This window comes from Paucibacter sp. PLA-PC-4, from assembly GCF_026241155.1.
GTDB lineage: Bacteria > Pseudomonadota > Gammaproteobacteria > Burkholderiales > Burkholderiaceae_C > Roseateles_E.
Map to the genome: position 1 here is coordinate 228,190 of NZ_JAPFGP010000009.1, position 46,194 is coordinate 274,383.

General features: G+C 65.0%; 46 protein-coding genes and 2 pseudogenes (1 of these 48 only partly in view). 27 read left to right on the plus strand and 21 right to left on the minus strand.

Annotated elements, in window-relative coordinates; all coding sequences use genetic code 11:
* The 4 genes in view from OOZ63_RS15910 to OOZ63_RS15920 are tightly spaced (at most 46 nt apart) and all read right to left on the minus strand, a layout consistent with a single transcriptional unit that may run on beyond the window.
* Window positions 1-74, minus strand: partial view of a type IV toxin-antitoxin system AbiEi family antitoxin domain-containing protein gene (locus OOZ63_RS15910; RefSeq protein ID WP_266006575.1) — the start only. The gene continues 76 nt to the left of window position 1, outside the view; 74 of the gene's 150 nt are visible here — the first part of the coding sequence; the start codon lies at window positions 72-74; the stop codon falls past the left edge of the window.
* Window positions 26-352, minus strand: coding sequence for a FecR domain-containing protein (locus OOZ63_RS29215; protein WP_416234738.1), 327 nt, complete (start codon window positions 350-352; stop codon window positions 26-28). Before OOZ63_RS29215 ends, OOZ63_RS15910 begins: the two co-directional genes overlap by 49 nt.
* 3 nt (window positions 353-355) lie before the next feature.
* Window positions 356-808 (minus strand): FecR/PupR family sigma factor regulator, encoded by a 453-nt coding sequence (locus OOZ63_RS15915; protein WP_266006528.1) that lies wholly within the window; start codon window positions 806-808, stop codon window positions 356-358.
* A gap of 46 nt (window positions 809-854) precedes the next feature.
* Window positions 855-1,316, minus strand: coding sequence for an RNA polymerase sigma factor (locus OOZ63_RS15920; RefSeq protein WP_266006529.1), 462 nt, complete (start codon window positions 1,314-1,316; stop codon window positions 855-857).
* A 111-nt stretch (window positions 1,317-1,427) separates the two neighbouring features.
* Here OOZ63_RS15920 and OOZ63_RS15925 point away from each other — a divergent pair, with 111 nt between their 5' ends.
* A complete protein-coding gene (locus OOZ63_RS15925; protein ID WP_266006530.1) occupies window positions 1,428-1,658 on the plus strand; it encodes a hypothetical protein in 231 nt (76 codons plus the stop codon).
* Here OOZ63_RS15925 and OOZ63_RS29220 read toward each other — a convergent pair.
* A complete protein-coding gene (locus OOZ63_RS29220) occupies window positions 1,554-1,772 on the minus strand; it encodes a DUF86 domain-containing protein (protein ID WP_416234740.1) in 219 nt (72 codons plus the stop codon). The two genes, OOZ63_RS15925 and OOZ63_RS29220, sit on opposite strands and share 105 nt — an antisense overlap.
* Before the next feature lie 349 nt (window positions 1,773-2,121).
* Between OOZ63_RS29220 and OOZ63_RS15930 the strand changes: the two genes are divergently transcribed.
* The gene (locus OOZ63_RS15930; RefSeq protein WP_266006576.1) at window positions 2,122-3,051 is read left to right on the plus strand and encodes a GGDEF domain-containing protein; all 930 of its coding nucleotides are present in this window, start codon (window positions 2,122-2,124) and stop codon (window positions 3,049-3,051) included.
* A 132-nt stretch (window positions 3,052-3,183) separates the two neighbouring features.
* On the opposite strand, the gene OOZ63_RS15935 is transcribed toward OOZ63_RS15930, so the two are convergent.
* Complete coding sequence (locus OOZ63_RS15935) at window positions 3,184-4,341, minus strand: PepSY-associated TM helix domain-containing protein (RefSeq protein WP_416234739.1); 1,158 nt, start codon at window positions 4,339-4,341, stop codon at window positions 3,184-3,186.
* A gap of 13 nt (window positions 4,342-4,354) precedes the next feature.
* A complete protein-coding gene (locus OOZ63_RS15940; RefSeq protein WP_266006531.1) occupies window positions 4,355-4,573 on the minus strand; it encodes a hypothetical protein in 219 nt (72 codons plus the stop codon).
* 766 nt (window positions 4,574-5,339) lie between these two features.
* On the opposite strand from OOZ63_RS15940, the gene OOZ63_RS15945 reads away from it, so the two are divergent.
* Complete coding sequence (locus OOZ63_RS15945) at window positions 5,340-7,418, plus strand: TonB-dependent siderophore receptor (protein WP_266006532.1); 2,079 nt, start codon at window positions 5,340-5,342, stop codon at window positions 7,416-7,418.
* 55 nt (window positions 7,419-7,473) lie between these two features.
* On the opposite strand, the gene OOZ63_RS15950 is transcribed toward OOZ63_RS15945, so the two are convergent.
* Window positions 7,474-8,580 (minus strand): PQQ-dependent sugar dehydrogenase, encoded by a 1,107-nt coding sequence (locus OOZ63_RS15950; protein ID WP_266006533.1) that lies wholly within the window; start codon window positions 8,578-8,580, stop codon window positions 7,474-7,476.
* A gap of 25 nt (window positions 8,581-8,605) precedes the next feature.
* Here OOZ63_RS15950 and OOZ63_RS15955 point away from each other — a divergent pair, with 25 nt between their 5' ends.
* The gene (locus OOZ63_RS15955) at window positions 8,606-9,079 is read left to right on the plus strand and encodes a hypothetical protein (protein WP_266006534.1); all 474 of its coding nucleotides are present in this window, start codon (window positions 8,606-8,608) and stop codon (window positions 9,077-9,079) included.
* Between the two features lie 61 nt (window positions 9,080-9,140).
* Window positions 9,141-9,389 (plus strand): annotated as a pseudogene (locus OOZ63_RS15960) (DUF3526 domain-containing protein); the annotation flags it as partial.
* Between the two features lie 72 nt (window positions 9,390-9,461).
* Here OOZ63_RS15960 and OOZ63_RS15965 read toward each other — a convergent pair.
* Genes OOZ63_RS15965 through OOZ63_RS15980 form a run of 4 tightly spaced genes read right to left on the minus strand, consistent with a single transcriptional unit; the run spans window position 9,462 to window position 12,418 of the window.
* Window positions 9,462-11,198, minus strand: coding sequence for a SulP family inorganic anion transporter (locus OOZ63_RS15965; protein WP_266006535.1), 1,737 nt, complete (start codon window positions 11,196-11,198; stop codon window positions 9,462-9,464).
* 15 nt (window positions 11,199-11,213) lie between these two features.
* The gene (locus OOZ63_RS15970; RefSeq protein ID WP_266006536.1) at window positions 11,214-11,648 is read right to left on the minus strand and encodes a YeeE/YedE family protein; all 435 of its coding nucleotides are present in this window, start codon (window positions 11,646-11,648) and stop codon (window positions 11,214-11,216) included.
* An 11-nt stretch (window positions 11,649-11,659) separates the two neighbouring features.
* Window positions 11,660-12,097 (minus strand): YeeE/YedE family protein, encoded by a 438-nt coding sequence (locus OOZ63_RS15975; RefSeq protein WP_266006537.1) that lies wholly within the window; start codon window positions 12,095-12,097, stop codon window positions 11,660-11,662.
* Between the two features lie 3 nt (window positions 12,098-12,100).
* Entirely contained in the window at window positions 12,101-12,418 is a 318-nt protein-coding gene (locus OOZ63_RS15980) for an ArsR/SmtB family transcription factor (protein WP_266006538.1), read from the minus strand.
* 118 nt (window positions 12,419-12,536) lie between these two features.
* Between OOZ63_RS15980 and OOZ63_RS15985 the strand changes: the two genes are divergently transcribed.
* The 9 genes from OOZ63_RS15985 to petA all read left to right on the plus strand — a co-directional run bounded on the left by OOZ63_RS15985 (window position 12,537) and on the right by petA (window position 19,481).
* Window positions 12,537-13,421, plus strand: coding sequence for an MBL fold metallo-hydrolase (locus OOZ63_RS15985; RefSeq protein WP_266006539.1), 885 nt, complete (start codon window positions 12,537-12,539; stop codon window positions 13,419-13,421).
* A gap of 52 nt (window positions 13,422-13,473) precedes the next feature.
* Window positions 13,474-13,665: a DUF2892 domain-containing protein gene (locus OOZ63_RS15990; protein ID WP_266006540.1), complete on the plus strand. Its 192-nt coding sequence runs from the start codon at window positions 13,474-13,476 to the stop codon at window positions 13,663-13,665.
* A 38-nt stretch (window positions 13,666-13,703) separates the two neighbouring features.
* The gene (locus OOZ63_RS15995; protein ID WP_266006541.1) at window positions 13,704-14,531 is read left to right on the plus strand and encodes a TlpA family protein disulfide reductase; all 828 of its coding nucleotides are present in this window, start codon (window positions 13,704-13,706) and stop codon (window positions 14,529-14,531) included.
* A 66-nt stretch (window positions 14,532-14,597) separates the two neighbouring features.
* A complete protein-coding gene (locus tag OOZ63_RS16000; protein ID WP_266006542.1) occupies window positions 14,598-15,311 on the plus strand; it encodes a Crp/Fnr family transcriptional regulator in 714 nt (237 codons plus the stop codon).
* Window positions 15,312-15,567: 256 nt separating this feature from the next.
* Window positions 15,568-16,209 (plus strand): peroxiredoxin, encoded by a 642-nt coding sequence (locus OOZ63_RS16005; protein WP_266006543.1) that lies wholly within the window; start codon window positions 15,568-15,570, stop codon window positions 16,207-16,209.
* A 33-nt stretch (window positions 16,210-16,242) separates the two neighbouring features.
* The gene (locus OOZ63_RS16010) at window positions 16,243-17,655 is read left to right on the plus strand and encodes a cytochrome ubiquinol oxidase subunit I (RefSeq protein WP_266006544.1); all 1,413 of its coding nucleotides are present in this window, start codon (window positions 16,243-16,245) and stop codon (window positions 17,653-17,655) included.
* 10 nt (window positions 17,656-17,665) lie between these two features.
* Window positions 17,666-18,670, plus strand: a complete 1,005-nt coding sequence (gene cydB / locus OOZ63_RS16015) for a cytochrome d ubiquinol oxidase subunit II (protein ID WP_266006545.1) — start codon at window positions 17,666-17,668, stop codon at window positions 18,668-18,670.
* On the plus strand, window positions 18,667-18,825 hold the full coding sequence (locus tag OOZ63_RS16020; protein ID WP_266006547.1) for a DUF2474 family protein: 159 nt from the start codon (window positions 18,667-18,669) through the stop codon (window positions 18,823-18,825). The genes cydB and OOZ63_RS16020 overlap by 4 nt, the downstream gene beginning before the upstream one ends.
* 32 nt (window positions 18,826-18,857) lie before the next feature.
* Window positions 18,858-19,481, plus strand: coding sequence for a ubiquinol-cytochrome c reductase iron-sulfur subunit (gene petA, locus OOZ63_RS16025; RefSeq protein ID WP_266006548.1), 624 nt, complete (start codon window positions 18,858-18,860; stop codon window positions 19,479-19,481).
* 364 nt (window positions 19,482-19,845) lie between these two features.
* On the opposite strand, the gene OOZ63_RS16030 is transcribed toward petA, so the two are convergent.
* From OOZ63_RS16030 to OOZ63_RS16055, 6 genes are all read right to left on the minus strand, one after another.
* On the minus strand, window positions 19,846-20,301 hold the full coding sequence (locus tag OOZ63_RS16030) for a nuclear transport factor 2 family protein (RefSeq protein ID WP_266006549.1): 456 nt from the start codon (window positions 20,299-20,301) through the stop codon (window positions 19,846-19,848).
* Complete coding sequence (locus tag OOZ63_RS16035; protein WP_266006550.1) at window positions 20,291-21,025, minus strand: alpha/beta fold hydrolase; 735 nt, start codon at window positions 21,023-21,025, stop codon at window positions 20,291-20,293. Before OOZ63_RS16035 ends, OOZ63_RS16030 begins: the two co-directional genes overlap by 11 nt.
* A complete protein-coding gene (locus OOZ63_RS16040) occupies window positions 21,022-21,969 on the minus strand; it encodes an amidohydrolase family protein (RefSeq protein ID WP_266006551.1) in 948 nt (315 codons plus the stop codon). The genes OOZ63_RS16035 and OOZ63_RS16040 overlap by 4 nt, the downstream gene beginning before the upstream one ends.
* Window positions 21,966-24,098 (minus strand): acetate--CoA ligase family protein, encoded by a 2,133-nt coding sequence (locus OOZ63_RS16045; RefSeq protein WP_266006552.1) that lies wholly within the window; start codon window positions 24,096-24,098, stop codon window positions 21,966-21,968. Before OOZ63_RS16045 ends, OOZ63_RS16040 begins: the two co-directional genes overlap by 4 nt.
* Window positions 24,098-24,904: a crotonase/enoyl-CoA hydratase family protein gene (locus OOZ63_RS16050; protein WP_266006553.1), complete on the minus strand. Its 807-nt coding sequence runs from the start codon at window positions 24,902-24,904 to the stop codon at window positions 24,098-24,100. The genes OOZ63_RS16045 and OOZ63_RS16050 overlap by 1 nt, the downstream gene beginning before the upstream one ends.
* Window positions 24,905-26,245: 1,341 nt before the next feature.
* The gene (locus OOZ63_RS16055) at window positions 26,246-28,078 is read right to left on the minus strand and encodes a sigma-54-dependent Fis family transcriptional regulator (RefSeq protein WP_266006554.1); all 1,833 of its coding nucleotides are present in this window, start codon (window positions 28,076-28,078) and stop codon (window positions 26,246-26,248) included.
* Between the two features lie 384 nt (window positions 28,079-28,462).
* On the opposite strand from OOZ63_RS16055, the gene OOZ63_RS16060 reads away from it, so the two are divergent.
* Genes OOZ63_RS16060 through OOZ63_RS16095 form a run of 8 tightly spaced genes read left to right on the plus strand, consistent with a single transcriptional unit; the run spans window position 28,463 to window position 40,715 of the window.
* The gene (locus tag OOZ63_RS16060; protein ID WP_266006555.1) at window positions 28,463-29,929 is read left to right on the plus strand and encodes a benzaldehyde dehydrogenase; all 1,467 of its coding nucleotides are present in this window, start codon (window positions 28,463-28,465) and stop codon (window positions 29,927-29,929) included.
* 43 nt (window positions 29,930-29,972) lie between these two features.
* Window positions 29,973-30,740, plus strand: coding sequence for a coniferyl-alcohol dehydrogenase (locus OOZ63_RS16065; protein ID WP_266006556.1), 768 nt, complete (start codon window positions 29,973-29,975; stop codon window positions 30,738-30,740).
* 33 nt (window positions 30,741-30,773) lie between these two features.
* Complete coding sequence (locus OOZ63_RS16070) at window positions 30,774-32,513, plus strand: DUF1302 domain-containing protein (RefSeq protein ID WP_266006557.1); 1,740 nt, start codon at window positions 30,774-30,776, stop codon at window positions 32,511-32,513.
* Between the two features lie 20 nt (window positions 32,514-32,533).
* The gene (locus tag OOZ63_RS16075; protein ID WP_266006558.1) at window positions 32,534-33,880 is read left to right on the plus strand and encodes a DUF1329 domain-containing protein; all 1,347 of its coding nucleotides are present in this window, start codon (window positions 32,534-32,536) and stop codon (window positions 33,878-33,880) included.
* Window positions 33,877-34,917, plus strand: a complete 1,041-nt coding sequence (locus OOZ63_RS16080; RefSeq protein WP_266006559.1) for a WD40/YVTN/BNR-like repeat-containing protein — start codon at window positions 33,877-33,879, stop codon at window positions 34,915-34,917. Before OOZ63_RS16075 ends, OOZ63_RS16080 begins: the two co-directional genes overlap by 4 nt.
* Before the next feature lie 34 nt (window positions 34,918-34,951).
* Window positions 34,952-37,375, plus strand: coding sequence for an efflux RND transporter permease subunit (locus tag OOZ63_RS16085; RefSeq protein ID WP_266006560.1), 2,424 nt, complete (start codon window positions 34,952-34,954; stop codon window positions 37,373-37,375).
* Window positions 37,372-38,955, plus strand: coding sequence for a methyl-accepting chemotaxis protein (locus tag OOZ63_RS16090; RefSeq protein ID WP_266006561.1), 1,584 nt, complete (start codon window positions 37,372-37,374; stop codon window positions 38,953-38,955). Before OOZ63_RS16085 ends, OOZ63_RS16090 begins: the two co-directional genes overlap by 4 nt.
* Window positions 38,952-40,715, plus strand: a complete 1,764-nt coding sequence (locus tag OOZ63_RS16095) for a carboxylesterase/lipase family protein (protein ID WP_266006562.1) — start codon at window positions 38,952-38,954, stop codon at window positions 40,713-40,715. Before OOZ63_RS16090 ends, OOZ63_RS16095 begins: the two co-directional genes overlap by 4 nt.
* Before the next feature lie 27 nt (window positions 40,716-40,742).
* Here OOZ63_RS16095 and OOZ63_RS16100 read toward each other — a convergent pair whose 3' ends face one another.
* Window positions 40,743-41,627 carry an AraC family transcriptional regulator gene (locus tag OOZ63_RS16100; RefSeq protein ID WP_266006563.1) on the minus strand — a complete coding sequence of 295 codons (885 nt, stop codon included), beginning with the start codon at window positions 41,625-41,627 and terminating at the stop codon, window positions 40,743-40,745.
* 145 nt (window positions 41,628-41,772) lie between these two features.
* Here OOZ63_RS16100 and OOZ63_RS16105 point away from each other — a divergent pair, with 145 nt between their 5' ends.
* Complete coding sequence (locus tag OOZ63_RS16105; RefSeq protein WP_266006564.1) at window positions 41,773-42,162, plus strand: nuclear transport factor 2 family protein; 390 nt, start codon at window positions 41,773-41,775, stop codon at window positions 42,160-42,162.
* A 62-nt stretch (window positions 42,163-42,224) separates the two neighbouring features.
* Here the strand turns inward: OOZ63_RS16105 and OOZ63_RS16110 are convergent, their stop codons facing one another.
* Both OOZ63_RS16110 and OOZ63_RS16115 read right to left on the minus strand, forming a co-directional pair.
* Window positions 42,225-42,476 (minus strand): hypothetical protein, encoded by a 252-nt coding sequence (locus OOZ63_RS16110; RefSeq protein WP_266006565.1) that lies wholly within the window; start codon window positions 42,474-42,476, stop codon window positions 42,225-42,227.
* Window positions 42,477-42,621: 145 nt separating this feature from the next.
* Entirely contained in the window at window positions 42,622-42,909 is a 288-nt protein-coding gene (locus OOZ63_RS16115) for a hypothetical protein (protein WP_266006566.1), read from the minus strand.
* Between the two features lie 312 nt (window positions 42,910-43,221).
* Here OOZ63_RS16115 and OOZ63_RS16120 point away from each other — a divergent pair, with 312 nt between their 5' ends.
* From OOZ63_RS16120 to OOZ63_RS16135, 4 genes and pseudogenes are all read left to right on the plus strand, one after another.
* Window positions 43,222-44,358, plus strand: a complete 1,137-nt coding sequence (locus OOZ63_RS16120; RefSeq protein WP_266006567.1) for a porin — start codon at window positions 43,222-43,224, stop codon at window positions 44,356-44,358.
* Window positions 44,359-44,376: 18 nt separating this feature from the next.
* Entirely contained in the window at window positions 44,377-45,354 is a 978-nt protein-coding gene (locus OOZ63_RS16125; protein WP_266006568.1) for a Bug family tripartite tricarboxylate transporter substrate binding protein, read from the plus strand.
* A 15-nt stretch (window positions 45,355-45,369) separates the two neighbouring features.
* Window positions 45,370-46,056: a substrate-binding domain-containing protein gene (locus tag OOZ63_RS16130; RefSeq protein ID WP_266006569.1), complete on the plus strand. Its 687-nt coding sequence runs from the start codon at window positions 45,370-45,372 to the stop codon at window positions 46,054-46,056.
* Window positions 46,053-46,194, plus strand: a pseudogene (locus OOZ63_RS16135) (amidohydrolase); the annotation flags it as partial. The gene OOZ63_RS16130 and the pseudogene OOZ63_RS16135, both read left to right, overlap by 4 nt.

The following is a 46,194-nucleotide window of genomic DNA, read 5'->3' on the forward strand; positions in this document are numbered from 1 at the left end:
AGCTGCAGGCACAAACGCCAGGTCTTCACGCTCTTGAAGCGCTGAAGGAGATCACGCAATGCATCGACGGGCAGGCTGCAGGTGCTCTCGCCTGGGTCGACTTCGACAAGTCAGGCTGGACGCTAACCGCCCCTTCGACCGGGACGACGCAGAGCGCGGCATCGCGAGACTCGCCGCGCGCGGCCACCACATCGCTGCCACCCGCGTGGACGACAAAGGGCCTCAGCCGATCCTTGGCGACCTCGACTATCACCTCGCCAATGTCGAGCGTCGCTGACCTGCGAGCCTCGTCGAGCGCCAGGCGCGCCCTCGTCTCCGTATTTAGGGGCATGCGCGTGCCATCGGCGAGCAAGGCCTACTGCGCCCCTCCCACGCCGGCGCTGGACACGTCCACGGCCAGCCACCAATGCACGCCGTATGCCGAGGCCATGATCAACACAATCAGCAGCGCCAAAACCGGCCAGCGAAATCGTCGCCAGAAGCGCGCGCGCGCGATGGCCGCATTCATATCGCGTCTGGCCATTCCCGAAGAGATCTGCGCGGGCGTCAAGGACTGCACATCGGTCCAGACATCGGTACAGCGCTCAAACGCGTAGCCATGGGCCTCGGACTGCGACACCCATTCCCGAAACGCACGCTCCATCGCGGGCGACCGGTTTGGGCCATGCAAGCGGGCGATCCAGGTCGCTGCCTCGGCGGCCACTTTGCGAGTCACCACAGGCGGCGCGCGCCCGTCCGACTCGGGCCTGGCCGGCCTGTGCGCCTTATCCGCCTTGTCCGCCTTGTCCGGCTTGCTACTCCCCACCATGCTCAGCCCCCTTGCATCCGATGCGTTAGCACGACCATGCCCTTACTCAGTAACATGCCACCGCACCGCGCGAACCCTGAGCCCACGGGTCGATGCGATCTCGGGGTAGCTCAATCCCTCGAATAGATACTCCACAAAAAGGCTTGTGCATGAGCGCGGGCAGGCTCGCCAGGAGCGCGATCATGCGTGGGGTGCGCTCCCCATCGAGCACCGTGTCTTCCGAGAGCGACGCGCCCAGCCCGGGCTCGGGTATCTGCGCCTGCACATCCTCCAGCAGCAGGGTCTGGCCACAATCACGCATCACCCGGTGCGCATCGATCGCCGAGTTGCGGAGCGCCCGCAGCAAGAAAGCGTCAGCTTGCAGCTGCTCATGGGTACGCTCATAGCAGGCCAGCTTCACGCAGGCATCCTGGATCAGATCGTCTGCATCGTCCCCATTGCAACCACGCCATCGCAAGGTACCCCTGACACGCGACAAAACGGCTCTCCAGTCGGCGAGTGCAGCCATGAAGTCTCCCTGAACCCGAGTTTTTCGATGTTGCGCCGATGATCTTAGGCCTGCAATGCACGACAGCAAAGTGCTGTTTGCAGCGGTTCACCGCCCCGACCGCCACGAAGAATGGAACCGGAACAAGCATGTTCTAAAACACAACTCGCATACAAACGCGAACGAGCAGCCCGCCGCGAAACGGAGATGCGTCAAACACGAGGGCAGCAAGATCAGCAACGTTTTCCCTATGGGAAATCACTGCGCTACATTTTGGACGATCACGTTGCGAAAGCCGGCCAGTTCACGCCACGGAACCTGCGCCTGCGTCCCCTTGATCTCGCCGGACAGGCGCTGGCTTGACTCCGTGATCCTCTGCAGATTGCGTATCACCGCGTCTTGGACCAACCGCGATGTCTCGAACCGAGTCATATCGCCGCCTGTGTATTCGCGAATGCGTCCAGTGCATTCCCGCATCAGTGCCAGCAGCACGCGGTCGCTGTCTGGCCCTGGCGTGACAACGCGACCGCATCCGCGACCACTCGGTCGCGCAGCGCAGGATGGAGGCTTGTTTCAGTCACAACGTCCTCGGGGCCGGAATACCTCCGCCAGCCGCCGGTCACCCCATTTCGGCCCCATGGCGGACCATCGGGAGTGCGCGCAAGTGGCCGCGACTGCTCAGTCGCCACGAGTGCCCAGAGCAGCCACTGGCCAGCCAGGATCGAGTGCGGCGCTTCGAGGCACGATCAGTCGACTCTGCGGAAAACTCACGTCTGCCTGCAGCGTCCCGCCGCTATGCTTGCGCGTCGAACCCAGACTCTCACCCATGCATCCCAGCGAATCCAACGGCGCCGTCTACCGAACCCTGCTTGAATCCACCCGTGCCATCCCATGGAAGATCGACTGGGCAACCTTGTCCTTCAGCTATATCGGCCCGCAGATCCAAGCCCTGCTCGGCTGGGCGCCCTCGACTTGGGTCAGCGTTGATGATTGGGCCTCGCGCATGCATCCGGACGACCGTGAGCGCGTCGTCAACTTCTGCGTCTCGCAGTCGCAGGCAGGCGTGGACCATGAGGCAGACTACCGGGCGCTGACCGCCTGCGGAGAGTACGTGTGGATCCGCGACGTCGTACACGTGGTGCGCGACGAGCACGGGGCTGTGGAATCGCTAATTGGTTTCATGTTCGACATCACCGAGCGCAAGAAAACCGAGGAAAAGTTGCTGAGCCTGCAGAAGGAACTCGAGAATCTCTCGTTCCTCGACAGCCTGACCGGCGTGGCGAATCGGCGCAAGTTCGATGCCGTGTTCGCCAAAGAGTGGGAAGAGGCTCGGCGCAACACCCAGCCGCTCTCGCTGATCATGTTCGATGTCGACTTCTTCAAGCGATACAACGACCATCACGGCCACCTGGACGGTGATGACTGCCTGCGGCGCATCGCGCAGGCACTGGCCTGCGCTGCGAACCGCCCACGTGATCTGCTTGCCCGCTTCGGTGGCGAGGAGTTCGCCATGGTGCTACCTGCCAGCGACGAAGCGGCCGCCGCCGCCGTTGCCGAGCGCTGCCGACAGGCCATTTTCAAGGCCCAGATCCCGCACGCAAACTCGCCACTTGGCCAGTTGATTACGGTCAGCATGGGCGTGGGCACCATGATCCCGGCAGCCGGCCAAGACTCAGACCACTTCATCGAGTTGGTGGACCGCAGGCTGTATCGGGCCAAGCAGGCAGGGCGGAACCAAATCGTGTCAGCGGCATGACTAGGGCTGCGAACTGGCTGGCTTGGGTCTCACCCCGATTGAAACCCCCTTCTTACTTCCGACCCAGTTCAGTCTCCCCAGCATGGTCCTGAACCGCCAGCCCTTGCAAGGCAACCATGGGCCGAGGCAGCCTCAGGGCTTAGCAGGCAGGGCCAAGCCTGCCTCGTCGCTCAGCGAACGCGGCTGGCGCTTCTTGAACCACAGATACAGACCGCTGCCCAGCACAACGATGGTGGCGATGTCGAGCAGCGCCCAGATGATCTGCATGGGCAAGCCAGCGTAGTCACCGAAGTGCAAGGGCTGCGAGACCAGCAGCGCGGTCAAATACCAGGGCAGGCGGGGCGAGGCAGTGACCGCTGTCGTCTTCGCGTCAACCAACACGGGCTGCAGCAAGCGCGAGGTCAGGGGCTCGTTGCCGCGCAGGAAGAAGGTGTTGTGGTGCGGGCTCGAGAACGCCGTCCCCGGAAAGGCGACAAAGGACAGCTTGGTGTTGGGTGCCAGCGCCTTGGCCGCGTCCAGCGAGGCCTGAACCGAGCCTCGCTCGGCCTCGGCCACGGTGGGCTGGTCCTTGTAGGGCGCCAGCAAGACACTGAGCTGATCGTACTGCCAGTACTTGATCAGCAGATCAGCCCAGGTGTTGATCATGCCCGTTGCGCCAACGACGAAGAACCACACCAGGGTCACGATGCCCAGCAGATTGTGAAGGTCCAGCCACTTGATCCGTGCCGACTTCCCGCGCCGCACCTCACCAAAGGCCAGCTTGCGCATGAAGGGCGCATACAGCACCACCCCGGTGACGATGGCCACGAGCAACAGCAGTCCCATCAGGCCCAGGAACAACTTGCCCGGCAGACCGGCAAACAGATCGACATGCAAACGGAACATCCAGTGCATGAAGCCCTCGTCGAACTTCGGCTGACCCAGCACCTCGCCGTTGCGCGCATCGACCACCACCGACTTGAAGTCATCGGTAGGCGCCGGTGTCGGTGTCATCGTGACGAACCAGATGCGGTCGTCATGCTCGTCGGGCGACGCGAACTGCACGATACGGTCCGGGTGGACGGCACGTGCCGTGGCCAGCACCTGGTCGAGGCTGACGCGCGGTGGGTTGGGCAGCTTGTCGACAGCCATCTCGGGCGCCTCGATCTCGGTGCCCAGCAGGTGGCCAATCTCATGATGAAAGATCAGTGGCAGCCCGGTCAGGCACAGCAGCAGCATGAAGACGGTGCAGATCAGGCTGCTCCATTTGTGCAGCCAGGACCAGGTCTTGAGGGCGCGGGCGCTCAGCATCGTCGAAGTCTCCTCAGATGTCGGCGTTTGTGCTCAGGTGCAAGCCCGGCACGCTCAGCGTGTTGGCGCTGCCCACATGGAGTCTGCCGGTTTGGACGACACGTCCACCGAGGATCAGTCCTTCGCCGGCGGCAGCCTCCTCGGCAATAGCCGCGATGTACCCCTGCCCATGAGCGGCCGACAGCAGGCACAACAGACCGGTGGCAGCGGCCACCGACTTCAACATATTCATCACGACGTCCTTCGGAAATTGTCTTGTTGGGTTCAGCGGGCACAGACTTCAGGACCTGCGCAAACTCCACCAGCACATGACAGCCACAGGCAGCCCCAGTGCGAACCAGGACCAAGCATCGCCCCAATGCTCGGAGACCAGAGCACTCAGCAGACCACTGACGGTCAGCAGGCCCAGAGCCAGAGGCCAAGCCCAAAGGCGCAGCGTCGGAGATGTCATTTCCAGTCCTTAAAGCGTTCGTGACGCAGTCGTCGCTGTCATTCAGCCCCCAGAATTCTAAATGAGAATACGTCTTGTTAAATTCAATTGATCTTTGGCAATCGGGATCGGCAGAGGACCTGTAGTTCAGCGCCCCGGATGAGATACGTCGGGGCCGCCCGTCCACAGCGCTCAACCCCTGGGCATCCTGACTCGCACAATGGAGCCAGTCACTCAAGAGGCGCGGGCGGACCAAGCCACGGCTCAGCAATACAGGCGCCGAGCCGCAGGGAGGGTCGAGGCAAACGGCGGTCGACATGCATCCACCCGGCCCCGGCCCGTTCGTCGCGAAGCGCAAAACGTCGCCTTCGCCCCACGATCGCATCCAGGCCGCACGCACGTTAATGCGACTCACTATCAATTGAGATAAAGTCGCATTTGCGTACTCCCCTACCCCTGCGCATATGCGAGCCGCCCACCGGTGCCCGGCCCCAGAGCACAGGCCAGGCACTGTTCGGCCTCGCGAAGAACGCTCAGAACTCCAGACTGTCCAACACGGATTACAAGAATGAAGCATCAATTCCTGCTGACCGCTTGCGCTGTCGCAGCCTCCCTCGCCATGGGCGACATCGTCCACGCTCAGAACACGCTTGCGAAGATCGAGGTGACCGGCAAGCGCGAGAGCCGTGTCTCCAAAGGCGCAACCAATCTGCAACTGGCGCTCAAGGACACGCCCCAGTCGATCAGCACGATCGGCAAGGAAGAGCTGGCCGACCTCGGCATCACCGGCACGCTCGATGCCTTGCGCTACGGTACCGGCGTCAACGTCGAGCAGTACGAGACCAACCGTGCCGAAATCAACGCACGTGGCTTCCAGGTCATGCTGACCCAGGTCGATGGCCTGGGCATGACCAATGACTGGGGCTCAGTCGTTGGCCAGCAGGACACCTACTTGTTCGAGCGTATCGAGTTGATCCGCGGCGCGAACGGTCTGCTGACCGGCCTGGGCAACGCCTCGGGCACGATCAACTATGTGCGCAAGCGTCCGACCAACAAAGACACCGCAGAAGTGGTCGTGAGCGTCGGCTCGTACGACTTCAAGCGCGTTGCGCTCGACTACAACAAGGTCTTCAGCGACGACGGCTCCTGGGCTGGTAGGCTGGTCGTCGCGCAAGAGGACAAGGGTTCCCACCTGCGCGCGCTGCATGACAAGCGCAGCACCGTCTATGGCGTTGTCGACGGTCAGATCGGGGACCGCGGCGTGCTGACCTTCGGCTTCGGCTTCGCGGATGCCAAACAGCGCTCGCCGATGTGGGGTTCGCTGACCCTGGTCCGCACCGACGGCAGCCAGGCCGAATTCGACCAATCGGCCTCGCCCGCACAAGACTGGACGAGGTGGAATACCCGCTCCTACAACGCCTTCGTTGAGTACACCCACACGCTTTCAGCTGACTGGGAGGGCAAGCTCACCTACAACCACCGCCACGGTAAGGAAAACACCAAGCTGTTCTACGCCTACTCGCTGACCGGCTCGCTGAACCCCGACAACACCGGCCTGGTGGGTTGGCCCTACCGCAGCGACAGCGTGTCGACCAGCGATATCTTCGACGCCAACGTCGCCGGCCGCTTCCGTGCCTTCGGGCGCAAGCACGAGCTCACCGCAGGCCTGAGCTTCACCAAGCTGGACGCCAAGACCGACGCCTACAGCATCACCAGCGCACCCGGCCCGGCGTTACCGGCCTTCCCCTACCCGGGCAACGTCTATCCGGAGCCGACCTGGGGCGGCACGACGCCGGGGGCGGACGGCGAGCAGAAGTTGACGCGCATTTACGCTGCCACCCGTCTTTCGCTGACCGACAGCCTCAAGGGCATCCTGGGCGTCAACGCCATCAGCCTCAAACGCAACGGGACCTCAATCTACGGCGGTGGCGTCAATCTTGACAATGAGAAGACCGACAAGGCCAGCCCCTACCTCGGTCTGACCTACGACATCACGCCAGCGGCGCTGGTCTACGCCTCGTACTCGGACATCTTTCAAGTCCAGGACCAGCGACTCAAAACCGGTGGTTTCGTTGCACCGATGAAGGGCATCAATGCCGAAGTCGGCGTCAAGGCCGAGTGGTTGGACCGCAAACTGTTGACCACCATTGCCGTCTTCCAGGCGAAGCAAAACGGAATTGCCGTCGAGGCCGGCTTCGACCCGGTGGCCCAGCAGTCCTGGTATGAGCCGAGGGACGTCAAGTCACGCGGCTTTGAAACTGAGATCACAGGCCATATCTCCAAGGACACGCAGCTGACGGCGGGCTACACCCACCTCAAGCTGACCGGCCCGACCGGCGGTGACACCAGCGAATGGATCCCGCGCAAGACGTTCAACATCCGTGCCGACACGCGCCTGTCCGCACTGCCGTCGCTGCGTGTGGGCGTAGCGGCACGATGGCAATCGGACGTCTTCAAGATTGGCGGCTCGCGTCAGGATGCATACCTGCTCGCTGACGCCTTTGCGGCCTACGAGCTGAGCGACCGAGCGACGCTGCGATTGAACGTCAGGAATCTGACCGACAAGAAGTACCTGCGCACGATTGCCTACGGCGCGATCTACGGCGCGCCGCACAACTTCGGCCTGACGCTCGACTACAAGCTCTGATGGCCAGGACCGCAGCAGACCACGCCGATGGCACCTGCAGAAATTCAGTAGCCGTTCAAGGAGTTGCGGGCACCACCCGCAGCACACGACCGTCGGGGCTGTCCGTCAGCAGGTAGATCGCACCGTCAGGCCCGGCGCGCACATCGCGGATGCGTTCGCCGAGCTCCTTGAACAGCACTTCCTGCTGTCCCGCCACGCCCTTGGCCATGGGCACTCGGCGCACGCTACGCTCGACCAGTGCCGCGACCAAGAGACTTCCGCGCCATGCCGGGAACATGGCCCCGTCGTACCAGGCCAGCCCGGCCGGTGCGATCGATGGCGTCCATTCCACCAGAGGCGGCTCAATGCCGGACAGGCGCCGGTAAGGCGTGATGCGCGCGTAGGTGTAGTCGACGCCGCCCGTGGTAATGGGCCAGCCGTAGTTGGCGCCGGGCTGAATGCGGTTGAGCTCGTCGCCGCCTCGCGCACCATGCTCATGGGCAAACGGCACGCCGTCCACCACCACCACGCCCTGCGGGTTGCGGTGTCCGATGGAGTAGATCTCCGGCCTGGCATCCGTGCGCTTCACGAAAGGGTTGTCTTCCGGAACGCTACCGTCGGGTCTGATGCGCAGCAGCTTGCCCAGATGGGTGTGCAGTCGCTGCGCATCGGTGCGCTCCAGATTGCCGTCGCCCATGCCAAACAGCACGGTTCCATCGGACAGCCATGCAATGCGGGCACCGAAATGCTGGGTGTCGGCCTTGGCCGGCTGGGAGGTGAATATCGCTTGCACGTCTTGCAGTTGGCGACCATCGAACCGGGCGCGTACCACCCGCAGATGGTTCGCCTCGGGCGTGCCGTGTGCGAAGGACAGCAGCAAGTGACGGTTGTTCACGAAATCCGGATCCAACACCACATCAAACAGGCCGGCCTGCCCTCGCGCCAGCACCGGCGGCACACCCGCAACGGGCTCGGCGCGCAACTGCAGTCGGCCATCAGGCCCGGACTCAACCACGCGCAGTCGGCCTGGGCGCTCGGTCACCAGCATGCCGCCACCGGGCAGGAATGTCAGAGACCAGGGGTGCACGAGCCCGGCGACCACGGTCTCGATCCGGTAGCCAGCCGCCTGGACCGACGGGACCGACGCCAACATCCACACAAGAAAGGCAAGCACGTATTTCATAATGAAGATTATGAGATCGATCACCATGAGCGCCTACGCGTCTGTTCAATGGGCGCGGCATCTTGCGCCACTGCTACTGGCTTGGTTGTTGGCTGCAGTCTGGGGCTCTGTGGTGCAGACGCAATGGAACCTGCAGGCGCTGGTGGTCCTGGGCGTGGACATCCCCGCCACCGAGCGAGCTCGCGCGACCTGGCAAGACCTGATCGGCTTCGCTCCCGTCTATGCCGGCATCCTGGCCGCTGGATGGTTGCCCGCCCTCCCCGTGGCAGCTCTGCTGGCACGTCGCTGCCCGACCTGGCGCAGCCCGCTGCTGGCGATTGCGGCTGGGCTAGGCATGGTGGCTGCTGTGCGCGCCGTCGACGCGGTCGCACCCATGCCCGTTTTCATCGATGCCACACGACACCTGCCCGGCCTGCTGGCCATGGCTACCGGCGCCTTGATCGCCGGTCTGCTGTATGCAAAGCTCACTGAACGCGACACCATAAGCCGCATGCCATAGGCCATCGACCGGGGCGTGAAGGTGCCAGGTGGTTGCTGAGAGCATCGAGATCGTTGCTCCCATGCTTGATCTTGCGACCTCTCGCTCATTGCTCGCTCCGAATGCGCGCGATGGACTATCCCGTCCAGACATCAGACTGCGCATCACGGCGGGGCGATGCTTCGAGCGCCAGGCCGCACAGCTGCGCCTGGTCGACAACTTTGCCTGGCTGAGCCCGGTGATCGCGCTGCGCTACCTGCCCATGGCGGCGGCCGGCACCGATCTGCAGAACTACCGCCGCTTCGTCGAGCACGCCGAGCGCCGTCGCTACCAGTTGGTGCAGGAGCTCAACCGGCTGCAGGCCGAGAAGCCACGCACAACCAGGGTCCATGAGGGAGAGCGCTCAGGCGAGCTCGGGTGCGAGTTCTGTGATGGCCTGGTAGTGAGTCAGGAACACGCGCCCGCTGAGCTCACGTATGAATTCGGTGGCTTTCAGCCGATCCATCACCGGCCCCTTGACCTCGGAGAGGTGCAGGCGCAGACCGGCGTCCCGCAGGCGCTGATCGATCGCTTCGAGACTCTCCAGAGCGCTGGCGTCGATGTCGTTGATGGCCGAACACAGCAGCACCACATGCGCCAGCCCGGGGCGCTTGGCCACTTCGCTGTTGATGCGGTCCTCGAGCGCGCGCGAGTTGGCGAAGTACAGGCTCTCGTCGACCCTCAGTCCGAGCACCTGTGGACTTACCAACACGGTATGGCGCAGCACATTGCGGAAGTGCTCGGTGCCGGCGACCAGGCCCACCTCCGCCATATGCGGGCGGCTGGTCCGGTAGAGGTAGAGCGCCAGGGACAATCCCACGCCGACTATCAGACCCATCTCGACACCGACCGCGAGTGTGGCCGCCAGTGTGGCCAGAACGGCCACAAAGTCCGACCTGGCGTAGTGCCAGGTCTTGCGCAGGATGCTGAAGTCCACCAGCGACAGCACCGCCACCACGATGGTGGCGGCCAAGGTGGCCTGCGGCAGGTAGAACAGCGCAGGCGTGAGAAATAGCGAGGCCAGCAGGATGCCCACGGCGGTGAACACGCCGGCCGCCGGGGTCTGCGCGCCAGCGTCGAAATTGACCACCGAGCGGGCAAAGCCTCCGGTCACCGGGAAGCCGCCGCTGAAGGCGGCCGAGAGGTTGCTCGCCCCCAGCGCCACCAGTTCCTGGTCGGGTTCGATGCGCTGGCGCCGTTTGGCCGCCAGGGTCTGGCCTACCGAGACCGATTCGACAAAGCCGACCACGCTGATCAGCAAGGCAGGCAGCAGCAACTGCTGCCACAGGCCGAGATCCCACAGCGGCAGGGTGAACGGGGGCAGTCCCTGGGGCACGGCGCCGACGATCTTGACCCCTCGCGCCTGCCAGTCCAGGGCCCAGGTCAGCAGCGTCGTCACGGCAATCGCCGCGACCGGACCGGTCTTGGCCAGCACATCGGCCGCGCGCGGCCTTAGCCCGAATCGCTGCAGCAGCGGCTTGAGGCCGCTGCGCACCCAGAACAGGAAGGCCACCGTCGCCGCACCGATGAGCAGGGTCAGCCCATGCACTTGACCGAGTTGCGACAGCAGCGACACACCGAGCTCGACCACGTTTTGCCCGTCGGCCCGCACTCCCAGCAAGGTCTTGAGCTGGCTTGCCGCGATCAACATGCCCGAGGCCGAGATGAAGCCGGAGATGACCGGGTGGCTAAGAAAGTTGGCGAGAAAGCCCAGGCGCAGCAGCCCCATGGCCAAGAGCAGCACCCCGCTGAGGAAGGCCAGCGTGATGGCAACCGCCCAGTACTGCGCAGTGCCCGGCACGGCATGCTGACCGATGGCCGCCGCCGTCATCAGCGAGACCACCGCCACCGGACCCACGGCTAGCACACGGCTGCTGCCAAGCACCGAATAGAGCAGGAGCGGTGCCACGCTGGCGTACAGGCCCACCTCGGCCGGCAAGCCCGCGAGCATGGCGTAAGCCAGGCTCTGAGGGATCAGCATGATGGTCACGATCAGCGCGGCCACGCCGTCGCCCAACAGCGTCTCACGCTTGTACGCACGCCCCCACTGCAAGATCGGCAAGGACGGCAAGAGCCGGCTCCAGTTGCGGGTGGTTTGCATCGGGTGCCGGGGTCGTCAGGCGCCGACGCGCTGGCGCCAGCCGCTGCGCTCGGCGATCTCGAAGATCACCATGCCGACGACCATGGCGGCCACGAAGACTGCGGCCTTCAGCTCGCCGGAAGCCATCGAGACGATGCCGGGTCCGGGGCAAAAGCCCGCCAGTCCCCAGCCGGCACCAAAGGTCAGGCCGCCGATCACCAAGCGCTTGTCGATCTGACTCGACTTGGGCAGGTGCATAGCGCCGCCCAGAAAGCTGGTGGTGCGTTGACGGGCCAGCGCGAAGGCGAAAAATCCCACGGCGATAGCGCCCCCCATGACAAAGGCGAGCGAAGGATCCCAGTGGCCGAAGACGTCCAGGAAACCGAGCACCTTGGATGGATCGGTCATGCCCGACAACAGCAGGCCCAGGCCGAACAGCAGGCCCACAAGAAATTCGATGAGGCGATGCATAACTGTGATCCTCAAAGCACGTGGCGAACCACAAAGACCATCGCGAAGCCCGCGCCCATGAAGGCCAGCGTGGCCACCAGCGAACGCGGCGACAGGCGCGAGAGCCCGCAGACCCCGTGGCCGCTGGTGCAGCCCGAGCCATAGCGCGTGCCCAGGCCGACCAGCAGCCCGGCGGCCACGATGGTGGCAAAGCCCGCGTCAATGCGCGGTGCCCGCGCAAATCCTGCGGGCGCCAGCAGGCCCCACAGCAGCGGTGCAGCCAGAATGCCCAGCAGGAAGCTCACGCGCCAGCCGGCGTCGCCCGACTTCGGGGGCAGCAGGCCGCCCAGGATGCCGCTGATGCCCAGCACTCGGCCGTTGACCAAGATGAACAATGCCGACGCGACACCCAGCAAGATGCCGCCGGACAGCGAAGCCCAGGGTGTGAAATTGGCCCAATCGATCGTCATGACTTAGTCCCTTGCGCAGAACTGTTCGTAGAGCACCTGCATCACGGCCAGTGCCTGGGGGCTGCTCAGCGCGTAATGGATATTCTTCCCATCACGGCGCGTGCTCACCAACTCCTCGTCGCGCAGCACGGTGAGTTGCTGCGACAAGGTCGGTTGCACGATGCCCAGCAACTCTTCGAGCTCGCCAACGCGGCGCTCGCCCTGCGAGAGCTGGCACAGGATCAATAGCCGGTCCGGATTGGCCAGCACCTTCATCAGGCGGCAGGCGCGGCCCGCAGCCGACTGCATTTCTTCCAGGTCCATCAAGGCCTTTTCTTTCATCGCTGCTTCCTTCTTGCTCATGGAGACCGCGCGGCGCGTCCTCGGCGATGAGAAGAATATATTGACAAACAATCTATTTGTCAATATATTGTATTTAACTTATATGAAGGAGTGCTTCATGACATCCCCTCCGACCGACACCCGCCAGGCTCAGGTGCATGGCATGTTCGATCCCGCGACGTGGACGGTGACCTATGTCGTCCACACCGGTGCGGGCAGCGAGTGCGCGATCATCGATTCGGTGCTGGACTACGACCCGAAGTCGGGCCGCACGCAGCATGCTTCGGCCGACAAGGTGATCGACTATGTGCGCGCCAATGACCTGAAGGTTCAATGGATCCTGGAGACCCATGCCCACGCCGACCACCTCTCGGCCGCGCCGTATCTGCGGGCCCAACTGGGCGGCAAGATCGGCATCGGCGCGAACATCACCCAGGTACAAAAGGTCTTCAAGGCAGTCTTCAATCTGGAGCCCGGCTTCCAGCAGAACGGCTCGCAGTTCGACCACCTATTTCAGGAAGGCGAGCGCATCCCGCTGGGCGCGCTGGCGGGCGAGGTGTTGTTCGTGCCCGGCCACACGCCGGCCTGCGCGGCCTACCGCTTCGCTGACGCGGTGTTCGTGGGCGACACGCTGTTCATGCCTGACGTTGGCACCGCGCGATGCGACTTCCCTGGCGGCGATGCGCACGCGCTCTACGCCTCCACCCGCAAGCTGCTGAGCCTGCCGGGCGAAACGCGCCTGTTCATGTGCCACGACTACCCGCCCGCCGACCGACCGGTGGCCTTCGAGACCACGGTGGCCGAACAGCGCGCGAAGAACATCCATGTACACGACGGCATCAGCGAGGACGAGTTCGTGGCCATGCGCACGCAGCGCGACGCCACCCTGGACATGCCCACGCTGATCCTGCCCTCGGTCCAGGTCAATATCCGCGCCGGCGAGTTGCCGCCCAAGGAAGACAACGGCGTGGCCTATCTGAAGATCCCGCTCAATGCCCTCTGACCGAGTGCGCGGAGCACAGAACATCAACCACTCATCACTCCTGGAGATCAGCATGACCAAGAACGTCGGCGGCATTGACCGCACACTGCGCATCGTCATCGGACTGGCCCTCATCGCAGCCGCAGCCACCAGCACCATCGGGCTGTGGGGCTATGTCGGCGTGGTGCCGCTGATCACGGGGCTGCTGGGCTGGTGCCCGCCCTACGCAATTTTCGGTTTCAACACCTGTGCGCTGAAGAAGTGAAATGACGGTGCGCACGGACCCTGGAGTTCGCTGAGTCCATGCTGTCGATTTCCCTCGGCCCCGTCGCCCTGCCCCTGGCGCCCGCTCTCCTGCTTTGCGCCGTCTGGGCCGCGTCCCTGCTGGCCAGACGGCTGGCGCGCAAGGCGGCCGGCGAATCCCTCGGCGAGGTGGCAGGCAACACCGTGATCCACGCCGCGCTGCTCGGCTTGCTGGCGGCGCGATTGGCCTACCTGGCCCTGAATGCGGACGCCTACCTGGCGTCACCGTGGGCCGCATTCGACCTGCGTGATGGCGGCTGGTTCGCGCCGGCTGGATTGATCGCCGGGCTGGGCTGGCTGGCGTGGCGCAGTCAGCGCCGGCCCCCGCTGCGCCGGCCATGGCTGGTCAGCAGCGGTGCCGGCATCGCCCTCTGGCTGCTCGCCTCGGTGGCGACCGCGCCGTCCGGATCGGCACCCATGCCCTCGGTGCAGCTGGCCGAGCTTGAGAGCGCCCAATCCCTCAGCCTGTCCGAGGCCGCGCGCGGGCGGCCGGTCGTCGTCAATCTCTGGGCTAGTTGGTGCGGCCCATGCCGAGTTGAAATGCCGGTACTGGCTGCTGCACAACAGCGCGAGTCAGCCGTGGGTTTTCTTTTCATCAACCAGGGCGAATCACCGGCTGCCGTAAAGGCCTTTTTGCGTCAGCAGGGCCTGTCCCTGCGCGAGGTGCTGCTGGACAGCAGGTCCACGCTGGGTCCGGCCGTTGGCTCCCGCGGCCTGCCGACCACCCTCTTCTACGATGCACAGGGCCGGCAGGTCGATGCGCATTTCGGCATCATCAATGCTGCTGCACTGGAGAGCCGGCTGCGCCAGATCCGTCCATCGCCTTGACTGCCTTCGCCCCACCGTTCGGCGATCCGACACCCTCCTGACCCGAGCCGCCTCATCGAGCCCGACATGATCCCGATCCAGACCCATTCCGCCTGGCGCGGCACCTCCGACTGTCGATCCTGCGCCGTTCGCGAGCTCGCGCTGTTCTCCAGGCTCACCGAGGACGACTTTGCACTGATCCACGCGCCCATTGACGACCTGGCATACCGGGCCCATCAAGTTCTATTCAACGAGGGCGATGAGGCAAGAGGCGTTTTCACGCTGCGTTCGGGCATGCTCAAGCTTTCACGCATCACGAGCGACGGGCGCCGGCGCATCCTGCGCTTGCTGCGCCCGGGTGATGTGGTCGGCCTGGAAGCGCTGGCCACGGGGCGCTACGACAGCGAGGCGGCCACGCTGACCGACGTCACGCTGTGCCGCATCCCCACCGCGGTGGTGCACGAGCTGAGCCAGAACTCGCCCCGCATGCATGCGGGGCTGCTCAGCAAATGGCATCAAGCGCTGCGCGAGGCCGACGACTGGCTGGCCTCGATCAACTTCGGCACCGCGCGCCAGCGGCTGTGTCACTTTGTCCTGAAGATGCGCCACACCAGCGACCCAGGAATCGTCACACTGTTCTCGCGCGAGGACATGGGGGCCATGATGGACCTGAAGCAGGAGACGGTGAGCCGCGAGATCTCTGCGCTGGTGAGAATCGGAGCCCTGCAGCCAGTGGACAAGCTCGGCCGTCTCTACCGCATCGCCGACGACTCCCTGCTGCAAGCCCAGCTCGATCTCTGAGCCTGGCCTTTGACGCAGCTATCAGCGCCATAGCACAAGCCAATCGGCGCCATGATCCATGTCATGCCAGCGAGTCCGGGGCGCAAGGACACTGAAGCCATTCAGTCACACCGAGACGCAGAGTAGCCCAGCGCACAGACTTCGAGTCCGGTGAGGGTCAGCATCTTCCCGGGATGATTGACCGTCCTGGGTTCAGGGCCTCTCCCGAACACGCTGGCAAGCGCTGGCGGTGCAGACTTTCCACCAAGGAACAATCGTGAGCGAAACCGTCTCCAGCTTTCCCCTCCTCAACGAAGCGGCACCTGCTTTCAGGGCCAACACGACCCATGGCGAACGCAGCCTGGCCGACTACACGGGAAAGTGGCTGATCCTCTTCTCGCATCCGGCCGATTTCACCCCGGTCTGCACCACCGAGTTCATTGCATTCGCCAGGGCCACCGACACCTTCAAGCGCATGAACTGCGAGTTGCTGGGACTGTCCATCGACAGCATCTACTCGCACCTGGCCTGGATGCAGAGCATCAAGAGCAGCTTCGGCGTTGAGATTCCCTTCCCGATCATCGACGACATCAAGATGGATGTGGCGCGGGCCTACGGCATGATCCACCCGGGTGCGGCCGACACGCAGGCCGTGCGCGCCACCTTCTTCATTGACCCCGAGGGCAAGCTGCGTGCGATGGTGTACTACCCCATGAGCAACGGCCGCTCCATTGACGAATTCGTGCGCCTGCTGACCGCGATGCAGACCAGCGATGCCCACAAGATTGCGACGCCCGAAGGCTGGACACCGGGTTGCGACGTCATCGTCCCGCCGCCCAAGACGCCTGCAGCGATCGAGGCACGCAAGGGCGAGGGCTACGCCATGAAGGACTGGTACTTCTCCACCCGCCCGCTCTGAACCACAAGCCTCGGCAAGAGCAAGGACGCCACGATGTTTGATCTGCCCGACGCACTGCTGCTGGCGCGCATTCAGTTCGCGTTCACGGTGAGTTTTCACTTCCTGTTTCCCGCCATCACCATCGGGCTGGCCAGCTACCTAGCCGTGCTTGAAGGCCTGTGGATGAAGACCCGGCGCGCCGACTATATGGACCTGTTCCGCTACTGGATCAAGATCTTCGCGCTGGTCTTCGCGATGGGCGTGGTCTCGGGCATCGTGATGTCCTATCAGTTCGGCACCAACTGGGCGGTGTTCTCCGACAGGGCCGGCCCCATCATCGGACCGCTAATGGCCTACGAGGTGCTGACCGCCTTCTTCCTCGAAGCGGGCTTCCTCGGCGTGATGCTGTTCGGCATGAACCGCGTGGGCAGGCGCCTGCACTTCACCGCCACGCTGATGGTGGCCCTGGGCACCTTCGTCTCGGCCTTCTGGATACTCTCAGTCAACAGCTGGATGCAGACGCCGGCGGGCTACACGATGAACGCGGACGGCCAGTTCATCTCCGCCGGCAGCTGGCTGGCCATCATCTTCAACCCCAGCTTTCCTTACCGACTGGCGCACACGCTGTCGGCGGCCTATCTGACCACGGCCTTTCTGGTCGGAGCCGTCGGTGCCTGGCATCTGCTGAAAGACCGCAGCAACCCGCGTGCGCGCCTGATGTTCTCGATGGCGATGTGGATGGCGACCATCGTCGCGCCGCTACAGATCGTGCTGGGCGACCTTCATGGCCTGAACACGCTGGAGCATCAGCCGGTGAAGGTCATGGCGATGGAGGGCCACTACCAGAGTCACCCGGATGGCGCACCGCTGATCCTGTTCGGCATCCCGAACAGCGCCGTGGGCCGGGTTGACTACGCAGTGGAAATCCCGAAGCTGTCCTCGCTGATCCTCAAGCACGACCTCAATGCCTCAATGAAGGGGCTGGACACCGTGCCTGCGGCCGATCACCCGCCGGTGGGGATCGTGTTCTGGGCCTTTCGCATCATGGTCGGCCTGGGCTTTCTGATGGCCGGGCTGGGCATGCTGAGCCTGTGGGCACGCGCCCGGGGCAGGCTGTACGAATGGAAGTGGCTGCACCGCTTCGCGCTGGCGATGGGTCCGTCGGGTCTGGTGGCGGTGCTGGCCGGCTGGATCGTCACGGAGGTCGGTCGCCAGCCCTGGACCATCCAGGGTCTGATGCGCACGGCCGAGTCGGCCTCGCCGCTGGCGGCACCGGCTGTGGCGACATCCCTGCTGGCCTTTGTGGTCGTGTACTTCGCCGTCTTCGGCGCCGGCGTGCTCTACATCCTGCAGCTGATGGCCAGGCCGCCGGTGATACACGAGTCGGCCCCTCCCAACATCCCCGCGCGCGCCGCCGGCACCACGCCTGCCGTGGCGCTACGGCCCGATGCCCTGGCCCAGGAATGAGGCGATCTCCATGAGTATTGACCTGACCCTCATCTGGGCCTTCATCATCGTGCTGGCCGTCTTCATCTATGTGGTGCTGGACGGTTTCGACCTGGGCATCGGTATCCTCTTCAATAGCTTTGAAGTCGGCCCCGATCGCGATACCGCGATGAACAGCATTGCGCCGGTATGGGACGGCAACGAGACCTGGCTGGTGATGGGTGGTGGCGGTCTGCTGGCCGCCTTTCCGCTGGCCTACGGCCTGATCCTCTCCGCCCTATACGCACCCATCATCGCCATGCTGCTGGCCCTGGTCTTCCGGGGCGTGGCCTTCGAGTTCCGTTGGCGCGACCCCGCCCATCGCGGCTTCTGGGACCTGGCGTTCACCGGCGGCTCCTTGCTCGCCGCGTTCTCGCAGGGCGTCATCCTGGGCGCGCTGCTGCAGGGTGTGGCGATCAGCGGCCGCACCTATGCGGGCGGCTGGTGGGACTGGCTGACGCCCTTTTCCATACTCACCGGCGTGAGCGTGGTCGCGGCCTATGCGCTGCTGGGCTCTACCTGGCTGGTGCTAAAGGCCGAAGGCGCGCTGCAGCGCCGGGCGCGCGCCATGGCCGGCTGGCTGGGCGTTGCGGCGCTGGCCGCCATCGTGGCCGTCAGCATCGCCACCCTGTTTCTGAGCGCCGACTACTTCGGCAACTGGCTGAACTGGCCGAACATCCTGTGGGTGGCGCCGGTGCCCATCCTGGTGGCGCTGGCCAGCGTGGCCTTCGTGCACAGCCTCAAGGCCGGCCAAGAGCTTTCGCCCTTCTTGCTCACGCTGGGCATCTTTTTGCTGTGCTTCGTGGGGCTGGGCATCAGCGTGTTCCCCGATGTCGTGCCCGGCGCCGTGACCATCTGGGAAGCGGCCACCGACCGCAGCGGCCAGGTCTTCATGCTCTGGGGCACGGCCATCGTGCTGCCGATGATTCTGGGCTACACCGCCTGGTCCTACTGGGTGTTTCGCGGCAAGGTCCGTGCAGACGGCTACCACGCATGAGAACGTTCCGCTGGCCCACCATCACCATAGCAGGCCCTGAGCAGCCGCTGCCGCCGTTGTGGCGCCGCCTGCTCTGGATGGCGGGTATCTGGCTGGCCAGCATCGCCGCTCTGACGGCCGTGGCCCTGCTGCTGCGCTGGGTGCTGAAGACCTAAGACATGCAAGCACTACCCACCAGGAGTCCACCATGACCGCAAGACTGAATCTCCCGCGCACGCTCCCGCATGCCCCCACGCCCGGGGATCCCGAGCGCCGCGTCTGGCTGCTGGCCACCGCCACCTGCGCAGGCATTGCCGCCGTGGGCACCGCCGTGCCCTTCGTCTCGACCTTGGCACCCAGCGAGCGGGCCCGGGCAGCCGGCGGGCCGGTGGAAGTGGACGTCTCCGACCTCTCGCCTGGTGACATGAAGACTGTGGAATGGCGGGGCCAGCCCGTGTGGGTGTTGCGGCGCACCCCTGAGATGTTGGCCGATTTGCGAGGCCACGATGCTGAGCTGGTCGATCCGCAGTCGGCCGCAAAACAGCAGCCCGCTTACGCAGCCAACCCCGAACGCGCGATCGAGCCCGAGCTCTTCGTCGCCATCGGCATCTGCACCCACTTGGGCTGCTCGCCCAGCACCGCGCCGAAGGACGGTAAAAACCCGAGTCTGCCTGCGGACTGGTCGGGTGGCTTCTTCTGCCCCTGCCACGGCTCCACCTTCGACGGCGCCGGTCGGGTCTACAAGAACAAGCCGGCGCCGACCAATCTGGTGATTCCGCCGCACCGCTACACCGCTGGCACGCGCATCCTCATCGGCGAAGACCAGACCTGAGAGCAGCGCCGCTTAAAGAAGGCGCCCATGCGCAGGATGCCCGATGTGAAGTGCTCTGCGAAGGCAGCTTCGATATTGGAGCGATAGATGTCGCTGATCTTGTCGACGCAAGGTGAGATCTTGTGGCACGCAGAAGGATGACGTGAAACCATCCAAGATCGAGTTAGAGGCGATCAGCGTAACTGACCGAGCCCCTCCCACCCCACCGAACATGCGGGTCCACACCCGGTGGTTCGATCGCCTGAGGTCAAGAGAGTAGCGGCACCCTGTCGTGGTCGCAAGCGGTCAAAGGTGAAGGACGGCACCTTTGAAAATCGGGCTCGAGGCCTCAGCAAGCGATCAGATCCGTGATCTACTGAGACCCTCAGTCGAGATGGAGGTCAAACCCGGCACGCCTCATCCCGATCTGCCAGCCAGCGCTCGTGCGGACAAAGGTGTCCTGAAAACTCCCCACGAACTGACGGGCCGAGGCTGCTCGGCCATGTGGCCCGACTTCGCTGCGGGAATCCGCCGTCCACAGCAGAACGCGACTGTTCGCGCGAGCCACATTGGGTCCGATCTCCTCGAACAGCGTGCCGCAGATGAGATGCGCGGTAAGTCGCTCGCTCGGTCGTTCTCGGTAGGCGCGTTCAATCGCTTCGCGACCGTTGATCACGGGTCCGGCAGGTCGAGTCAGTTCGGCGTCGACGCTGAACAGCGCCGCCAACCCTGCCCAGTCGGCGGCATCGATCAGGGCCGCCGAGCGCAACACCAACTCACGACAGGCCTGCTCGGCTCTGAGCACACCAAGCGAGCGATTTGCCACCCCTTCAGCGCACATGACCACAGTGCATCAGCCACTGAACCAATGCCCCCGAGACGGCCTGCGGCTGTTCCATCGGACTCATATGGCCGCAATGCTCGATGATCCTCAGAGCCGCTCCGGGCACCAGGGCCTGCATCGCGCGATGCCTATCAGGCGGACTCCAGCGATCCTGCTGGCCGCACAGCAGCAGCAGCGGGCAGTGCAACGTGCGCAGCACGGGCTCCGCATCCGGCCGCTGCAGCAGCGCATTGATCTGTGCGGCAAATCGGTCCGGGTCGCTGCGCGCAATCATCGCCACCATGCGCTCGAACAGCGGCGTTCCCCACACATCGGGATGCACCATCGGCGCCACCCATTGCCGGGCCATCACCTCCATCCCCTCACGCTGTGCCAGCGCCAGCAACTCGTGGCGACCCCGGCGCTCCTCATCGCCGGCCTGATTCGATGCCAGCGGCGCCACGCCGCTGTCGAGCAGGGCAAGACCGAGCACCCGCTCAGGAGCCTGGCGCAGTACCTCCAGCGCGACCCGCCCACCCATCGAATGCCCCGCCAGCGCGAAGCGTTGTGCAGCCACCGTACGCAGCACATGACTGGCCATGTGCTCGATCCGGTCCAGCATGCCGAAGCGCCCGATGACGATGTCGCAGCTTTCGTAGAGTGCCGCCTGCTGCTCGGCCCAGACCTCGTCATCGCAGAGCAGACCGGGCAGCAGCACCAGCGTCGAAGCGGCCGAGCTCATGGCTGCGGAGCCGGGCAGCAATCGGTCGCCACCGGAGGCTTCAGGCGCTGGTAACGCCCGTTCAGTGGATCCTTGTCCAAGCCCAGCAGACGTACCGCGTTGTGCTTGAGGATCAGAGGCCGCACCTCGGGCCGGATGTCCAGGGCCTCGAAATCCTTCAGCCAGCGCTCAGGCGTGATCACCGGGTAATCCGATCCGAACAATATCTTGTGCTTGAGCAACGTGTTCGCATACTTCACCAACTGGGGCGGGAAGTAGCGTGGCGACCAGCCGGACAAGTCAATATAGACATTGGGCTTGTGCGTGGCCACAGCCAGCGCGTTGTCCTGCCAGGGAAAGGACGGGTGGGCAATGACAATAGGCAGCGAAGGAAAGTCCACCGCAACGTCGTCGAGAAACATCGGGTCGGAGTACTTCAACCGGATGCCGCCGCCCCCTGGAAGGCCGGCGCCCACGCCGGTCTGTCCGCTGTGAAAGATAGCCGGCACACCGGCCTCGGCGATCGCCTCATAGACCGCATAGGCAGCCCGGTCATTCGGGTAGAAGCCCTGAGCCGAAGGGTGAAACTTGAAGCCCTGCACCCCGTAGCTGTTGACCAGACGGCGCACCTCGCGGGCACCCATCTTGCCGCGCATCGGATCCACGCTGGCAAATGGGATCAGCGCATCGGGATGTCGCGCTGCGTCCTCGGCCACCTCCTCATTGCTGATGCGAGCCTGACCGGTCTCGCGCTCGGTATCGACCGGAAAGATCACCGCCAGCATCTTGTGTTCGCGGTAGTAGGCGGCCGTTGCATCGATCGTGGGGCGCGGCAGCGGCTGCTTGAAATACGCATCCATGGCCGCGTCCATCGCGATGGCCACCTCATCAGGCGGGTTGCGGGTAGACAGCGTCGCATGCGTGTGCATGTCGATAGCCACCAAGGAGTCCAGAAAGTTGCTCATTGCACCACCACCAGGGCATCGAGGGCCACCACGCCCCGGCCGGCACCGTAGGCCACCAGGGGATTGATATCGATCTCGGCGATCTCGGGACGCGCCAGCATCAATGCGCCGAGCGTTGCCACCGCCTGCGCCACCGCATCCAGATCCACCGCTGGCGCTCCACGGAAACCCTGCAGCAGCTTCGCCCCCCTCAATGACCGAAGCCGGGCAACGATGCCGGCCAGCGGCAGATCCGGCCCCAGCAACTGCACATCGCCCAGGGCCTCGACCCAGATGCCTCCCAGGCCGACCATCAGTACCGGCCCCCACTGCAAATCGCGCACCGCGCCGACAACCAACTCCAGCCCGCGCTCGCCCATCGCCTCGACCAGCACGCCGTCCAGCACCAAGCTGGCGTCATGGTTGCAAATGTTGTCGTGTAGGCGCTGCCAGGCCTGCCGCAGACTTGCCTCGTCGGCAATACCCAGCAGCACACCGCCGGCCTCGGTCTTGTGTGCGAGATGGGCCGACTGTGCCTTCATCGCCACTGGATAGCCGATGCGCTCAGCCACCGCCGCCGCCTCGTCCGCAGAGGTGGCCAGCGCGCCAGCCGGCGTAGGCAGGCCGGCCCCTTGCAGCAAGAGCTTGCCCTGCCACTCGGGCAAGGTGCCCGAGGCCAGATTCGGCAACTCGCCGGGAAGCTGCACTCGCGTGCCAGCACCAGCCGCCTCCCACTCGGCACGCATGCGCCCGTAGCGAGTGAAACTGGCCAGCGCACGCAAGGCGCGCTCGGGCGAGCGCATCAGCACCGTGCCGCTGCGCACCGCGCGCTCGATCATTGCTGGCGGCAAGGGAATGTCCTCGTTCTGCATCACGAAGATGGCCGGCTTACTGCGGCCCTGCATGCCGTCGAGATAGGCGTCCAGCCAGACCGGCGCAATCTCGGACGACGGCATGGGCAGCGAAACCAACAGACTACCGATAGAGGGGTCGTCCTGTTCGGCGGCTACACCGCGGCCGATCAGGTCAGGCCTCGGTCCGATCAGGGTGCCCAGATCCAGCGGGTTGCGCGGAGGGGTGTAGATGGGCAGATGTTCGCGCAGCACCTCGGCCTGCGCCAGCGACATCGCCGGCATCTCCAGACCCAGCGGCTCAAGATAGTCCAGCGCAATACCGCACAGCGCGCCCGAGGCGGTGATGAGGCCCAGACCACCGACCGGCGGCTGCTCAAAGCGCAGCATCAGCTGGCCCAAATCGATGGCCTCCTCGAGGCTGTCAACCACCAGCACACCCGCCCGCTCGACCGCCAGCCGCATTGCCGCATGGTTGCCGGCCAACGCACCGGTGTGGGAGCGCGTAGCTGCCTGCGCCAGCTCGCTTCGCCCGGGGTGCAGCAGCACCACTCGCTTGCCGGCAGCGCGCAGCCTCGCCAGCGCCGCCAGCACATGCGGCGCCGAGCGGATCTGCTCGGCATAGACCACCACTGTCGTAGTGCTCGAATCCTGCTCCAGAAAGTTCAGGATCTCGGCCAAGCCCAACTGCGCCTCATTGCCGGTCGTCAGCACATAGGACACCGGCACACCCCGCGCACGCAGGGAGGCGGCCACATGAATGCCGATACCACCGCTTTGCGCCACCACGGCCACTGCAGGCCCATCCTCGGGACGCAGACGCGGAGGCAGTTCGAGCTCGACCATCGAGACATGGAAGCGGTCCACGTTGTTGAAGAAGCCAATCGTGTTCGGGCCCAGCAGCAGCATGCCGCCTGCGCGTGCCGTATCAGCAATCAGCTGCTGCTTGTCGCGCCCGGCATCCCCCATCTCCGCGAAGCCAGAGGCGAAGCAGACGGCGGCACGCACGCCACGCTCCACGCAGGCCTGCACGGTGTCCAACACCGCATCGGAGGGCAGCAGCAAGATCGCGAGGTCAACGCCGAGCGGCAGCTCCGCGATGCTCGTGAGCACGGCGCGCTCGCCGATCTCGCCGCCGCTGCGACCGACCAGATGGACCGGGCCTTGGAAACCGGCATCCAGCAGATTTCGCAACACCACCAGGCCCGCTGAACCAGGCTTGGTGGACATGCCGACAACAGCGACCGACCGTGGCGAGACCAGGGGCTTCAGGTCCAGCGAACCCTGAGCGTTCGTCATCACTTGGCCTCCTGCGTTGCGCCGGAGGTCGGCACCACCTTGCCAACCCGTTTCTCCAGAAAGGCGCGCATGCGGGCTTTAGCCTCGCCATCGGACTGCGTGACCGTAGCCATCAGCCCTTCGGTCATCAGGCCATGGGCCATGGTTTGCTCGGCAATCAGCGGCAACGCATGCATGATCGCGAAGTTCGACAACGGAGCGTTGCTGGCAATGCGCTGCGCGAGCTCCATTCCTTTTCGCCGGCCCTCTCCTGCACCGACTACATAGTGAGTCAGCCCGACCTGTAGGCCCTCCTCGGCCGTGTAGACCCGACCCGTCAACATCATCTCGCCAACCCGCGAAGCGCCGATGAGCTTGGATACCCGCACCGAGCCGCCGCCTCCGAGGAAGATGCCGCGCTGCCCCTCCGGCAAGCCGAAGTAAGCACTCTGTTCGGCCACCCGCACATGGGCCACCGAGGCAAGCTCCAATCCACCACCGATGACTGCTCCGTGCATGACGCAGACCACTGGGCGCTGGCCGAACTGGATACGCTCGAAGGCCTCGTACCAGATTCGTGAGTGCATCAGGCCCTCGGCCGGCGAGGTTTCGGCGAGCTCGCTCAGGTCCAGGCCGGCACAAAAGTGTTCACCCTGTCCGTCCAGCACCACGGCACGCACAGTGTCCGGCAGCGACTCGAAGGCCTCGCGCAGTTCGGAGACAACTTGAAGGCTGAGGGCGTTGCGCTTATGGGGACGACTCAGCGTCAGACAAGCGACCGCATCATGGATGCTGACGCCGACAAGAGGAGTTTTTTTACTGAGCATGACGGTCTGCGATGAATGCCGGCGCCAGTGCCGGCGGTCTAGGGATTTAAATAGCTGAACTTTTCATTAGCCTGGCTAATTGTTTTTCAATACTATCGCAAGCCATAGCCCATCCGCTCCGTGCAAACCCTAGATCCAGCAGAGTCCGTCGCCTTTGCCAGCGTCACTGATCGAAGCGGGCACCGGGGCTATGTTGATACACGCCCAGGCGCTGTCAACCTCGCTGTTGAGTGTCGGGCCGCCTGCCGACGACCACGAGCGAGCCAAATCAACGCTGCACAAACTCATGTCTGGCGACTCCCTTGCATTCCTTGTCCTGATTCTCGCGGCGGCTACGGCGGCGGCGGCGGCGTTGAGCCTATCGCGCGACCAAGACTCGGGCGGACTAGCTGGCCATGTCGCGAGCCAGCCGCACCATCCCGCGCATTCAGAAAGAGACAAAATTGTGGCTGGAAGCTTGTTGCATTTGTGTTGACTCAGGACCTGCCGTTCTGGCCTGTGTCTACGCGCTCGATGGCACGCCGGTGCATCGGATCGCCACGGCCGGAGCGGTGCCCCGGGTGCGAGAGAACCTCCCCACAGCCCACTGGACCTGTGCAATAGGCATCTTCGCGGCTCCTGCACGGCGCGCGTACTGCGAGATGGCGTGCGCTTGGTCAGCCACAACCATGTACTGGCCCCCCTAGGCGGGCGATGGCGAACAAAGTCATCGCCCGGCTGTGGAGCGATCGCATGGACTGCGCTTAGACGCGCCGGTGCTGTGACCGCATTCCAGATGCTGTGCGGCGGTGATCGCGAGTACTTCGATCTCGGGTTGCTGGCGCTTCTGAATGAACCGGGCAGGACCTCTCCTCTGCGCTCGGCAATATCTACGGCAGAGGCGAGATCGACGCCGAGCGCGGTCCCTTCCGGCGACAGTTCGATGCTGCGCCCGAAGCAATGGACATCGTCGCCATTGCAGAACGACGCATCCTCGACATCAATGAGGCGCTGCGCAGACGTAACGACTCCAACAGGCAAGCCATCATGCGCACCCTGACCGCCACCCCTGCCTGTGGCGTCGTCCTGAAGGCTAGAGAAGCGCTCTATAAGACGCTGAACGCCGACGGACACGCTTGCGGGGTCTGGTGCTGTCGGCCCGAGATGCCAGCGACGGGGCTCACCAAGAGGTCTTCAATGCATAGTCGACGGAGTACCTAGACCAAGCTTGCTGCCTGGTGACGAGCCTCGACTTCACACATCTGCAGTTGCAGCTAGCGCAGACGAATGTCGCTGCACCAGGTCATGGCTGACAGGGGGCATCCCGGGCTTCCATGAGTGCCAACATGTGGCGCAAATCAATCATGGCGAACGGCCCTGGGTGCGTCCCTGCTGCGCATCGCTGCGCTCAAGCCGATAGGCGATCTGCGCACGGCTCAGACCCAGCATGCGAGCCGCAGCCGCGAGATTGCCGCCACAGCTCTGCACCGCCTCATGCAGCAGCCGTGCCTCCAGATCCGGCAAGTCAAGCACCGGCACGCCCAGCGCGCCGCGCAGATGGCCCAGCAGATTGCCGATCCCCTGCCCTTCGCCCTCGGGTTCGACCAGTTCGCCCTGCGACGACAGCGCCAACACCGACAAGGCACCCAGGGCCTCGCCCTTGAACATATGATGAACTTCGATGGCAGCGCCGTCCTCAACATTGATCACCCCACGCTCGATCAGATTGAGCAGTTCGCGAATATTGCCCGGCCAGTCGTAATGCAGCAGGGCCCTGACCGCTCTTGCGCTGAAGCCGGCCACGCGGCGGCCATGCCGCTGTGCCTCACGGCGCAGGAAGTGGTTCATCAGCAGCGGGATGTCTTCACGGCGCTCGCGCAGCGGCGGCAGGTGGATGGGAAACACATTGAGCCGATAAAACAGATCGGCACGAAAGCGCCCGGCCCGCACCTCGGCCTGCAGATCCACATTGGTTGCAGCCACCAGGCGCACATCGACGCGCTGAACCCGGATTCCGCCCACCCGCTCGATCTCGCCCTCCTGCAGCACGCGCAGCAGCTTGGCCTGGGCTACGGGACTGAGCATGCCGATCTCATCCAGGAATAGGGTACCGCCGTCGGCCCGCTCGAAGCGACCGGGTCGCGATACCGTGGCGCCAGTGAACGCCCCCCGGTCCACGCCGAACAACTCGGACTCCAGCAGCGCCTCGGGAATAGCCGCGCAGTTCACGGCCACAAAGGCCAGCTCCGAGCGCGGGCTGATGCGGTGCAGGCGGCGCGCAAACGCCTCCTTGCCGACACCCGACTCGCCGGTGAACAAGACCGTGGCCTGCGTGCGGGCGACGCGGTCCAGCAGATGGCAGGCCGACACAAAGGCCGAAGAAGCACCCACCACCGCATGACGATCCAGTTCGGCCTCGCCGACGCGCTCAACCGCCGGGGCTTCTGCTACCGGCACGATGGGGTCGGCGGGCCGTGCCAGTGAACGAAAATCTTGAGCCTCGAGATAGCGCAGGTCCTCGCTGATGTCGCCCCAAGCTGCGGCATGCCGGCCAACCACACGGCAGACCGACGCGCCCATCGAGCGGCACTCGAGTTCCCGGAAGATCACCTGCTGCCCGAATAGTGTGGTGACGTAGCCGGTCGCATAGCCGATCTGCGACCAGCAAGCGGGGTCGGTGCCGATGCCATAGGCACTGATGTGCTCGTCGTCCTCGCTCGAGTGCTCCCAAGTGAACTCCCCTTCATAGACCCCGCGGTCAATGTCAAAAGAGAAGGTGGTGGGTGTGACCTTGACGACCCCTTCCAGCGCATGCAAGCGCGCACCGGCCATGAACACAGCTGCGGCATCGCCATCGGGCCAGCGCTGGCGCACCAGGTGGGCATCGCGCGAGCCACTCACATAGCCGGCCCGGGTCAGCAGGCCGCGCGCACGCGCCATGCCCAGCGTGTCGATCAACTCGCGCCGCAGGTGTCCGATGGCCGAGCTGTGGATCAGCAGCATTCGCTGATCGTTGAGCCAGATGCGTCCATCCCCAGGGGAGAAAAACAAGGACTCGGTCAGGTCCGCCAGCGTCGGCGACGAGCCGCTGGCAGACCAGTCGAAGCGGGTGCTGTCGCCGCGCCGCAACATGGCGCCTGAGCGGCGCGCCATCTCGGCCAGCGAGATCTTGTCCTGTGCTTTGGATGATTTCATTTTTTCGTGAATTCCAGTCTGCGAAGTCTGCGCTGGGTTTGCTTATTTCCGCTAGTGACTGGCCAAAAAAACGAGCCCTCGGCGCAGCATCCTCCGGACAGTCAGGCCCCGGGAAAGTCCTAGGCCTGAAGCCACAAGGCCAGCCGGAACAAGCACTTGCGTGCCGGCAGGCGGAGTTTGCTGCGTCGCAGCAAACGCGAGCTGGCACGCGGACTGCAACTGCGCCTCTTGTCGTGCCGGCAACACAGCACGCCAGAGTCCATCGCCGAGAGCCAAGACCGCGCCTGAAGAGGGGCCCATGCAAACAGCATCTTGCTTTATTCATTAGCCATGCTAACGTTTACACAATAAACCAATTAACAAGACTAGAAACGGAGACCTATCGTGAACCAAGACCTACCTTTCCTCGCCCCGCAGCGCTGGCGTGACCAGATCTTTATCGGCGGCTGGCGCGCCGCCGCTCAGAGGATCGACATCATCGAGCCGGCCACCGGCGACATTCTCGACACCACCGGCCGAGCAGATGTGGCCCACGTGGCCGAATCCGCGGTGCTGGCCCATCGCAGCCAGCCGGCCTGGGCCGCTCTGCCTGCGCGTGAACGCGCCGCAGTGTTTCACAAGGCGGCCGCCTTGCTGCAGCAGCATTTCGACGAGTTGGCGCTTTGGATCACCCGCGAAACCGGCGGCATCCTGCCCAAGGGCCAGCACGAGGTGCGCGAGGCGATCACCTTCTGCCATGTGGCAGCGGCCATGCCGATGCAGCCGCAGGGTCAGGTCTTGCCCAGCGTGCCGGGCCGGCTCAGCGTGGCGCGGCGGGTTCCGCATGGCGTAGTGGGCGTGATCTCGCCCTTTAACTTTCCCCTCATCCTGACACTGCGCGTCGTCGCACCGGCGCTGGCCACCGGCAATGCGGTGCTGATCAAGCCCGACCCCCGCACCCCGGTCAGCGGCGGTCAGCTGATTGCACGGATTTTCGAGGAGGCCGGCCTGCCAGCCGGCGTACTGGCCGTGCTGCCGGGCGGCGCGGACATCGGCGAGGCCCTGATCACCGCACCCGAGGTCACGATGATCTCCTTTACCGGCTCGGCCGGCGCTGGCCGGCGCGTCGGCGAACTCGCGGCTGGCCATCTGAAGAAGGCCTCGCTGGAACTCGGCGGCACCAACTCGCTGGTGATCCTGGATGACGCCGATCTGGATCTGGCGGCCAGCAATGCGGCCTGGGGCGCCTGGCTGCACCAGGGGCAGATCTGCATGGCCTCCAACCGGGTGCTGGTCCATGAGGCGATAGCCCCCGCACTGACCGAGCGCCTGGTGGCCAAGGCCACTCACTTGCCGGTGGGCAACGGCGCCAGTGGCCAGGTGGCGCTGGGGCCGCTGATCGACGCGCGCCAGCGCGACCGCGTCCATGCGGCGGTGCAGGAGGCTGTCGAGAGTGGCGCCACGCTGCTGGCCGGCGGCAGCTACGACAAGCTCTTCTACCGTCCGACCGTGCTCAGCGGCATCAAGCCCGGCATGCGGGTGCATGACGAAGAGATCTTCGGCCCGGTGCTGAACCTGATCACCTTCAAGACCGACGACGAAGCCGTGTCCCTGGCCAACGCCCACCGCGGCGGCCTCGCTGCTGCGGTGATCACCCGCTCGCTGAACCGCGGCATGGCATTAGCCCAGCGCCTGCGTGCCGGCATGGTCCATGTGAACGACCAGACCATCAACGACGACGCGACCAACCCCTTCGGCGGACCCGGTGTGGCCGGCAACGGCAGCGTGCATGGCGGACCGGCCGACTGGGAGGCCTTTACCACCTGGCAATGGCTGACGATCAAGGAGGCTCCACCGCCCTACCCCTTCTGAGCAAGGGAATCCACAGCGATCAACACAACGAGGAGACAAACCCATGAATCTAATCAACAAGACCATCGTCATCACCGGGGCCTGTTCGGGCATCGGCGCCGAGACCGCCCGACTGATGCGTCAGCGTGGCGCTCGCGTCATCGGCGTGGACCGCAACGACCCGATGCTGACACTGGATGGCTTCGTCAAGGTCGACCTGGCCGAGGAATCGGCCATCGACGCCGCCGTGCGGCAATTGCCGGAGCGCATCGACGGCCTGTGCAATGTTGCAGGCGTCCCCGGAACCGCGCCGGTGGGCCTGGTCGGCCGGGTCAACTACCTCGGCCAACGCCACCTGACCGAACGTTTGATCGAGCGCATGCCAGCTGGCAGCAGCATCGTTCAGGTCTCATCCATCCTGGGCTACTTCTATCGGCAGCGCGTTGAGCTTCACAAAGCCTTGGCCGAGACCTCCGGCTTCGAGGCGGGCCTGGCCTGGCTGGCGCGCCATCCGGTCGAGCAGAAGGGGTGCTACGAGTACTTCAAGGAAGCGCTGATCGTCTGGACGATGCTGCGCTCGCAAAGGCTTTTCAAAGAGCGCGACCTGCGCATGAACTGCGTGGCACCGGGACCGGTGTTCACGCCCATCCTGGGCGACTTTGTCACCCAGCTGGGTGCCGAGCGCGTGCAGGCGGACGCCGAGCGCATGAAGCGCCCGGCCTTTGCCGATGAAGTGGCCCCTGCGCTGGCCTTTCTGTGCAGCGATGACGCCCGCTGGATCAACGGCATCAATCTGCCGGTCGATGGCGGCTTCGCTGCCACCTATCTCTGATCCCACCGCCAACTACACCCCGAGGAGACAACGATGCACAAGCACCGCCTTGCACTGGCGGCGCTGGCAGCCCTGACGCTGCCCGCCGCCCAGGCATTCGAGATCGAAACACCCAATCCGGAGCTCAAAGTCCGGCTGGACCTAACACCCAAGATCAGCCTGGGCCATCGGCTGAAGAGCCCGTCCACGGCACTCAGCCGCATGGACGTCGCGGTCGACCCCGGCATCATCAACGAGGACGACGGCAACCATAATTTCGACAAAGGACTGATCTCGCGCCGCGCCGATCTGCTGGCCGAGTTCGACGTCTCGGGTCCCAACTTCGGCGCTCGCCTGAGCGGCACCATCTGGCGCGACGGCATCTACACCGGCCGCAACGATTACCGGGGTACGCCGCTGTATGCCGGTGGCATGCCGCTGGGCCCGGTCATCTCGACCGCCAGCAACCTCGCCGGACAGGCACCCAACGAGTTCCTGCCCGCCACCCGCCGCCAGCACGGGCGCGGCAGCGAGATTCTCGATGCCTTCGCCTATGTGAAGGGTGAGATTGGCGGCATGCAGGCCACGCTGCGGGCAGGCAAACACAGCCTGCAATGGGGCGAGAGCCTGTTCTTCGGCCAAAACGGCATCGCCAATGCCCAGGGCCCAGTGGATGTCGCCAAAATCGTCTCAGTGCCTGGCTGGCAGTTCAAGGAAGTTCTGCTGCCGGTCGAGCAGGTGTCGGGAACGCTGCGCCTGGCTGAAGGCCTGCAGCTGGGCGCCTACTACCAGTTCAAATGGCGCAAGAGCAAGCTGCCCGGCGTCGGCAGCTACTTCTCCAACCAGGACTATGTCGGTGGCGGCCGAGTCAATTTCGGCAATGCTCCGGACGGCTCACCGATCGAGCTGCCGGTGCTGGAATCGGCCGACCTCCGGCCCAAGGACAGCGGTCAGGGCGGTGTGCAGCTGCGCTGGAGCCCGACCGGCGGCGACTATGAATTCGGTCTCTATGCCGCCCAGTATCACGACAAGACGCCTAGCGCCCTGGTGTTCGACTTTGCCGGCGGCAATGTGCATCTGGCCTATGCCAGCAAGATCCGCACCATTGGCGCCAGCGTCACCTCGTCGATCGGCCAGCTGAACTGGGCGCTGGAAGGCTCGGTACGCTTCAACACACCGCTCAATGGCGACCCGGCCATCATCGGTGGTCCCAGCCCCATCCTGGCCTGCGATACCGACAAGTCCACGCCCTGCTACCCGCTGGGAAACACCGCCCATCTGCAGCTCTCGGGCATCTATGTGCTGCAGCCCGGCGCGCTCTGGCAGGGTGGCGCGCTGCTGGGCGAGATCGCCTACAACCGCCGCCTGAAGATCAAGCGCGACATCTTCGCCATCGGGCCGGACGGCAGCTGGGCCGGCGTGGGCGGCCTGGACCCCAACACCACCAAGGACGCCTTCGCACTGCGCCTGCTGTTCGAGCCGAGCTACTTCCAGGTGGCGCCGGGACTGGATATGTCCGTGCCCATAGGTCTGGGCTACAACTTTGGCGGCCGCTCTTCGGCCGTCGGCAACTTCGGCGGTGGCGTATCCAAGGGGGGCGACTGGACCGTGGGCCTCAAAGCGAGCTACCAGAACGCCTGGAACTTCTCGCTCACCTACACCGACTACCTCGGCAGTGCCAAGACCTTCACTGAAACCTTGGTGGCCGGCAGCGGCTCGCCCCGCCAGCTGACCTTCGGCCAGACGCTGCGCGACCGCGCCTATGTGGCCTTCAGCGCTTCGCGCACCTTCTGATCATGACAAGAGGACTGATGATGAATCACAAGCTCTGGGCGGTCACTGCCACCGCCATGCTCGCAGCAGCGGCGCAAGCCGCTGTCACAGCCGACGAGGCGGCCAAGCTCAGGACCACGCTGACGCCGCTGGGAGCGGAACGCGCCGCCAACAAAGACGGCAGCATTCCCGCCTGGGACGGCGGCCTGGTCAAGCCGCCGACAGGCTACAAGAACGGCGACCCGCGGCCGGATCCATATCCGGGTGACAAGCCGCTGCTGCAAATCAACGCCAAGAACATGGACTCGCACGCCGCCAAACTCAGCGACGGCGTGAAGGCGTTGATGAAGAAGTACCCCGACTTCCGCATCGATGTCTATCCCAGCCGACGCCCGGCGGGTGCGCCCCAGTACGTCTACGACAACACCTTCAAGAATGCCACCCGCGCCAAGCTGGCAGACAACGGCGTCGAGGGGGCCTTCGGTGGCATCCCCTTCCCGATTCCCAAGGATGGCTACGAGGCCATCTGGAATCACCGCTTGGCCTGGACCGGCGTCAACACTCAGACACCGCTGCGCGTCTGGGTCATGACCGCAGACGGGCGCCGCAGCATGGCCTCGGGCGGCACGCAGACCTTCCGCCGCGTCTACTACGACCCGGATGTGGCGCCGGACAAGTTCGACGGCTACTACGCGCTGGGAAAATTCGCCGCCTCCGAGCCGGGCTCCAAGGCCGGCGAGGCCATCCTCGCACACGACGGGCTCAACGCCAGCGCGCCGCGCGGCCTCTGGCAGTACCTGGTCGGCCAGCGTCGCGTGCGCAAGGCACCGTCTGTGGGCTATGACACGCCGGACGCGGTGACCTCGGGCATCGGCCTGTTTGACGAGGCCTTCAATCTGTTCGGACCCATCGACAAGCACGAACTCAAGCTGATCGGCAAGAAAGAGCTTTACATCCCCTACAACAATAACCGCGCAGCGCTGGCCAAGGTGGCGGACCTGGTGACTCCAGGCACGCTGAACCCGAATCTGGTCCGCTGGGAGCTGCATCGGGTCTGGGAAGTCGAGGCCACGCTGGCAGCGGGCAAACGCCATGTAGCAGCCAAGCGCAAGTACTACATCGACGAGGACAGCTGGCAGATCGTGCTGTTTGACGGCTGGGATGCCAAGGGCGAACTCTGGCGCACCAACTACGCCCTGATGCTGACCGCGCCCGACATGCAAGGCGCCGTGCTGGGCAATGTGTTCTGGGGTGGCTACGACCTGCAGACGGGTGCCTACTACCTGAACATGGCCACCAACGAGCTGCCGGTGCAGGTCAAGACCCTGCCCTCTCTGCAGCGCAGCTTCTTCAGCCCCGAGGAACTGGCCAACGAGGGCACGCGGTGATACGGCGCCGCCTGCTGCAGGGCATAGGGGTCGGACTGAGCCCGTGGGGCTCGGTGCTCGCCAGCCCCGGACTACCGTCCGTGCTCGGCCGGCCTGCCGCGACGTCGCGACTGGCACCGAGCGCGGCACTGCTGACCGCGGCCCGCGCAGGCCGGCGCCTGCTGCTCGCCGGTGAGCGCGGCATCGTGCTGTGGAGCGACGATCAGGGTCAGCAGTGGACACAGGCCAGCGTCCCAGTGCAACTGAGCCTGACCGCGCTTGGCTTCGTCAACGAGCGCGAGGGCTGGGCCGCCGGCCACTTCGGTGCGCTGCTGCGCACCCAGGACGCCGGCCAGACCTGGACATTGGTCATGGATGGCGGCCGCGCGGCCCAGTTGCTTTCGCAAGCCGCAGCCGACGATGCCCAACGCCGCATGGCGCAGCGCCAGATCGAGCAAGGCGCCGACAAGCCCTTCTTCGACCTCGCCCTCGCCGAGGGCCGGCTGCTGGCCGTAGGCGCTTACGGCCTGGCCCTGCAAGGGCGGGCCGACGCCAGTGAGGGCTTCACGGCGCTCGGTGCGCGCCTGAACAATCCGCGCCAGCTGCATCTGTATGCGGTGCGAGCCGCCGGCTCGCGTGTCTACATCGCCGGCGAGCAGGGCTTGCTGCTGCGCTCGGTCGACGGCGGCGCCAGCTTCGAGCCCCTGCCCTCACCCTACAAGGGCAGCTTCTTCGGCCTGCTATTGCTGGGTGACAGCACGGTGCTGGCCTATGGCCTGCGCGGCAATATCTGGCGCTCGCCGGACCACGGCCAAAGCTGGCAGCAGGTGGCCAATCCCTTGCCGGTCAGCCTGGGTGCCGGTATCGCCTTGAGCGATGGCAGCGTCGTGCTACTGGCACAGAACGGCGACCTGCTGATCAGCCGCAACCAGGGGCAGAGCTTCGAGCGCCGCCCCGCCGTCCAGCCCTTTCCCGCCGCAACGCTGGTTGCCGCCGCCGATGAGCGGCAGCTCGTGCTGGGCGGGCTGCGCGGCATCCATCGCCAAGCCCTGAGCTGAGCCTGTCCCCTTTCACCCTGACGAGAGCCGTACCGTGAGTCTGCCCACCGACGACACCGCACAACCGGTCATCAGCCGGTTGGAACACTTCAACACCGCCAGCGGCTCGGCCGCCGAGCGGCTGTTTTTCAACCATCGCCTTTGGGTGCTGGCGATCAGCCTGCTGGCCACCTTGCTGCTGGGCTGGCAGGCCCTGAGCATCCAGCTCGCCGCCAGCTTCGAGAAGACCATCCCGACCAGCCACCCCTACATCGTCAACTTCCTCGAACAGCGCGAACAGCTCGGCGGCGGCAGCAACGCGCTGCGCATTGCCGTTGCGGCCAAGAGCGGAACCATCTTCGACAAGGCCTATTTGGAGACACTGCGCCAGATCAGCGACGAGCTCTTCCTGATGCCCGGCGTCGACCGCCCCTTCTTGAAGTCGCTGTGGACCAGCAACACCCGCTGGGTGGCGGTGACCGAGGATGGGCTGGACGGCAACACCGTGATCAGCGACAGCTATGACGGCAGCCCCACCGCGATGGCGGAGCTGCGCGCCAATGTCGAGCGCTCCGGCGAGATCGGCCAGTTGGTCGCGGCGGACTTCAGCAGCAGCATCGTCTACGTGCCCCTGCTGGACAAGGACCCGCGCACTGGCCAGGCACTGGATTACGCCGAACTGGACCGACAGCTCGAAGCGCTGCGCGCCAAGTACAGCAACAATCACATCGAGCTGCACATCATCGGCTTCGCCAAGGTCATGGGCGATCTGATCGATGGCGTGCGCCAAGTCGCGGTGTTCTTCGCGCTGGCCATCGTGATCTGCGCGGCGGTGCTGTTCTCATACACGCGCTGCGTGCGTTCGACCTTCATCGTCGTCAGCTGCTCGCTGATCGCGGTGGTCTGGCAGCTGGGCCTGCTGCGCCTGCTGGGGTATGCCCTGGACCCCTACTCGGTGCTGGTTCCGTTTCTGGTGTTCGCCATCGGCATGAGCCACGGCGCACAAAAGATGAACGGCATCCTGCAGGACGTGGGCCGCGGCACCCACCGGGTGGTAGCTGCGCGCTACACCTTCCGGCGTCTCTTCATGGCCGGCTTGACCGCACTGCTGTGCGATGCGGTGGGGTTCGCGGTGTTGGCCCTGATCGACATCCGCGTGATCCAAGACCTGGCGGCCAACGCCAGCATCGGCGTGGCCGTGCTGGTGTTCACCAATCTCGTGCTGCTGCCCGTGCTGCTGTCCTATTTGGGTGTCAGCCCGCAAGCGGCCCAGCGCAGCCTCCGGCAGGAGCAAGCCAGCGAGCTGGGCCGCACCTGGCGCTTGCTTGCCACCTTCACCTCCCGCAAGCCCGCCCTCATCGCAATCACCGCCTCGGCCGTGCTGCTGGCAGTTGCCGTCGCGCTATCGCTGCGCATTGAGGTGGGCGATCTCGATGCCGGGGCACCCGAGCTGCGTGCCGACTCGCGCTACAACCGCGACAACGCCTACCTGGTGCAGAACTACGCCGCCAGCACCGACATCCTGACCGTCATGGTCACCTCGCCGGACGATCAGTGCACCCGCTATGCCACGCTTAGCAAGGTGGACGAACTGGCCTGGCGGCTGCAGCAGTTGCCGGGGGTCGAAGGCACGCAATCCATGGCCGGTCTGTCCAAGCTGGCGATGGTGGGCTTCAACGAGGGAAACTTCAAATGGTATGAGCTGATCGCCAATGACCAGGCCCTGGGCGGCGTGCAAGCCATCGCGCCGCGCGAGCTGCTCAACAAGGCCTGCTCCTTCCTGAGCCTGCATGTCTTCCTGAAAGACCACAAGGCCCGGACGCTGGACCGCGTCGTTGCCGAAGTCGAGACCTTCATTGCCGAGCAGCCCAAGTCCGACCTGCGCTTCCTGCTGGCTGCCGGCCCGGCGGGCGTCGATGCCGCGACCAATCTGGTCGTTCGCAAGGCCATGCGCGAGATGCTGCTGTGGGTCTATGGCGCGGTGATCCTGCTGTGCTGGGTCACCTTCCGTTCCTGGCGCGCCACCATCGTGGCGGTGCTGCCCCTGGTGCTGACCTCAATGCTGTGCGAGGCACTGATGGTGCTGCTGGGCATGGGTGTCAAGGTGGCCACATTGCCGGTGATCGCACTGGGCGTGGGCATCGGAGTGGACTACGCGCTCTATGTGCTGGCGGTGATGTTGCAGCGCCTCAAGCGCGGTGACAGCGTTGACCAGGCCTACCGCGCAGCGCTGCAGTTCACCGGCCGCGTCGTGATGCTCACAGGCCTGACCCTGGCCCTGGCCGTCAGCACCTGGTTCTTCAGCCCGATCAAATTCCAGGCCGATATGGGGATCCTGCTAGCCTTCATGTTCCTGTGGAATATGGTCGGCGCCCTGGTGCTGCTGCCGGCGCTGGCCCGTTTCCTTTTGCACCCGAGCTCCGGCGTGCCCACGCTCGCGCCGACGGCCCTGCCTCAGGGCGCGGTGAGGCAGGGATGAAACCACTGTCGCAGCTGGGCCTGCGGGCCCGACTGAGTCTGGGTGTGGCAGTGCTTCTGTCCCTGCTGCTGGCCATTGCCCTGTTCTCACTCTGGCAGGGCCAGCAGGCCGCGCATCAGTTGCAGCGCATCGTCGAGGGCAACAACCGGCGCAGCGATCTCGCCCACGCCTTGAACGCGGCGCTGCTGGACCTGTGGGTGCAGGAGCGCAGCCTCATCGCGCTGAGCGACGACGAGGATCTGGTGGACGCACGGCAGCGAGTCGAAGCAGCACGCACCAGCTACGACGGCGCCGAGCAGGCGCTGATCGCGCTGCTGCATGGCGATGACGAGGCGCTGCTGGCGATGCGCGAGGCACTGGCCCGCTCACGCGAGCTGCGCGAGCAGGCCGTGCCCATCGTCGAGTCAGCCCTCAAGGCCGCCGAGCAAGGGCGCGGCGCCGACGCCGCCATCACCGCGCTCTGGCCCGCCGAGGGGGCCCAGCAGCAATGGGCGGCGCAGGTGCGCAGCATCGTCAGTCAGGCCGCTGCCGCCAACGCCAGCGAGGTCGGGCAGCTGCGAGCCAGCCTGCGGCGTTCGCAGTCCATCCTGCTGAGCATCGCCGCAGCCGCCTTGCTGTTGGGGATCGTGCTGGCGGCGGCGCTGCTGCGCAGCATCACCCGGCCGGTTCAAAAGGCAATGCATGTGGCCGAACGAATTGCCCGGGGCGAGCTCGATGGGGCGGTGCACGCCGACGGCACCGACGAACTGGGCCGATTGCTGAGCGCCATCTCGGCGATGCAGCAGGGCCTGCGCGGCACGGTGCTTGGCCTGCGCGGTTCCGCGCGCGCCGTCGATTCGGCCAGTCGCGAGATCGCCGCTGGCAGCCTGTCGATGTCGGATCGCAGCGAGCGCGCCGCCGCCCAACTCCAGCAAGCATCGGCAACCTTGCGCGGCCTGTCGGTAGCCGTCACCCGTTCTGCCACGGCGGCCCAGGACGCAGCCGGTCTGGCCGAGGCCTCGCGCAACGAAGCGGGCCAGGGGCGTGTAGCCGTCGCGCAACTCAGCCAGGGCATGCAGCACATCGCCAGAACGGCAGCCCGCATTGGCGAAGTGGTCGACAGCATCGAGGCCATCGCCTTCCAGACCAATGTGCTGGCCCTCAATGCCTCGGTCGAGGCGGCGCGGGCCGGCGACAGCGGCCGTGGCTTCGCGGTGGTGGCCCAGGAGGTGCGCCAACTCGCCCGTCGTGCCAGCGATGCCGCCACCGAGATTCGCGCGCTCAGCGGCGCTACCCAGGACAGCGTGGATCACGGCCAGCGGTGCGCCGCAACGACAGGCGCGGTGGTCCATGAACTGGTCCAGGCAGTCGAACGCTCCGCATTGGCCCTGACCGGTCTGGCCAGCGACGCCACCCAGCAAAGCCAGGGCCTGCACAGCGTGGATGCCAGGGTCGCGGCGTTGGAGAAAAGCACCCAGCAGGACGCCGCGCTGGTGGAACAGCTCAGCGCCTCGGCCGCCACATTGCAGTCGCAGGCCAGCGAGCTGTCGCGCTCCGTCGACCTCTTCAAGCTCGGCAACGAGCAAGGGACTTACGCATGAACAAACCCGCCCCCACGGCCCACCCCGACACCCGCCGCCCCGTCGGCGGCAGCCAGTTTCTCGGCAGCGTGGAAACCAACGGTTGCCATGCCTGGCGCGGCATCCGCTATGCCGCGCCCCCGGTGGGGCCCCTGCGCTGGCGCGCTCCGCAGCCGCTGCTGTCCTGGCCAGGCATAGTCGAAGCCCTGCAGCATGGGCCGGTGGCGCCGCAATACGCCGGCAAGCTGGCACCGGTGCCGGCGGCGCTGCACGGCCAGCTTGTCGGCGAGGAGGATTGCCTGAGCCTCAACGTCTTTGCTCCGGCCTGCTCGCCCGTGCAGGTGCCCCGGGGCCATGAACGCCGGCCGGTGATGGTCTGGATCCATGGCGGGGGCAATGCGGTCGGCGGCTCGGCTGGCTACGACGTGGCGGGCAACCTCGCCGCCCAGGATGACGTGATCGTCGTGACGGTCAACTATCGTCTGGGTGTGCTGGGCTGGTTCGCTCACCCGGACCTGCAGGCCGAGCCCGGCCTTAGCGACGACGAGCGCTCCGGCAACTTCGCGTTGCTGGATTTGATCGCCGCGCTGCGCTGGGTGCGCGATCACATCGAAGCCTTCGGCGGTGACCCCGGCTGTGTGACGGTGTTCGGCGAGTCCGCAGGCGGCCAGAACGTTCTGCTGCTGCTGGCCAGCCCCTTGGCGGCCGGGCTATTTCACCGCGCCATCGCGCAGAGCCCGGTGTGCGAAAGCTTCAGCATGGACGAGGCGCAGCATGGTTTGGACTCGCCGCTGGAGAGCCGACGCAGTGGCGCCCTGGTGATAGGCCGGCGCCTGCTAAACGCGGCCGGCCGGCAAGACCTGCCCCCGGCTAGGATGGCCGAGTGGCTGCGCATGCTCAGCCCTGCCGAGCTGCTAGCCGCCCAGATACCAGGCAGTGAAGGCATCTACCTCGGCCCCCGACCGGTACGCGACGGCACGGTGCTACCGCTGACACCACTGCCAGAGCTCTTTGCGAAGGGGCAGTGGAATCGCGTGCCGGTGCTGATCGGCAGCAATCGCGACGAATACCGCACCTTCCTCGCTGGCAAGCCCGAGCACTGCCGACTGCTGGCGGGCAAGCTGCCGATACTGCGCGAGCGCACAGCCTATCTGGTCGAATCGGGCCTGCTGTCGCGCGCCTGGCGTGCCCACCATGTAGACCGGCCGGCCGACGCGATGCTGCGCAGCGGCCACACCGAGGTCTGGAGCTATCGCTTCGATTGGGACGAGGCGCCAGCCCTGCCCTTCATCCGGCCTGACCTGCTACTTGGCGCGGCCCATGCGATGGAAATGCCATTTGTGTTCCGCGACGAGGCCGGCGAGTTTGACTTATTCCAGGTCAACACGCCCTTCAACCGCGCCGGTCGGCTGCAACTGTGCCGGGCGATGGGCACAGCCTGGGTCACCTTCGCACGCCAGGGCGAGCCCCGCCTGCCGGACGGCACGGCCTGGTTGAGGCGCGGCCCGCAGGGTGAGGAAAGTCTGGTGTTTGACACGGCGCGCGACGGCGGCCTGCGCATGGCAGCGATGCGCGAGTCGCTGGAGCGCATTAAGCGCGAACTGCTCGAGGATGAGCTCGCGCGCCTGCCTGCGCCACTGCGGCTGCGAGCCTTCGCCCGCGTCTTCCTGTGGTCGCCGCTCTTCGTCGGCCATGCCACCGAAGTCGAGTACGAAGTGCTGCGTCAGCAACTGGGCCTGAACGATCCCGCTTCAGCACATCGCCCGCAAATGGAAATCTGAGGGGCCGAAGTCCCGCCAGTCACTCCGTCAAAGCTCTGCTCTTTGCCGCCGCCGAAATTCGGCCGGCGCGCAGCCCGATTCACGTCTGAAGAACTTGCTGAAGTTGGTGGCTTCGTCGAATCCCAGCTTCTCGGCTATGGTGGCAACAGTCATATCCGTATGCACCAACAGTCGTTTTGCCTCCAGATTGATCCGTGCAGCGATGAAGGCCTTGGCAGTCACACCCATCGCCGAATCCACTGCACGCGCCAGACTCTTTTCGGTGTATCCAAGCTGGCTTGCGTAGTAGTTCACGCGATGCGATTGAGCAAAGCGTTCTTCCACCAGTTGCTGGAAGCGCTTGAAGCGCTGCCATGCAGGGGAAGTTGTCGGCTCAGACATCCGTTGTCGCGACTGCACAATAAAGAGCCGTGCTAGCAGTCCGTGAAGTTGCCCCCTGAGCAGCGCGTGCACATCATCGATCTGGGCGTCCAGACTCGTGTCCTCGCGCATCTGCTCAATCGTTGCCATCACCGTCAGCAGTTCATTGCCACTCAGAGCAATGTGCTCTGGTAGCTTATGCAGATTGACCGCGAGTCCAAGGTCTCTTGGCGCAGTTGATGCGGGCAACACGAACTCCGGGCGAAACAGCACGTTCCATCCGTCCCAGCCTTCGTCCATTCCATAGTTGTGAGCCTGGCCTGGCCGCAACACCAGCAGCGAGCCGGCAGAACACGAGATCGGCTTGAAATCGACGACCTGAGTACACGCACCCTGTGTCACACAAACCAGGGCATAGAACTCGTATCGATGCGTTGTCTGGACCTTCTTCGCGCTTCCGCGTGCCTTCAGATCGGCCACGGTGAATATCTCCAGGTCCAGTGGGTATGGTGCTCTCGGCCGATAGCCAAGCGGCTGGATTTCATTGTTCACCTGCGTAGTCCTTGACCAAAGCTCATCGGACTCCCCATCAATTTGTCCAAAAATGATCATCTTATGTCCGATACGGACCGCACATCACCAGCATTAATGTCCAACAATAACCATTCACAGCAACAGTCTCGACCTGGAACACAGCATGAACAGCATCGATATCGCCAAGACCTACATCAAGGCCGTGCAAACAGGCGATCAAGCAACACTTGGCGCCCTGATCTCGCCCGAAGTGATATGGCACCAGCCCGGCAGCAACCAGTTTTCCGGCACCCACCGAGGGATGGCTCAGGTGGGCCCTATGCTGGGAAAAATGATGGAAGTCTCCGGCGGTACTTTCGCAATCACCCATGCCAGCCACTACATGGCCAATGGCGATTGGGTAGCCATCATGATTGAGTTCGCCGGTGAGCGCGACGGTTTCAAACTCAAGCAAGCAGGTGTAGACGCCCTTCGCATTGAAGGCGGCAAGATCGTCGAGGTCAGGCTGTTTTCGAGCGATCAGGCCCAAGAGGATACGTTCTGGGGGCGCTGACCAGACCGTCCCGCCATGGATCACCTCGACGAAGGTCATGGCTTCAGTGAGGATGCCGGCGGCTAAGCCGCCGTGTAGCCGGCCAGCAAGGCCTCATACCAACGGCTCGCCCCCAGAGCCGCAGACGTAAAGCGTCTCCTGACCATAAGGCTTGCGCGATCAAGACCATTGAGCTTCAACGCAGACGAGAAATCGAACACTCGACGCGCCTCACGGAAGAACTTGACGCCCTCAGCTTTTGCCAGATAGCTGCGCAGTGCGAGGTCGGTGATCAGCGAAGCATCCACACGGCGCAGTCGCAGCACATAGACCATGGCGCCGACGCTCGTCACGGCTTCGAAACGCCTGCAGGTCTCCGACAATCCGCTCGGCACCTCCGCCCTTCAGAACGGCAAGACGGTGTCCGGCAAGGTAGCCTGATCCTCGCAGCAGCGACGAGTGCAACGACCAGATGCTCGATTAAAACGCGCAGACGCTGGAAATCATCTTGACCCTTCCAGGTAGCTGGAGCGATTTGATCAGGACCGCCCAGTCGATCTGCCCCTGCCCAATGGGGCAGACCACACGAGGCACAGGGGTCAACTCAACCGAGATGCCGAGTCTTGCCTCCGAGGCGAGTTCTTGACACCAGTCGACCAGCACGCCCGCCACCACACCAAAACTGGTCCGAAACCCGAAGGGCGGCACATCGTGGACCGCAGCATGCGGCACTGGCTCGACGGCATGTCCATTCGACTTCAGGAACATCGCCCCGGCCAGTAGACCTATCCACTTACGCCGTGGCGCTAAACGGATGGCGGCGATCAGAGAAGCTCGCTGCCTACCCAAGTCCGCCTCCAAGACGTAGCCCCAGCGTCCATTCTCCGCACTGTGCCAGTCGGCCACAACGGGACATCGGCCAATCGGGCCGAGAAAGGTCCGGAAACAAGCGCCTGCCTACCGCACGGCAGCGTGCTCAGCCCCAATACAAACCCTAGCTTGTCGATAGCTTGGCTAATCATTATTCTTGCAAATATGTCACCACATTCAGAGTGACTCAATGCCGGAACGGAGACATCCATGACTAGCAATTGCTTGAGATCGCTGGCGATCGCACTGGGCGCGGCGACCCTGGCGCCGACACTCTGGGCCCAGTCCAGCGTCCGGATCTATGGCGCACTGGACTACTACGGCGGACATCAGAGCGCCAGCGGCACCAGCTCGCGCAAGGTGCTCAACAGCGGACTCAATCCCAATGTATTCGGCATAGCCGGCAGCGAGGACCTGGGCGGTGGGCTCAGCGCCGGCTTCACGCTGGAGAGCCAACCGGCCGGAGATACAGGCGGCCTGGGTCAGGGCGGCAAGTTCTGGGGCCGCCAGTCCCTGGTGTATCTGGAGGGGGGCTTCGGCCGGCTATCGCTGGGCCGCATCCATACCGCAGGCCGCAGCTTCGGCATCAAGTACTCAGCGACCGGCTGGCTGAGCACCGATGTGCTGGGCAATCTCGCCATCGCTTCGGGCAGCGCATTTGCGCCCGTGATGAACATCGACGGAGTCGGCTCGCGTACCAGCAACTCGCTGACGTACCACTCGCCACGCTGGTCGGGGCTGACCTTCTCGGTCATGCAGTCGGCCGGTGAAGGCGGAAGCTTTGCCGCCGGATCGCCCAAGCTAACCCAGTTGGGCTTTGGCTATGCCGCCGGCCCCTTCTCCGCCGATCTGGTCTACAACCGTATTCCGGCGCTGGCCGGAAACCAGATCGCCCAGGCCGACGTCGCCGTCGGCGTCCAGTACGCATTCAGCGGCGCGCGGGTGATGGCCGCCGCGTTCTCGCGCAAGGGCTCGGCCGTCGCGGCACCCGGAGCCGGCAGCGCCATTGCCGGCTCCGAAGCCTCCGATCGCATCTTGCTGGCCGGCATCAGCATGCCCTTGGGACTTCACACGGTGGGTTTCTCGGTCGGCCGCCTTCACGTCGCTGATGCCCACCGCGGCCGCCGCATGGCCAATATGTCAGTGCCGTTCTCGGCCTCGGCGGACGACGTCAGTGCCTGGTCGATCGCCTATGCCTACAGCCTGAGCAAACGCAGCCAGGTCTTCAGCGCCTACGGCAGTCTGAGCAACTCGGCCCTGGGCCAAGCCGCGATCACGGCCGATCTGCGCCCGACCACTGGCGGACGCTCCGGCCTGTGGGCCACCGGCATACGCCACAGCTTCTGACAGCAGGGAGAGCACACCATGACCTTGAATCGTCGGCAAACCCTGGCCCTGCTGGCCGGCGCTACAACGCTACCTGCACGGGCACAGGGCTTCGAGCAGGCACGCATCCTCTATGGCTTTCCAGCCGGCAGCTCGGGCGATGTGGCAGCACGCCGCATCGCCGAACGCCTGGGCGGCAGCCCCTACGCCAAGCTTGCACCCATTGTCGAGAACCGCGTTGGCGCGGGCGGGCGCATCGCACTGGAAGCGCTGAAAACCCTGCCGGCGGACGGCTCGGTGCTGGCGCTGACACCGATGGCCACCACGGCCATCTACCCGCATGTCTACCGACGTCTGGGCTATGACCCAGTCGTCGACCTGATCCCGGTCAGTACGGCTGTGGTGTCTCACCACGGCATGGCGGTGGGCCCGGCGGTGCCGGCCAGCGTCACCACGGTCAAGGGCTTTGTCGCCTGGGCCAAGGCCAATCCGGACAAGGCCAGCTATGGCTCGCCCGCCGCCGGCTCAACGCCGCATTTCCTCGGCGCCTTGCTGGGGCTCGGCCAGGATGTGGAGTTACGACACATCCCCTACCGCGGATCCATGCCCGGCGTCACTGATCTGGTTGGCGGCCAGATCGCCGCGATGTTCACGCCTACCGGTGACTTCCTGAATTTCCATCGCGCCGGCAAGCTCAGGCTGCTAGCGACCAGCGGCCACAAGCGGCTGCCGTTTGCGCCGGACGTGCCCACCTTCGCCGAGCAGGGGCTGGGAGATCTGAGTGTCGAGGAGTGGTACGGCTTCTACGCCACGGCCCGCAGCCCGCAGCCCGTGCTAGCCACCGCCCATGGTGCCATCCAGGCCGCGCTGAAGGACAGGTCGCTCATTGAGGCGCTGAGCGGCGTGGGCTTGCTGGTGCAGGGTTCGACACCGGAGCAGATGACGCGAAGCCAGCGCGAGGAATTCGAACGCTGGGGCCCGCTAATCAAACGCATCGGTTTCACGGCGGATAGCTGAATGCAGCGCAGCACCATGGCAGCCCTGCATACGATCTCCTCAATGGCAATGCGTCAATTGCTCGTTGATCTGGTGGCCGGTTTTTCGCGGGCCGGCGGCGCCGCCGTGCAGGCCGAGGCCGCCGGCGGTGTCGATGTCGCACGCCGACTGCGCGAGGGCGAACGCTTTGATCTGGTGCTGCTGGCAGATGATGCGCTGCAGTCACTGGCGGCCGAGGGTTGGGTACAAAGCCCGCAAGCCCTGGCTGACTCTAGCCTCGCAGTGGCCGTGCCGGCTCAAGATCCCCGGCCGCGCATCGACACCGTCGAAGCCTTCCAGGCTGCGTTGCTGTCGGCCGAGACCATCGGCTACTCCACTGGGCCTAGCGGTCAGGCGCTGATGCGACTGCTAGACGACTGGGGTCTGCGCAAGGCGCTGCAACCACGGCTGCACCAGGCACCTGTGGGCGTTCCGGTGGCGACCATGCTGGCCAGCGGCACCGCGCGCCTGGGCATCCAGCAGCGCAGCGAGCTGCTTGGCCAGCCCGGCATATCACTGCTGGGGGAACTGCCGGCAGAGATCGCTCTGACCACCCGATTCAGCGCAGCGCTGGGCCGCAACGCCGCACCCACCACGGCCGCCCTGCTCGACTTCCTGCGCAGCCGTGAAGCGGCCGCCACCATTGTTCGCCATGGCATGGCGATTCCAGAGGTTTGCCCATGATCATCGACGTGCACGGCCACTACACCACGGCGCCGGCCGCACTCGGCGCCTGGCGCGATCTGCAGATCGCCGGCCTGATGGCGCCGGGCAAGGCGCCCAAGGCCAGCGATCTCAAGATCAGCGACGACGAACTGCGCG

Coding starts and splice junctions, on each gene's coding strand:
- OOZ63_RS15915 (WP_266006528.1), bottom strand. CDS start 808: ATGGTGGGGAGTAGCAAGCCGGACAAGGCGGACAAGGCGGATAAGGCG.
- OOZ63_RS15920 (WP_266006529.1), bottom strand. CDS start 1,316: ATGGCTGCACTCGCCGACTGGAGAGCCGTTTTGTCGCGTGTCAGGGGT.
- OOZ63_RS15925 (WP_266006530.1), top strand. CDS start 1,428: ATGGAACCGGAACAAGCATGTTCTAAAACACAACTCGCATACAAACGC.
- OOZ63_RS29220 (WP_416234740.1), bottom strand. CDS start 1,772: ATGCGGGAATGCACTGGACGCATTCGCGAATACACAGGCGGCGATATG.
- OOZ63_RS15930 (WP_266006576.1), top strand. CDS start 2,122: ATGCATCCCAGCGAATCCAACGGCGCCGTCTACCGAACCCTGCTTGAA.
- OOZ63_RS15935 (WP_416234739.1), bottom strand. CDS start 4,341: ATGCTGAGCGCCCGCGCCCTCAAGACCTGGTCCTGGCTGCACAAATGG.
- OOZ63_RS15940 (WP_266006531.1), bottom strand. CDS start 4,573: ATGAATATGTTGAAGTCGGTGGCCGCTGCCACCGGTCTGTTGTGCCTG.
- OOZ63_RS15945 (WP_266006532.1), top strand. CDS start 5,340: ATGAAGCATCAATTCCTGCTGACCGCTTGCGCTGTCGCAGCCTCCCTC.
- OOZ63_RS15950 (WP_266006533.1), bottom strand. CDS start 8,580: ATGAAATACGTGCTTGCCTTTCTTGTGTGGATGTTGGCGTCGGTCCCG.
- OOZ63_RS15955 (WP_266006534.1), top strand. CDS start 8,606: ATGAGCGCCTACGCGTCTGTTCAATGGGCGCGGCATCTTGCGCCACTG.
- OOZ63_RS15965 (WP_266006535.1), bottom strand. CDS start 11,198: ATGCAAACCACCCGCAACTGGAGCCGGCTCTTGCCGTCCTTGCCGATC.
- OOZ63_RS15970 (WP_266006536.1), bottom strand. CDS start 11,648: ATGCATCGCCTCATCGAATTTCTTGTGGGCCTGCTGTTCGGCCTGGGC.
- OOZ63_RS15975 (WP_266006537.1), bottom strand. CDS start 12,097: ATGACGATCGATTGGGCCAATTTCACACCCTGGGCTTCGCTGTCCGGC.
- OOZ63_RS15980 (WP_266006538.1), bottom strand. CDS start 12,418: ATGAAAGAAAAGGCCTTGATGGACCTGGAAGAAATGCAGTCGGCTGCG.
- OOZ63_RS15985 (WP_266006539.1), top strand. CDS start 12,537: ATGACATCCCCTCCGACCGACACCCGCCAGGCTCAGGTGCATGGCATG.
- OOZ63_RS15990 (WP_266006540.1), top strand. CDS start 13,474: ATGACCAAGAACGTCGGCGGCATTGACCGCACACTGCGCATCGTCATC.
- OOZ63_RS15995 (WP_266006541.1), top strand. CDS start 13,704: ATGCTGTCGATTTCCCTCGGCCCCGTCGCCCTGCCCCTGGCGCCCGCT.
- OOZ63_RS16000 (WP_266006542.1), top strand. CDS start 14,598: ATGATCCCGATCCAGACCCATTCCGCCTGGCGCGGCACCTCCGACTGT.
- OOZ63_RS16010 (WP_266006544.1), top strand. CDS start 16,243: ATGTTTGATCTGCCCGACGCACTGCTGCTGGCGCGCATTCAGTTCGCG.
- cydB (WP_266006545.1), top strand. CDS start 17,666: ATGAGTATTGACCTGACCCTCATCTGGGCCTTCATCATCGTGCTGGCC.
- OOZ63_RS16020 (WP_266006547.1), top strand. CDS start 18,667: ATGAGAACGTTCCGCTGGCCCACCATCACCATAGCAGGCCCTGAGCAG.
- petA (WP_266006548.1), top strand. CDS start 18,858: ATGACCGCAAGACTGAATCTCCCGCGCACGCTCCCGCATGCCCCCACG.
- OOZ63_RS16030 (WP_266006549.1), bottom strand. CDS start 20,301: ATGTGCGCTGAAGGGGTGGCAAATCGCTCGCTTGGTGTGCTCAGAGCC.
- OOZ63_RS16035 (WP_266006550.1), bottom strand. CDS start 21,025: ATGAGCTCGGCCGCTTCGACGCTGGTGCTGCTGCCCGGTCTGCTCTGC.
- OOZ63_RS16040 (WP_266006551.1), bottom strand. CDS start 21,969: ATGAGCAACTTTCTGGACTCCTTGGTGGCTATCGACATGCACACGCAT.
- OOZ63_RS16045 (WP_266006552.1), bottom strand. CDS start 24,098: ATGACGAACGCTCAGGGTTCGCTGGACCTGAAGCCCCTGGTCTCGCCA.
- OOZ63_RS16050 (WP_266006553.1), bottom strand. CDS start 24,904: ATGCTCAGTAAAAAAACTCCTCTTGTCGGCGTCAGCATCCATGATGCG.
- OOZ63_RS16055 (WP_266006554.1), bottom strand. CDS start 28,078: ATGAAATCATCCAAAGCACAGGACAAGATCTCGCTGGCCGAGATGGCG.
- OOZ63_RS16065 (WP_266006556.1), top strand. CDS start 29,973: ATGAATCTAATCAACAAGACCATCGTCATCACCGGGGCCTGTTCGGGC.
- OOZ63_RS16070 (WP_266006557.1), top strand. CDS start 30,774: ATGCACAAGCACCGCCTTGCACTGGCGGCGCTGGCAGCCCTGACGCTG.
- OOZ63_RS16075 (WP_266006558.1), top strand. CDS start 32,534: ATGAATCACAAGCTCTGGGCGGTCACTGCCACCGCCATGCTCGCAGCA.
- OOZ63_RS16090 (WP_266006561.1), top strand. CDS start 37,372: ATGAAACCACTGTCGCAGCTGGGCCTGCGGGCCCGACTGAGTCTGGGT.
- OOZ63_RS16095 (WP_266006562.1), top strand. CDS start 38,952: ATGAACAAACCCGCCCCCACGGCCCACCCCGACACCCGCCGCCCCGTC.
- OOZ63_RS16105 (WP_266006564.1), top strand. CDS start 41,773: ATGAACAGCATCGATATCGCCAAGACCTACATCAAGGCCGTGCAAACA.
- OOZ63_RS16110 (WP_266006565.1), bottom strand. CDS start 42,476: ATGGTCTATGTGCTGCGACTGCGCCGTGTGGATGCTTCGCTGATCACC.
- OOZ63_RS16115 (WP_266006566.1), bottom strand. CDS start 42,909: ATGTTCCTGAAGTCGAATGGACATGCCGTCGAGCCAGTGCCGCATGCT.
- OOZ63_RS16120 (WP_266006567.1), top strand. CDS start 43,222: ATGACTAGCAATTGCTTGAGATCGCTGGCGATCGCACTGGGCGCGGCG.
- OOZ63_RS16125 (WP_266006568.1), top strand. CDS start 44,377: ATGACCTTGAATCGTCGGCAAACCCTGGCCCTGCTGGCCGGCGCTACA.
- OOZ63_RS16130 (WP_266006569.1), top strand. CDS start 45,370: ATGGCAGCCCTGCATACGATCTCCTCAATGGCAATGCGTCAATTGCTC.